Source organism: Maribacter spongiae (assembly GCF_047345125.1).
GTDB lineage: Bacteria > Bacteroidota > Bacteroidia > Flavobacteriales > Flavobacteriaceae > Maribacter.
In genome coordinates, this window is the sequence record NZ_JBLFEQ010000002.1 from 57,672 (window position 1) to 115,342 (window position 57,671).

The following is a 57,671-nucleotide window of genomic DNA, read 5'->3' on the forward strand; positions in this document are numbered from 1 at the left end:
ACCGACTGACCTCCGGTAAGAAAAACCTAAAACAGGAAAGGAAAAATTATCATGTTAACTTGGAAAGATGTCATCCATTTTTCGGTAAACGGAAACCCGGAACCGGATAGGAGAGTAGAAAAATCAGAAAACGAATGGAAAGAAATCCTAACCCTGGAGCAATTTAGAATAACCAGAAAAAAAGGAACGGAAGCTCCTCATTCGGGAGCACTGTGCAGTGTTTATGATGCCGGAAAATATGCTTGTATCTGTTGCGGTACGGAACTTTTTGATGCTACCATAAAATTTGAATCGGGAACCGGTTGGCCCAGCTTCACCCAACCCATTAAGGAAAATGCCATTAAATATTATAAGGACACTTCTTTTGGTATGATCCGGGTAGAGGTGCTTTGTAATACGTGCGATGGGCATCTAGGCCATGTTTTCCCAGATGGGCCGGAACCAAGTGGACTACGATATTGTATCAATTCCGAGTCCATGCAGATGGTCAAGGAAGAACCCCATGGATAAGCCAGCTATTGGGAACGCCACCGTAGGCGGTGGATGTTTTTGGTGTACCGAAGCTATTTTTCAAGAAATAAAGGGGGTCTTAAACGTAGTCAGTGGCTATACGGGAGGCAAAGTCCCCGGCAAACCCACTTACAGGGAAATCCGCTCCGGACTAACGGGTCATGCGGAAGTGGTACAAATAACTTATGACCCTTCGATAATCGACTATACCGATATTCTTATCATTTTTATGACAACACACGATCCTACAACTTTAAATAGGCAAGGTGCGGACGTGGGAACACAATACCGTTCCGCAATCTATTTTCACAGTGATAATCAAAAAAAAATCGCCCAAAACGTATTGAAAGAAATGGACCATTTTTATGAAAATCCCATTGTTACAGAATTAAGCCCTTTGGGCATTTTTTACGAAGCGGAAGATTATCACCAAAATTATTATAGGAGCAATACCACCCAAGGTTATTGCCAAGTTGTTATAAACCCCAAACTTTCAAAACTAAGAAAGTTACATGCCGAGAAGCTAAAATAAACGAAAAACCCGTTCCAGAAGGAGCGGGTTTTTCGTTTATATCGTTATATGGATTTTCTAGCTTTTTACACTGGCCAATTTTCTATTGCCCTTATTTTTAATATTGTTCAATTTTAAATCCTGTAAAACGTTTACGGCTTCTTCTACATATACGTCTTTAGCCAAATTTTTGTGCCAGCGATTTCTTTTGTCCCTTAAAATGGAATCCTTGGTAAATAATTCCTCTTCATATTTCAATGATTTGAACGTAAGTTTGGAATCGTATTTGGAAAGATTTTTAAAGTAGTTGGATCTTTCTTTGTCCTTGTCCTTTTCTTCCCGATAGGTATTATAATTTAAAGATATCACTGTCTCATCCTGTTCCGCCTTCAACCATTTTGCATTCTCCTCTATTAATTTGATCTGTGGGTTGGCCGCCATTCTAGCCTTGCTATTGGCTATGGTCTGTTCATAATCTATATACCCTTCCCAAATTTTGTAATTCGCTGGTGTAATCTTATCCCATTTTAAAGGATTGGACTGGTCTCTTTCACCAAGATCAATGTAACTGTATTTGTCCGGAACCACCACATCACTCTTAACTCCTTCCAATTGTGTAGAACCACCATTGATCCTATAGAACTTTTGTGTCGTTAATTTAATGGCACCCAGATCCCCATGGTCATTACTACGGACAATATTATCCAAGGGAATCACATTTTGTACGGTTCCCTTACCAAAGGTCTGCTTGCTCCCAATTACAATAGCTCTTTTATAGTCCTGCATGGCAGCGGCCAAAATTTCCGATGCAGAAGCCGAAAGTTCGTTCACCAAAATCACCAAAGGCCCGCCCCACTGTATCCTTTCATCCTTATCATCATAAACTTCTTTGTTCTTGTTTCCGGAGCGAACCTGGACTACGGGGCCATCTTTAATGAACAACCCTGCCATTTCCACAACCGTTTTAAGAGAACCTCCACCATTGTCCCGCAAATCCAGAATAAGCCCTTCAACTCCTTCTCGCTTTAAGCGTTCCACTTCCTTGGCAACATCGCTTGCTGCATTTCTTTTGCTATAATCTTCAAAATCCACATAGAATTTAGGAAGATTGATCAATCCGTATTTATTATCCCCTTTAATAATATTGGCAGATTTGGCAAAGGATTCCTCTAATTCGACCACATCCCGGGTAAGTGAAATTTCTTCCAAAGAACCATCCACTTTACGTATGGTCAAATTAACGATTGTACCCTGGGCTCCCTTTATTAATTTAATGGCATCGTCCAGACGCATACCCACTATATTTATAGATTCTTCTCCTTCTTGACCTACTTTCAGGATCTCATCCCCTACCTCTAGACGTTGGTCCCGCCATACCGGTCCTCCTGAAATAATCTCGGTTATTTTTACGCCTTCCGGCTTCTTTTGAAGCCTGGCCCCGATACCTTCAAACTTCCCCGACATGCTGGTATCAAATTTTTCCTTCTCATCAGGAGCAAAATAATAGGTGTGCGGGTCAAACTCGTCCACAATGGTATTGATGTATTGCACAAACCAATCTTTTCGTTCCAAATCGTCTATAAAATCAAAAAAATCGTTCAAAGTCGTCTCCGTGGATTTTCTGGACTCTTCCTCTGCTTCTTCAGGCGTATGGGCATCATGGTCATGATCATCAAAAAGATCTTTGGCATCCTTTTTCTCGGCATGCATAATCTTGGAATCATAGGTTCCCAATGTAGCATATTTCAATTGCCTTCTCCAACGTTCCTTTAAATCCTTTTTATTGGCAACGAAAGACTCTTCACCATATTTTATATTTATACTTTCATCCTGATCATAATCAAAAGGCGTTTTCAAAACTTCTTTATAAATTGCCTTCGCTTCTTCCATACGTTGCATTAATCGCTCATATACCAAATTGAAGAACGTAATGTCCGTATTCTTTATCTGATCATCCAATTGAAATTTGTATTGCTCAAAATCCGCAATATCCGTAGCCAAAAAATAGCGCTTGGTAGGGTCTATAACATCAATAAAATCCTCAAAAACATTTACCGAAAAATCATCGTCGATGTCTTTTGGTTCATAATGTCCTTTCTCCAAAACATAGGTAATCAAGTCCAAAAGCAATTTGTCCTTATCATCATTTTCAAAGGATTTTCGGGTAAAACTGCATGAAGCCACAGCTATGAGCATTACTATTAAAACGTAGGCTAAATTTCTTTTCATAAAACTTTCTTTTTTATCTTTTTTCAAAATCTGGAAATTTGAAACTTCCGTAGCATTGGCAGCTACCGGAATTCCCTAAGATAAAGAAAAAACCATGCCAATCAAGGACAGGGGAATTAATTTTTTGTTAAACGGCCCATCCGTTATATCCTTTTTAAAAACGTATTTTTACCCTGTAAAGTATATGATATGTCAAAACCTTTGATATTGGTGACCAATGATGACGGAATAACGGCCCCGGGGCTTCGTTCTTTGGTATCGTTCATGAAGGATTTGGGCGATGTTTTTGTGGTTGCACCGGATAGTCCACAATCCGGTATGGGACATGCTATTACATTGGACAGCACACTGTATTCCAAAAGAATAAAAATTGGCTCCGAAGCATCGGATACGAAAGAATATAGTTGCAGCGGCACCCCTGCAGATTGTGTAAAACTGGCTTTAAGGGAATTATTGCCCAGAAGGCCGGATATCTGTATAAGTGGAATCAACCACGGTTCCAATTCATCTATAAACGTGATTTATTCCGGAACCATGAGTGCCGCCATAGAGGCCGGTATAGAGGGTGTTCCGGCCATAGGTTTTTCATTGTGCGATTATAATTGGGATGCCGATTTTTCCCATACCGAGGATTTTATAAAAAAAATCGTGAACGAGGCCCTTGCCCACAAAATTCCCAAAGATGTCGTATTGAACGTAAATATACCCAACCTAAAAAAAGAGGAACTTAAAGGGATAAAAATATGTAGGCAGGCCAAGGCCAATTGGAAGGAAAAATTTGACAAAAGGACCAATCCCATGGGAAAGGACTATTATTGGCTTACCGGGGAGTTTGAATTATTGGACAAAGGTGAGGATACCGATGAATGGGCATTGAGCAACGGATATATTTCCATTGTTCCCACACAATTTGACCTCACGGCCCATCACGCTATTCAGGATATCAATAATTGGAGTTTAAATGAATAATAAGAAAGAACTTGCCATTGGATTTTTAGTTGGTCTTATTGCCAATATTATGGGAACATTGCTGTACATTTTGTTGTTTTCTGACCTCAATATTTTAGAAACTTATACGGCGGCCGTGGAACAAGGGCACGTTGGCAGTTTATTGGCATTGGGCGCCATTTTAAATTTATTGGCGTTTTTCGGGTTTTTAAGAATTAAAAGGGACCAAAGGGCCAAAGGAGTCCTTATTGCCACTTTACTTACCGCCTTGGCAATCCTTTATTATAAAGTTTTTTAAAATCGAGTTAAAACTGATTCGGGAGGTATGAAATACTACATTATTGCGGGCGAGGCATCCGGCGACCTTCATGGTTCCAATCTGATAAAGGCACTAAAACTAGAAGATTCCCAAGCTAACATCCGTTGTTGGGGCGGTGATTTAATGGAGCGGGCAGGCGGCACTTTGGTCAAACACTATAAAGAAATGGCCTTTATGGGGTTTCTGGAGGTATTGCGAAACCTGAATGCCATTTTCAAAAATATCACCTACTGTAAGGATGATATTGAAGATTTTAATCCGGACGTAATCGTCTTTATCGATTATTCGGGATTTAATCTCAGGATAGCCAAATGGGCTAAAGAAAAGGGGTTTATAACCAATTATTATATTTCACCACAGATCTGGGCCTCCAGGGAAGGAAGGATTGAAAAAATAAAAAGGGATATTGACGCCATGTATGTCATCCTGCCTTTTGAAAAAGCATTCTACGAAAAAAAACATGGCTTTCCCGTTCATTTTATAGGCCATCCATTGATCGATGCCATCTCTGATCGGGATTATTTAGCTAAAAATGAATTTTGTAAAATTCATGATTTGGACGCTAACAGGCCCATTATTGCCCTTCTCCCTGGAAGTAGGAAGCAGGAGGTCCAAAAAATGCTAACGGTAATGCTATCCGTGATTCCCTCTTTTCCCGAGTATCAATTTGTCATAGCTGGTGCACCTAGTTTGGAAAAGGAATTTTATGTCCCATTCCTTAAAGATCCCAACGTAGGCTTTATATCCAACAAGACCTATGACCTTTTAAGTATTTCTTATGCGGCACTCGTTACCAGCGGTACGGCGACCTTGGAAACGGCACTTTTCAAAGTTCCTCAAATTGTATGCTATAAAGCCCATTGGCTATCCTACCAAATTGCCAAAAGAATCATTACCCTGGATTATATATCGCTCGTCAATTTAATCATGGGAAAAGAAGTAATAAGGGAATTGATCCAAAACGACTTAAACACGAACAACCTAAAACAGGAGCTTTCTAAAATATTGAACGGTCCATCAAGATCAAAAATCCTTGACTCCTATACTACGCTAAGGGAAAAATTAGGAGGGGAAGGAGCTAGTGAAAAAGCGGCATCACTTATTGCCTCGCAAGCTAAAAAATGAAGCTCGGGTAAACTTTTAATTTCCTTAAATCGATATGTTTAAGGGCGTTATCCGGAATAATTCTATAATTTTGATATTCAAGTATCTTATACATTACTTGATCCATGCGTAAACTATCCTATTTTTTTCTTCTTTTATGTATTGCCTGTGGTACGGGGAAAAAAAGCAAAACTTCCCAAAAGGACCGTACCGTATCGGTTGCTGCAGCGGACAAGAAACGTAAGGATATGGGCAACAGACCGGATAGGACCCCAGTACCTTTAAAAAGGCCCGTTTTAAAACACCTGTCAAAAACGGATGAAATCATCAATACCGCATTGACCTTCTCGGGAGTACGTTACAAGTTTGGAGGGACTACCAAAAAAGGAATGGATTGCTCGGGACTGTTGTATGTCTCTTTTGCCGAACACGATGTTAAACTGCCCCGAACTTCCATTCACATGGCGGAAGAAGGCAAAAAGGTCAGGATAAAGGAAGTCGTCAAAGGAGATTTGCTGTTCTTTAAAACGAATAGGCGTTCCAAAAGAATCAACCATGTGGGGATGGTAGTATCTATTGATAACGATGAAATTAAATTTATACACGCCTCCTCTTCCAGAGGTGTAACCATTTCTTCCCTACGCGACGGGTTCTGGAACAGTGCTTTTGTAAAAGCCACCCGAATACTATAGTATGAAGTTGCTGGACTTTGTACCTATAAAATTGGCCCTGGCCCTTATTTTGGGAATACTGATCGGGCATTTTTTTCAAATTCACCTTCCCATGGCCTTGGGACTAACAATATTGTTCCTTATCGGCCTTGGCCTTGTTTATTATTTTGAAAAGAAGGCCACATCGGTCCTGTTCGGAATTTTGACACTCCTTACTACAATTGCTTTGGGCATTTTTATAATGGTTCGGGCACAGCCCATTAATCATACATCCCATTACAGCCATTTAAACACTCAAGAAGCCGCACAATGGGAATTGAAAATTCTTGAAACCTTAAAACCCACATCTTTTTCAAAACGTTATATCGCCTCGGTAACAAAACTCCAAGACACTTTGGCTACCGGAAAACTAATGTTAAACTTTCCGTTGGACACTACCCTATCCGATAATTTAAAGGTAGATGATGAAATTGTAGTACACGCCAAAATAGAGGCCATAAAACCACCTTTTAACCCCCACCAATTTGATTACAGATCCTATATGGAAAAGCTGGGCATCTATCATCAAATGAAACTAAATAAGGGCGGATACGTAAAAAAGAAGAGGCCATCATCCACCATTTTGGGAATGGCCGAAAAAATTAGGGGCCATATAATCCGTTCGTTGAAAAAATACAATTTTGGAAAAAATGAACTGGCCATAATACAGGCATTGTTGTTAGGGCAGCGCAACGATATTTCAAACGACACCTATACGGATTACAAAGATGCGGGTGCCGTTCACATTCTAGCTTTATCCGGACTGCATATCGGTATTCTTTTATTCTTTATCAATTTTTTGCTCCGCCCATTGGAACGCCTTCCTAAAGGAAAAACGCTCAAACTAATTATTACGGTGTTCCTGCTTTGGGGATTTGCATTTATAGCTGGCCTATCCCCATCTATCATTAGAGCCTGTGCCATGTTTACATTTATCGCCTATGCACTGTACTTGAACAGGCCAAGCAACAATTTTAATATTTTGGCACTTTCCATATTGTTTATTTTACTATTTATAGATCCCGATCTTTTATTTCAGGTAGGGTTTCAAATGAGTTATGTAGCAGTCTTTGCCATAGTTTGGATCTATCCCTTATTCCAAAAGTTTTGGTTCCCAAAAAATAAGGTCATCCGTTATTTTTGGCAATTACTTTCCGTGAGTATTGCCGCACAATTGGGCGTGCTCCCCATTAGTCTTTTCTATTTTCATCAATTCCCCGGTCTGTTCTTTATCTCCAACGTATTGATCGTTCCATTTTTAGGATTCGTCTTAGGTATGGGAATACTGACCATCCTGCTTTCACTTCTCAACTACTTGCCGGACTGGCTAGTGCTGATCTTCAATAAAATTATCGGCATTATGAACACATTGATCCAATGGGTAGCGGAACAGGAGGCTTTTATTTTCAGGTCCATTTCTTTTGACAGTTTGCAATTATTGCTCTCCTACCTACTCATAATTTCATTGGTCCCAATGTTTGTCAAAGCCCATTTTAAAAGAGTCGGTTTTTTTCTTGTTTGCCTGCTCGGGTTTCAATCCTGGACCATTTACCAATTATACGAAGCGTCCCGCACAAAAGAGGTATTGATTCTACATCAAACCAAAAACACGGTTATTTTTAACAGAAATGGAAGGCATTTAAACGTGTTGTCCAATACCAAGAACGCTTTAGGGAATCTTATCCGTGATTACAAAATTGGAGAACGAATAGATTCCGTTTCGTTTGCACCGCTTAAGAACAGTTATACTATTGGCGATCGATCTCTGTTCATTTTGGACAGCACCGGTATTTATCCCGAACAGCCTACGGCAAATACCATACTGATTACGGGATCCCCAAAAATAAATTTAGATCGACTCATTACGACCCTACGGCCCAAGAACATTATTGCCGACGGGAGCAATTATAAATCCTATGTAAAACAGTGGAAAGAAACCTGTTTGCAACAAAAACTCCCTTTTCACCATACCGGCGAAAAGGGAGTTTATTATTTTAAATCCAACTAGTGTACGTTGCCCATTAATTTCTTGATCAGGGGGGAAGCCAGTAATACCAGCACCCCTGCACCTATCGAATAGTAAGCAATTAGTTCAAAACCATCTGTATAAACACTTAAAGTTTCAATACCGCCTACGTTCTTATCCGTACTTTCAATAGCTAGTTGTTTTCCAATAAAACCAACTACTTGAAATGCAAACGCAGAGGATAAAAACCACACTCCCATCATAAAGGCAACAATTCTTTTAGGGGACAGGTCAGTGATTTTTGAAAGCCCTACAGGTGACATAAACAGTTCCCCAACGGATAATAAAAAATACATTATCAACAAATAGGAAAAAGGAACCAAACCACTTTCGTTTGCGCTATTTCCGCTTATTGCCAATACATAAAAACTTATGCCCGCGAACAGAAGGCCCAAACCAAATTTATAAGGGGTCCTGGGGTTTTTATTGGCTTTGGACAATCTAGTCCATATCATGGATATGGGAATCGCCAGAATAATGATCCACATAGAATTAAGTGAGTTCGTCTGGGAAGCGGACATAATACCATCCAAATCTATATTCCTAGCCGCAAATAACGTTATCACGCTTCCCGAAAGTTCATGAAATCCCCAAAAAATGGTCATAAAAACCGTTATCAAAACAGCCACGAATAATTTCTTGCGCTCTTCGACCTTAGCTTTGTATATGATGTAGGCCAGATATAGCAAAATAGTAATCCCTATAAGCTTAAAAATTATATTCACAATATTCTGATCTTCAAAAAAAGTTCCATCAGAACCTAAAGATTTATATGACGATAATAGATATGATATTAGAGGGGCGGAGACTACCGCTAAAATCGGTATCAAATAGCGTTGTTTTATCCCCATCACCTTTTTATCGATATTGCCATTTATAGGTGGTAATCCTTTATCTCCAAAAACCCCTTTTTTAATTCCACTCCAAAAAAACAACAGTCCTGTAAGCATTCCTATCCCCGCTAATCCGAATCCATAATGCCATCCATATTTAGCGGCCAACCAACCGCAAAGTAAGGGTGCGACCCAACCACCAATATTTATACCCATATAAAAAATGGTAAATCCAGAATCTTTTCTTGCATCACCTTCATCATATAAGGTTCCCACAAAGGTGGAAATATTGGGTTTGAAAAATCCGTTCCCTACGATTATAAGGGATAGTGCCAAAAAGAAGGCAATATTATTTTCTATGGCCAGGACAAAATGTCCAATAGACATTAAAATACCCCCTAAGAAAATAGAATTTCTCATACCGATTATCGAGTCCGAAATTCTGCCGCCAATCACGGTTGATGCATAGACCAGTGATCCGTATGAAGCATAAACGGCAGCCGTTGCGTAATCCCTTTCCGCTAATGCCTCAAAAATCACCTGAACCATGTAAAGCGTAAGTAACGCTCGCATGCCATAAAAACTAAAACGTTCCCAGAGTTCGGCAAAAAACAAATAAAACAAACCTTTCGGATGGCCAAAAAGTTCTTTCTTATGTGCTGGTTTAGTATGTGTCATATTATAATTTTGGTCGGTTAGTAATTTATCCTTTAATGTTATTTGATTTCACCATGGGTTTTTCCCTTTCCTCGATTGTTGGCCTGTCCCTTAGGTTTTCATTCAGGAAATCGGTCATTTTATTATACAGATGAATCCGGGTATTGCCGCCATAAATGCCATGGTTCTTATCGGGATAAATGGCCCAATCAAATTGCTTATTGGCCTGTATTAATGCTTCTGCCATACGCATGGTATTCTGATTGTGTACATTATCATCGCCCGACCCGTGCACCAACAAATAATTTCCCTTTAAGCGTTCCGCATAGTGTAAGGGTGAATTTTCATCATACCCGCTTGGATTTTCCTGTGGGGTTTGCATATAGCGTTCCGTATAAATAGTATCGTAAAAACGCCATGAGGTAACGGGTGCTACGGCAATAGCCGCTTCAAATACATCATTGCCCTTTAAAATACAGTTGGTACTCATAAAGCCACCATAGCTCCAACCCCATATTCCCGTTCTATTTTCATCTATGTAACTTAATTGGCTTAGTTTTTCGGCAGCGGCTATTTGATCTTGAACCTCATATTTTCCCAATTCTTTCTGGGTAACCTTTTTAAAGTCCCGACCTTTGAATCCTGTACCTCTTCCGTCCACACAAGCCACAACATAACCTTCTGAAACCAATTTTTGATGCCAGTAATCATTACCGTTCATCCATTTATTGGCTACATTTTGAGAACCGGGGCCACTATATTGGTACATGAACAATGGATACTTTTTAGCAGGGTCAAAATCCGCCGGTTTGATCATGTACATATTCAGATCATTTCCGTTAACCGAAATCGTGGAAAACTCTTTGGGACTTAATTCATAGTTCTTTAGTCTTTCCAATAATCGTGAATTATCCCTAATATCCTTTACTTTTTTTCCTGTAACCGATTTATGCAACGTATAGGTATTGGGAATGACAGCACTGGAATACGTATTGATAAAATAGGTGAAATCCGAACTAAAATCTGCCATATTGGTTCCTTTTTCAGCAGCTAACGTTCTTTTGTTCTTTCCGTTGCTACCCACGCTATAGACGCCACGGTTTATAGAGCCGTTCTCCGTGGATTGATAATAGACCTTATCTTTATTTTGGTCATAACCATAGTATTGGGTCACTTCCCAATCCCCTTTGGTAATTTGGTTCATTAGCTTTCCTTCCTGATCGTACAGATAAATATGGTTCCACCCATCCCTTTCGCTTGTCCAGATAAAGCTATCGTCCGCCAAAAAGGTCAGATTGTCCGTAACGTCTACATACGCATTATCTTTTTCCTCCAACATCAGGGAAACGGAATTATCCTTTGCATCAACAGCGTGTAATTTCAAATTATTTTGATGCCTATTTAATGTCTGTACGCTCAAATATCCAGGGTTGTTCATCCATTTTATCCGAGGAATATAATATGGGGTTCCTAAATCTACTTTGGAAATGTCCCCGGATTTTACGTCCAGCATGTGTAATGAAACCAAAGCATTGGTTTCTCCCGCTTTTGGGTATTTGAATACCTCTTGATCCGGGTATAGGCCTTTGCCATACACATCCATAGAGAATTCCGGCACCTTGGTCTCATCAAACCGAAGGAAAGCGATCTTTGTACCATCGGCATTCCATGCAAACGCCTTTACAAAGGCAAATTCCTCCTCGTACACCCAATCCGTTACCCCGTTGATAATTTTATTCTTTATACCGTCTGTAGTGATCTGCCTTGTTTTGTTAGCGGCAAGGTCAAAAATATAGAGGTTATTGTTTGCCACATAAGCTACCTCTTTTCCGTTTGGCGATAGTGTAGGTTCCTGGATTTTAGTGTCGGATATCTTGGTCAGTCCTTTTGAGGCTACATCGTACACATAAAAAATACCCAGGGTAGACCTTCTAAAAACAGATTCTACCTCCGTAGCCAAAAGAATCTTACTTTCATCCCCATTGAACTCATAAGAAGTAAAATAGGGTAATGCCTCTAAATTGGCGGACGATACTATAGTCCCTATTTTTTCCTGTGAAGTATAATCATAGGTATCGATACTTGTGGTACGATTGGTCCTGTCAAAATTCAAAATGGTGTATTGCTTACCGTTTTTCATGGATCGTAAAGCATCCAAACCTTCCGTTCTAAAAGCATCTCCATATATTTCTTCAATGGTTATGCTCCTTTTCTGGCCGATCATAAAGTTGCTCAAACAAAGGAAACAAAGGGTTATTATGTGTGATTTTTTCATAAAATGATAGAATTTGTTAAATCTTTCAAGTTTACTACTATTTCTACAAAAAACCTCAATCCGACTAAAAAAAGAGCGCAATTTTAACGCAGATTTATAGGTCGATCGAATAAATGGCAATATGATTATCTTTATCCCTTAAAATCATGCCCAAAGATAGTCATACATGACCAAGCCAATACCTGGTTTTTCCAAACTCAGTAAAGAACAAAAGATAGATCGGATCGCTTCCCAATACACAAAAAATCCAGATCGGACCAGGGAAGTTTTACGCAACTATTGGAACACGGACAAAAAGCTTCAAAAGCTACATGATGAATTTATTGAAAACACGATTACCAATCTTTATTTACCCTTGGGTATCGCTCCCGGGTTTTTGATCAATAGCAAACCGTATGCCATTCCCATGGCCATTGAGGAAAGTTCCGTGGTAGCCGCGGCCAGTAAAGCGGCAAAATTCTGGTTTGACAAAGGAGGTTTTAAAGCCGAAGTTCTCGGAACGGAAAAAGTAGGACAGGTGCATTTTATATATAAAGGGGACGTTGACAAACTCAAAAAATTCATTGAAACGATTACTCCAAAGTTTCGATCGGATACAGAGACCCTAACTCAAAATATGTCCAAAAGAGGAGGGGGCATATCCACTATCCAACTTAGGGATCAAACCGAAAAACTACATAATTATTACCAGCTGCATTGCACTTTTGAAACTATGGATGCCATGGGAGCAAATTTCATCAATAGCTGCTTGGAACAGCTTGCTGCCACATTAAAAAGGGAAGCTCTTGAATATGTCGAATTTTCGGATATTGAAAAAGAAATAGAGGTGGTAATGAGCATTCTATCCAATTATGTACCCAATTGCCTGGTAAGGGCGGAGGTTAGTTGCCCGGTAAATGAATTGCGCATCCCTTCTGAAATTTCCCCAAAGGATTTTGCACGGAAAATGGTCCGGGCCATTGAAATTGCAAAAATAGAACCCTACAGGGCGGTAACGCACAATAAGGGAATCATGAACGGAATAGATGCCGTGATCCTGGCCACCGGCAATGATTTTAGGGCCGTGGAAGCGGGAATTCATGCCTACGCTTCAAAAAACGGCTCCTACGGCAGCCTTACCCATGCGGAAATCGAAAACGATATTTTTAGGTTTTGGATAGAAATCCCGTTGGCCCTGGGTACGGTGGGCGGCTTGACCAAATTGCACCCTCTGGTAAAATTGAACCTTGAAATATTAGGAAAGCCCACGGCCATGGAACTGATGCAAATTGTTGCCGTTGCCGGACTGGCCCAAAATTTCGCCGCCGTAAGTTCGCTCGTCACCACAGGCATCCAGAAGGGACACATGAAAATGCATTTGCTCAATATCTTGAACCAATTGGAAGCGAATGACGAAGAAAAGAAAACACTTACAAAACACTTTAAGGCCCGTGTAGTTACCCATAACGGTGTACTAAATGCACTAGAAACTTTGAGAAACGGGTAATGGCAAAGCAATTTTACAGTAATGGAAAATTATTGCTCACCGCAGAGTATGCCATATTGGACGGAGCGGAAGGGTTGGCCGTTCCAACAAAATTCGGTCAAAACCTAAAAATCGAAGAAGGCACTTCTGGAACACTTCACTGGATCAGCAAAGACGAACAAGGGCAAAATTGGTTCGAAGGCAATTATCATTTGAATACTTTTTCTGAAATAACCTCTTCGGACAGAGACGTTTCAAAAAACCTTATCGATATTTTTTTACGGACAAAAGAACTCAATCCAAATTTTTTAAAAAATAGTACTGGTAAAAAAGTAACGACCGAACTAAGTTTTCCAAGAAAATGGGGCTTGGGAACCTCTTCTACACTTGTCAATAATATTGCCCAATGGGCAGAAGTGAACCCTTTTGAATTATTACAAAAAACCTTTGGTGGAAGCGGATACGATATTGCCTGTGCACAGCATAACGGCCCTATCCTGTTCCATTTAAAAAAGGAAAGACCTTATGTCCGGAAAATTGAATTTAAGCCATCCTTTGCCCGTTCGTTGTTCTTCGTTTATTTAAATCAGAAACAAAATAGCAGGGCCGCTATAGCACATTATCAAAATTTGGGTCTCGATAAAGAAAAACTCATTTCGAAACTGAACGGATTAACACTACAAATCCTAAACTGTGATGATTTAAGTGATTTTGAACTACTGCTTTCACAACATGAGCAGGTGCTATCCAATGTATTGCAAACACCGCCCGTTAAAGAAAGATTGTTCCCGGATTACCCCGGTGCCATAAAAAGCCTTGGTGCTTGGGGGGGCGATTTTGTATTGGCCACGGGAAATGAAAATACACCCGGTTTTTTTAGGAAAAAGGGCTATTCAACGGTCATTCCCTATATGGATATGGTGCTATAAAAACATACGGATTTAAGGCACAGAATAGTAGGATCGGAAGTTTATTTATTCAATAGATTCTTGCCTTGTACCCTTAAAGTTGATGAGTTCGATGATACCCTTTCTGGGTTTGACCCTGTAGATGATATAGTTGTTCTTGTCCACCAAGCCTTTGTGGACGTTTTTATGTTTTCCCGTAGCCGAACAGATTTTCGGGTATTTCCTATACGCTCCAACAAATCCTTTAAGTTCCGTTCCAAGTTATGAATTTCCCTTACCGCCCATTTTTCTTCCAAATACGATATGGTCGTATCCAACCCTTTTTCAGCCCGTGGTGTCCAGACTATTTTCAATGCCATTTATCAAAGCGTCTCATTACGGTCTCATTAGCGGTATATTCTCCGTTATCCGCTTGTTTCGTTTCAACCCTGCTTCAATTTCAGCTTGCTCTTCCTTTGAGAGTTCACCCCACCAATCGGTCTGCTCTTCGTCGAACACTTTTTTGAGCTTTGTCAATATGCTTTCTTTTTGGGTTTGCAACAATAGGTGCATCAACTCCAGTTTTGTGGTTTCTATATTCATGACCTTTACCATATTTATACTCACAATAAAGATAATTTATATTTTATTGTCGTCTTGCTAATGTTTGCGACGCTCAATTTTGCCCAATCGATCTAAGGTACTTAATTGGCTCGTTACGTTAAACCTATTTTAGATCAAGTATAAATGTGTAAACTTATTTTAGGACGACTCACATATAAGGCATAGCACCTTACCATGGTAAAAGCAAACCATAAAAAAACTCCGGCAAATACCGGAGTCCTAATCTATACTTCTGGTTCGGGTTCCATTTCAAAATCGTTCATAAAGGCCGTAGTGTAGTTCCCGGCCAAATAATCCGGATGTTCCATCAACTGCCTATGGAACGGTATTGTGGTCTTTATACCTTCGATCACAAACTCGTCCAGGGCCCTCTTCATTTTATTGATCGCCTCTTCCCTGGTCTGGGCCGTGGTAATCAGTTTTGCGATCATGGAATCATAGTTGGGCGGTATAATGTAACCGCTATACACGTGCGTATCCATACGAATACCATGACCTCCCGGTGTATGCAATGTGGTTATCCTTCCCGGGGAAGGTCTAAAGTTATTATATGGATCCTCCGCATTGATACGGCACTCTATGGAATGTAATTTTGGTGTATAATCCTTTCCGGAAATAGGCACTCCGGCAGCTACCAAAATCTGTTCACGGATCAGATCATAATCTATGACCTGTTCGGTAATCGGATGTTCTACCTGTATACGGGTATTCATTTCCATAAAATAGAACTTCCTATGCTTGTCCACCAAGAACTCCACGGTTCCCGCTCCTTCATATTTTATATATTCGGCCGCTTTTACCGCTGCTTTCCCCATGGCATCCCGCAACTTATCGGTCATAAAAGGGGAAGGTGTCTCTTCTGTCAACTTTTGATGACGGCGTTGTACGGAGCAATCCCTTTCGGACAAATGACAGGCTTTTCCATATTGGTCACCTACTACCTGTATCTCTATATGCCTGGGTTCTTCGATCAATTTCTCCATATACATGCCTCCGTTCCCGAAAGCTGCGGTGGCTTCTTTTACCGCACTGTCAAAAAGCTCATCCATTTCCTCTTCCTTCCAAACGGCACGCATTCCCTTTCCACCACCACCGGCAGTAGCCTTGATCATAACGGGATATCCCATTTTTTTGGCTATTTTCTTGGCATCGGCTACATCTTTTAAGAGTCCGTCCGAACCGGGCACACAGGGTACTCCCGCCGCTTTCATGGTCGCTTTGGCCGTGGCCTTGTCACCCATACGGTCTATCTGATCGCCGGAAGCCCCAATAAATTTAATTGCATGTTCCGCACAGATCTTGGAAAACTTGGAATTTTCGGAAAGGAACCCGTACCCCGGATGAATGGCATCTGCATTGGTAATTTCCGCAGCTGCAATTATATTGGGAATTTTAAGGTAGGATTCATTACTGGGAGCGGGACCTATACATACGGCCTCATCGGCAAACCTTACATGAAGGCTTTCTTCATCCGCTTTGGAATATACCGCAACGGTCTTAATTCCCATTTCCTTACAGGTACGTATGACCCTTAAGGCTATTTCTCCCCTATTTGCAATAAGTATTTTCTTGAACATACTTTTTTAGTTTAAGAGTTTATGGTTTAGCAGTTTATTTGTTTGAAGGTGTTGCATCAAACTTTAAACTTTAAACTTCTAAACTTAAAATTATGATGGATCTACTAAAAAGAGTGGCTGATCAAATTCCACTGGTGAAGAATCATCTACCAATACCTTGACTATGGTTCCCGATACTTCGGATTCTATATCATTGAACAATTTCATCGCTTCGATAACACAAAGTACATCCCCGGATGAAATAGTATCCCCAACCTCTACGAACACGGGTTTGTCCGGAGAAGGCTTTCTATAAAAGGTTCCGATTATCGGGGATTTTATGGTAATGTATTTGGAATCGTCCGCTGCCTTTTCCGCCGTAGGTGCGGCCGGTGCTACCGGCGACTCCGGAACCGGTTGCTGAACAACAGGTGCCATAGGGGCCTGGGCCATTGGAACGGATTGCACGAATGTAGTTTCCCCCGAGCTTGTACTACCCGTACGAATAGTAATTTTTATATCGTCCGTTTCCAGTTTTACTTCACTTGCACCGGATTTTGCCACGAACTTGATGAGGCTTTGAATTTCTTTAATATCCATAGTTTCAAATGTGTTTAAGTAATAATTAGTTATTAATTAAAGGCCATAGGCCCATTTTAAGTAAATGGAACCCCATGTAAATCCTCCACCAAAAGCGGCAAAGACTAGGTTATCCCCTTTTTTTAATTGGTTTTCATAATCGTTCAATAACAACGGTAAAGTGGCCGAGGTGGTATTCCCGTATTTTTGGATGTTCATCATCACCTTGGAACGATCCAATCCCATCCTATTGGCCGTAGCATCTATTATTCTTTTGTTCGCTTGATGGGGCACGAGCCAGGCGACATCCGTATCCGTTAAATCATTTCGCTTCATTATTCGTTCGGCTACATCTGCCATATTGGAAACGGCAAATTTAAAAACCGTTTTCCCATCTTGAAAGATATAGTGTTTTTTATCCTTTACGGTTTCCTCCGTAGCCGGCATTAGAGAACCTCCGCCCTCCATGCCCAAGAATTGCCTGCCTTTACCGTCAGCCCTGAGATACTCATCTTGAAGCCCCAGACCTTCTGTGTTCGGTTCGAACAAAACAGCACCGGCACCATCCCCAAATATAATACAGGTCGTACGATCTGTATAATCTATTATGGAGGACATTTTATCGGCACCTATCAATAGGACTTTCTTGTAGCGGCCAGATTCTATCTGACTGGCCACGGATGACATCCCAAAGAGAAAACTGGAACAGGCCGCCAACAGATCATAGGCAAACGCATTTACGGCACCTATCTCAGAAGCTACAAAAGCGGCCGTGGATGCTACCATGCTATCCGGTGTTGCCGTGGCCACTACGACCAAATCTATCTCCTCCGGATTTACATTGCCTTTTTCAAGAAGCTTATTTGCCGCCTGAATGGCCAGATAGGAAGTACCCTCGCCTTCTTCCTTTTTTAAAACTCTTCTTTCCTTGATTCCCGTTCTGGTAGTAATCCATTCATCATTGGTCTCTACCATATCCTCCAACATTTTATTGGTAAGGACAAATTGGGGAACATATCCTCCTACAGCGGTTATAGCTGCCGTTATTTTGGTCATACGTTAGTTGCTTTTGCTTTAAAAAACTTAAAAAACACGCAAAAAGTGGTGAAAATTAATGATTTTCATCGACTTTTATTCAAAAATGGTCTTTTTTATACTGATTTTAAAAAATTCACCAAAATTATCGATTGTTCAAAAAATTAAGCATTATATCAAAAAAAACTCCCTACTTCTTGCAAAGTGGGAGTCTAGAATATGTTTAAGAGATATACTAAGCTTCTGCCTCTTCGGTTTTATCTACCAAAACCTGACCTCTATAATATAACTTACCTTCATGCCAGTGCGCCCTATGGTACAGGTGCATTTCACCTGTTGTACTATCCGTAGCCAATGTTGGTGCTACTGCCTTATAATGGGTTCTTCTCTTATCTCTCCTGGTCTTGGAAATTTTTCTCTTAGGATGTGCCATTTAAACCTTATTTATCCGTTAATAGTTTTTTTAATTCGTCCCACCTGGGGTCGTTTTCCTTATTTTCAATCTTTGTCTCTTTCGGTTCCAGTTCCTTTAATCTATCCAGAACATCGGATTTTAATGTTCCATCGGCAATACCGGGATGAACCCTCTTTTGTGGAACGGCCAATACCAACATTTCATAGACATACTGCGCTATGTTCACTTGATGTTCACCATGTGGCAAAATCAATATTTCGTCATCCTCATCATCATATGTCTCCCCGAACTTTATGATCAATCCAAGATTCGCTTCTATTTTTTGATCGAAAGGCTCACTGGTAAGATCACAATTTATGTTCACGATTCCCAAAGCCTCCAACTCCAGTTCCATCATTGTAGACGTTTTGTTCAATAGCACTTTTAAATCAATATCGGTATTATTGAACTCATCATATTCAAAAGAATCAAAGAACGTCGCATCTATATTGTACTTAAATTCGTGTTTCCCTTGCTTTAATCCTGAGAAAGGAATATTGAACTCCTTTTGCTTCATTACGTACAACACTTATTTTAATACAATCGCCCAAAAGGTCTAGAGTTACCTCCATTTACATTCAGGCGGGTGCAAAGATAGTATTATTTTGATAAAAGCCAATAGTTATCAACTATTTATCCCAACAAGGGGCCAGAATCAAAACCACATCCTTTTCTATCTTTTTATCCGTTGTTTTTTTAGCACGTTTTCGGTAAGTTCAAAATATTCCCTCCTGTTCTTGACTATTTTCAATCCCGTAAAAACAGCCTCTTTGAACGAACTGTGGTCCGCTTTGCCCTGTCCTGCAATTTCATAGGCCGTACCATGATCGGGAGAAGTCCTGATCTTGTTTAAGCCCGCCGTAAAATTCACCCCCTGCCCAAAGGACAGTGTCTTAAAAGGGATAAGCCCCTGATCATGATAGGCCGCAAGAACGGCATCAAACTTTTTATACCCGTCCGAACCAAAAAAACCATCTGCGGCATAGGGACCATAGACCAGGTGGCCCAATTCGGTCAGCTCCTTAATGACGGGTTTCAGCACCTCATCATCTTCATTGCCGATAACACCATTATCCCCGCTATGGGGGTTGATGCCCAATAAAGCTATTTTTGGTTTTCTAATACCAAAGTCCATCATCAGGGATTTTCCTATGGTCTTTACCTTGTCCCTTACCAATCTGGGAATGATTTTTTCGGATACGTCCTTTACCGCCACATGATCGGTAAGCAATCCTATTTTCAGGGTATCCGTCACCATGAACATAAGGCTATCGCCTTGCAATTGCTCGGCCAAATAATCTGTATGTCCGGGAAAATCAAACTCTTCGGATTGAATATTATTCTTGTTGATGGGTGCGGTGACCAATACGTCTATATCCCCTTTTTTTAAGGCGGAAACTGCGGCTTTCAATGATTTTATGGCATAGCTTCCCGATGCTTCCGTGGGCTGCCCAAATTGGATATTGGGAACCTCTTTCCAAACATTTACAATATTCAATTTCCCGTCCATGGCCTTGGAAGCCTCCTGAACACCGTTATAGGTGACTTTAATATCCAAAGCCTTCATTTGATAGGACACCGTTTTGTTCGAGGCAAAAATAATAGGTGTACAAAAGTCCATCATCCTATTGTCCTCAAATGTCTTTAAAGCTACTTCACACCCTATTCCGTTTAAATCGCCTATAGATATACCTAATCTGATTTTCCTTTTTTCCTCCATGATATCCGTTACCTTTGTAATCCAAATGTAATTGACAAAACTACTTAATTTAAGCGACACATGTTCACCGGTATCATTGAAACATTGGGCGAAGTAACTGCCTTGGAAAAGAAAGCGGGAAATCTTAATATCAGTATCAAGGCTTCCATAACGCCGGAATTAAAGATAGATCAAAGTGTGGCCCATAATGGTGTTTGTCTTACGGTAGTGCATATTTCCGGAAACATCTATACCGTGACGGCAATCGATGAGACCTTACAAAAAACAAATTTGGGAGGTTTGACCATTGGGGATAAGGTGAATTTGGAGCGAGCCATGGTTTTAGGTTCTAGACTGGACGGACATATTGTTCAGGGCCATGTAGACCAAACCGGAACCTGTACAGGTATAACGCAAGCGGATGGCAGTTGGATCTTTTCTTTTGCATACGATGCCTCGACCGGAAACCCTACCATAGAAAAAGGATCCGTTACCATTGATGGAATCAGCCTTACCGTAGTGGATTCCGGAACAAACACCTTTAAGGTAGCCATTATTCCCTATACCCATGAGCACACCCGGTTCAATACGTACGAAGTGGGTTCTATCGTGAATTTGGAATTTGACGTTATTGGAAAATATGTGGCTAAATTGATGGGCAAAGCAGTAGGCAGTAGGCAGTAGGCAGTAGGCAGTAGGCAAAATATAAGCTATTCCCCAAAAAAGAAAATTATTTTGGAGTGTTCCCAAATCAAGAATAGCACCCGAACCAAGATTTACCGGCGGTTAAAATCTTATCCTTTCTATCTTCTAAACCTTGATGAATATCTTTTTTTGATATAAAAAATAGGCCACCGCACAATAAAAAGCGACCACCGTTAACCCATAAAGTAACGAAGACAGCTCCATGGAGATAAAATCATGCACATATATTTTTTGGAAAAGCCAACCGTGAAGCGAGCTATCGCCCATTTTGATCTGTCCCATTATTTTGCTGATAAAACTGGAGAGGAAATAAACAATAATGGCATTGGCCCCCGCATATCTAAAAATACTTCCAAACTGTATTTTTTTTACATCGGTCAGATAATAGATCAAGGCCAAGGTCAAATTGGCCCACCCGGCGGTAACCAATACAAAACTACTTGTCCACAATGCCTTATTGATCGGAAAAATAATATCCCAAAGGTGTCCGATAATTAAGAAACTCCCTCCAATCCCCATAAGTATGGTCGCCTTTTTTTCCTGTTTGGACAGCAAAATCAACCCTGTGAAAACTCCCAATAATGAACTGGCTATGGACGGAATGGTACTCAACAAACCTTCCGGGTCATAATCGGGCCTGTAATTGTGGGTGCCAAATAACCGTACATCCAACCAATTGGCCAGGTTATTGGGTGCCCGATCTAAGGTAGATGCAATACCGTTTACAGGAACCAGGGTCATCAAAAGCCAATATCCTACTAACAAAACAAGGGTTATCCATATGAGGGGCTTCCATTTAACATTGATAAATAGTATGGAAGCAAAAAAGAAAACTACACCAATACGTTGTAGCACACCTGGAAAACGGATATCCGCCCAATCCTTAATAAAAGGAAAGCTTATGGTGAAAGCACCCAAAAACAAACCCAATCCGATCAATTTTAAGGTACGGACACTTATTTTTTTATACGTCCCGGAATTGGTCCGTTTGTTTTTATAGGAAAACACAATGGATGTTCCCACTATGAACAAAAAGAAAGGAAACACCAGATCCGTAGGGGTATACCCGTGCCATTTGGCATGTAGAAAAGGTGCATATACATTACTCCATGTACCCGGCGTATTCACCAACACCATTAATATGATGGTAGCACCCCTAAAGATATCTACGGACAGGATACGCTGCTTCATAACCGTAATTAAAAGATACTTGCTTTAATTTTACTCCACATTTTGGTTAATAAGAATCCCGAAATTACTACCAATACAGTTAAAACAATGGCATAGATATAATCTCCATATATCCAGTATCCGGTGGCAAACATTGCACTATATATTAAAATCATGGCAAGTATCATAGCCAATATACCTGAGGGTACGCTCCATGGTTGTTTATTGGTTATGATTTCCACATTTTCTGCATTGGCATCGTTAATAGTCTTTCTCCATCCTGGTCCACCAGGCTGTATTTTTTTATAAAAATCGAACAATGTGCCATTGGTCTCCGGTTTGGTCATAAAAGTGACTGCAAGCCAAATTATAGTGGTAATCAATACGACCAAGGGAAATTTAGCATATGAGGGCATGATACCTTCTACTTCAATCCCTAGTTCATTAGTATGCGTAAACAATAAGTCGCCAATGAAGGTAAACCCAAAAAGAATTGAAATTATTCCTGAGGCGAACATTGCCGAAATCTCGCTCCAAGCATTGATACGCCACCAAAACCAGCGCAAAATGAATATGAGTCCCGTACCTGCACCAAACAATATTATTAAATTGAAAACCTGTTTGGCATCCTGTAAAAATAATGCCAACAAAGCACTAACAACCATTAAAATAATGGTTGAGACTTTACCTACAGCAACCAATTGTTTCTCAGTAGCGTCTTTATTTATAAGTTGTTTATAAAAATCATTTACTACATAGGATGACCCCCAGTTCAAATGGGTAGAGATGGTACTCATATAAGCTGCAATCAAGGATGCAAGTACCAATCCCAAAAGACCACTGGGCAGTTTGGTCAACATGGCCGAATAGGCGAGGTCATGGCCCAGCTTATCGGTCGGTACATTGGGGAAAGCTACCGATATACTCGCAATATCCGGAAATACGACCAAAGAGGCCAAAGCTACCAAAATCCATGGCCAGGGACGTAAGGCGTAATTCATAATGTTAAAAAAGAACGTAGCTCCAATCGCATGGTTTTCATTTTTTGCAGCCAACATCCGTTGGGCAATATACCCTCCACCACCAGGTTCTGAACCTGGAAACCAGGAACTCCACCATTGTACGGCCAATGGGATAATAATCAGTGTAATTAATATTTCTTTATTACTGAAATCGGGAAAAATATTAATTTTATCTGCCACATTCGGGTGTGTCACCAAATTGCCTATACCACCAACTTCCGGCAAGTTAACACAAAAATACGCCGCTCCTATAGCTCCTCCCATGGCTACAAAAAACAACAAGAAATCGGTGTACACCACACCTTTGAACCCGCCTAAGGCACTAAAAATTACGGTAATCAACCCAGCACTTACAACCGTCTGCCAAGGTTCCAACCCAAGCATGATACCTCCTATTTTTATAGCGGCAAGTGTTACACCCGCCATGGCTAAAATATTAAAGATAACTCCTAAATAAACTGATCGGAATCCTCGCAAGAATCGTGCGGGCTTCCCTCCATAGCGCAGTTCATAAAACTCAATGTCCGTATTTACATTGGATTTCCGCCACAATTTGGCATAAACAAAAACAGTTAATAAACCAGTAATCAAAAATGCCCACCATTCCCAGTTACCAGAAACCCCGTTCACTCTAACCAAATTTGTAACGAAATTGGGCGTGTCCGTAGAAAAGGTAGTGGCTACCATCGAGACCCCCAAAAGCCACCATGGCATGGTCCTACCTGATAAAAAGTATTCTGACGAATTTTTGCCCGACTTTTTGGAAACATAAACTCCAATACCTAAGACAAGTGAAAAGAAAACGATAATAAAACTATAATCAAGTGTACTGAGTTCCATTTAAACTGATTTTGGTTGATCGTTAAAGATATGTTTTTTTGGGATATTTTTGTCGCTTATTCGCCAAACCTCATCTATGATCTCATTAATGATACCAGAAATAAACGTTACTGCATGGGTGTTGGGTTTTCTAGCGGCATTTGTAATCGGATTATCCAAAGCGGGTATCAAAGGTATCGCGGTAATCAATGTAACCTTTATGGCCCTGGCCTTTGGAGCCAAGGAATCTACTGGCATGGTGGTCCCGTTACTTGTTTTGGCCGATATTTTTGCCGTTATCTACTACAATAGACACACCCAATGGAGCTATGTCTTTAAGGTCTTGCCGTGGATGGTCCTGGGAATAGTCATAGGGGTGTTTTTGGGAAAGGACCTTCCCGAGAGGCTTTTTAAAATAGGTATGGCCATTATCATCATTATTACGGTGATCATGATGTATTGGTGGGACCGCAAAAAAAACAAATCCGTACCCACCCATTGGGCATTTGCGAGTTCTATTGGAACGTTGGCAGGAATAACTACAATGGTAGGTAACCTGGCAGGTGCTTTTTCAAATATTTATTTTTTGGCGATGCGATTGCCCAAAAACCATTTTATTGGTACCGCTGCATGGCTTTTCCTTATTATCAACATTATTAAACTGCCCTTTCACATCTTCGTATGGCATACCATTTCAGGCGACACTTTGCTTTTGAACCTTAAATTGATGCCAGGCATCTTTATTGGATTTTTTGTGGGAATCAAGATTATTAAACTGATCAAGGAAGAATTCTTTAGAAAAATGATTTTGGTGCTTACCGCATTGGGCGCACTTCTTATTCTATTAAAGTAAGGTTTTGTTTAAAGGAGGTCAGAAATTGAGAAGGAATCAAATAACCGATTCGTTCGGAAAGAGAGATACCCCAAATATATGTCTTCCTTTATTTATCCATTCCTAACTCCTACTTTATCATTTTGAGGTTAATGACTTCCTGATCGGTCAAATAACGCCAGTGTCCCCTGGGCAGATCCTTTTTAGTGAGTCCACCATAAATTACCCGGTCCAACTTTACAATTTTATATTCCAATACTTCAAATAATCGCTCCAGGATCTTATTGCGGGAACTGTAAATTTCAATCCCCACTTCTCTTTTGGGAGCATTGTCTATAAAACTAACATCCTGTACCCGTACCACTTTATCCTCGACCGACACCCCTTCCTGGATTTTTTTTAAATCGGCACTACGCAAATCCCGATCCAAAACCAGGTGGTACAACTTACGGAGTCCATTGGCAGGGCTTTTAAGGTTTTTGGTCAAATCCCCGTCATTGGTAAAGAGTAAAAGGCCCGTATGTTCCTTGTCCAATTTATCCACGGGCAACAATTTGGATTTGGAGGCTTGTGATATTAGACCGGAAACATGCCTTTTTCCCTTTTCGTCCCGAATGGTGGTAGAGAAATCCTTTGGTTTATTCAATACTACATATTCTTTTTTTACCGGGTTCAGGAGTCGGCCATCAAATCTAACCTCATCCGTTAGTTTCACCTTATATCCCATTTCGGTAATGGGTTTTCCATTTACGGTGATGTTCCCCGCAGCAATGTAAATATCGGCTTCCCGTCTGGAACATACTCCTGAATTGGACACATATTTATTAAGGCGTACGGCATTGGGGTCGGACGGTTGTTTTGGAACCGTATCCTTTTTTATGGGTGCATTGCTCCTACCATAGCTCTTTTTCCTAAAATTGCTTCTATGTTTTCCCGATGACCTGCCCTTATTGGAATCTCCTCTGCTCATAACATTGCTGTTTCCCGCAAAGGTAGGAAAGGGATTTGGATGTATGCTGATCTTATTTCAGTATGTGTTTCCCATTTTTAGACAAGTTTGTCTAAAAATGGGAACTTTTGATTATTTTTAACCTTTAAAAGATTCCTACATGAAGGTCCATGATCGTATTATTGCCACAGCTACAAACCTATTTCATACCCAGGGTTATAATTCTACGGGCATCAATCAGATTATCCAGGAAGCCAGCGTGGCCAAGGGAAGTTTTTACTACAATTTTAAATCCAAGGAAGAGGTATGTGTAGCCTGCCTCAACACCAGACATCATTATTGGTTTCAACAGTTGAAAAGAGCCATTGAAAAAGAAGGGGATAGTAGAAAAAAAATATTGGCTTCTTTTGATTTTCTAATAGAAATGAACGAGAAAGAGCATTTTAGAGGGTGTAATTTTCTAAACATTCTCTCCGAAATTTCAAATGATAATACCAAAATTCTAAAAGTGATTCAAAATCATAAATCGGATTTACGCAATTATTTTTCATCGTTCATCGCCAATGATCTGTTATCGGATCATATTTATCTATTGTTTGAAAGTGCTATCATAGAAAGTCGGCTGTATCAAAAACAATGGCCTATTGAAAAGGCAAAAACCATCATAAAATCCATAATCGAATAAAAATGGAACAAAAACATCCACTACCTCCATTCACTGTAGAAACGGCAAAACAAAAAATTCAAATGGCAGAAGATGCCTGGAACAGCAAAGACCCCATTAAAATTTCAATGGCCTACTCTATAGATAGCGTATGGAGGAATAGGTCCACATTTGTAAACGGTAGAAAAGAAATACAGGAATTTCTTGTTACAAAATGGGAACAAGAATTGGATTATAAACTCAAAAAAGAATATTGGGCACATTCCAACAATCGTATCGCGGTTCGTTTTGAGTATGAATACAGAACCGACAGCGGGCAATGGTATAGGGCCTATGGTAATGAAAACTGGGAGTTTGACGAGAATGGACTAATGGTAAAACGTTATGCCAGTATTAACGATCTACCCATTAAGGCAACGGACAGAAAACTTAAATAAATTCCCTGGCCCATACCTCAAGAAAGGTAGTTTTCCCATAATGAACTCATTTAAACTTTTTCAATGAACCATAAGAATATCCGGGAAAAAGATAAATTTTATATGCGGCATTGTATAACGCTTGCCAAAGAAGCGTTAAAAACAGGAAACTCTCCCGTAGGTTCCGTAGTCGTGCATCAAGATACGATCATAGGTGAAGGTGTCGAGTCTTCAAAATCAACAAAAGATGTGACGGATCACGCAGAAATCCTGGCGGTTCGCGATGCCATATCAAAAGAACACCTCAACAATTTGGGCCATAGTACGCTTTATACCACGCACGAGCCCTGCGTTATGTGTTCATACCTTATTAGACACCATAAAATACCGCGTATAGTCTATGGAATAACGGTTGAAGATATAGGAGGGGCGAGTTCTAAATTCAATCTTCTTTGTACTACTGAGGTAACATCTTGGGACTCAAAACCAGAAATCATTGGGGGATTCCTGAAAGAGGAATGTGAAAATATTACCGTTTAACATATTTTTTGAAGTAATGGTCAATCCTCGAACGCTATTGTGGATTGCCGCTCCCTGTTTATTTTAAGTTTAGTGACATCGGGCCTTGCATAATGGCCTACGGCATCAAAGTTTTGGCGTTCCTCATATACCCGATTAAAGTCCAAATCCCGATAGATCAGTCCCTCTTTATGGCATACCGGTTCCATGATCCATTCACCATCGGGCCCTGCAATGCAAGAACCTCCATTGGCAAGTTCTTTTGGGGCCTTATCCAATATTTTGTCAATATGCGGCGTATCCTGTGGAAAATCTTCTTTCCTCATCAAGGATGAAACCGAAATTACATAGCTTCTGGATTCGCGGGCTATAAAACGGGTAATATCCCTTGTATTGTGTTCGTTGCCGGGCCATACCGCAATATGCAGATTCTCTCCCTGACCGTATAAGGCCGCCCTTGGCAAGGGCATCCAATTTTCCCAGCAGTTCAGCCCTCCTACCGTAAATTGTTTTAAAGGGTGTACCTGTAACCCATGGCCATCTCCGGGTGCCCACGTAAGACGTTCATCATAAGTAGGCTGTAGTTTTCTGTGTACGGACCTTATCTGCCCATTGGCATTGATGTAGACCAATGAACAATAAATGCTATGGCCGCCACGATCTTTTGCCCGCTCCATCATTCCCAAATAAATGGCCATCTTGTGTTCTTTTGCCAATTGGCAGATACCGTTCAACTCCCCGGTCTCTATCTGAACGGAATTTCTAACATAATGCGCATGGATCTCCTTGTTTATTTTTAAGTCCCATTGGGCACCGTCCGTCAAGGCCAACCAAAATGGATAGCCCGGCAGGAACGCTTCACCAAAAACAATCAATTCTGCCCGCTTTTTTGCCGCTTCTACAATAACGGCCTCAATCTTTTTTAAGGTAGCGCTTTTATCCAACCAAACGGGCGCTATTTGCGCCAAAGCTACTTTCAATATATTGTCCATCATAAAATTCTATTTAAAACCAAATCCACATCTATCAGCAGAATACTAAAGACCCCTATTACAATTATCAATTTCAGGATATTATGCAACCATACGTAGTGCTTTTTAGTCGTTGATCTTAACAGTAACAACAAAAAAACGATCAACAGTCCTATACATCCCATAAAATAGAGATTCATAAGACCTACATCAAAGGCATAGATTAAAAGCAGGGAAGGAATCAAGGTAAGTACAATTAAAATTGCAATGCTCAATTTTGAAACCCCAGAACCATATAATATGGGAACTGTTCTATAATTCTGTGCCATATCCCCGGATAAATTCTCCAGATCTTTGATCATCTCACGGGCCAGAATGAGCAAGAATAAAAACAGGGCATGTACAAAAATGACCGTTTCAAAGTTTTTATAATAAACGAATACGGCAAAGAACGGCGTAATGGCCAAAGTGGCCGAAACAAAATTACCTGCAAAGGGAATCCTTTTTAATTTATGGGAATAAAACCAAATACCGAATATATAGGCCGAAAAGAAAAAAACCGCCCGAAAAGACACATAACCGGCGGCAAAAACGGCCAGAAAATTAAGCACAAAATAAGTAGTCAATTTAAACCGTTGGCTCACCAACCGATCCAACATGCTTTTTCCCGGTTTGTTGATCAGGTCCTTTTCGGCATCATAAAAGTTATTGATAATATACCCCGCAGCAATCACTAAAGCGGAAGCGATTACGATAACAAAAAGATCGATATCCAAGATTACTCCCCGTAAGGGTAAATTTGGTGCCAAAATATAAATAGCCGCCAGATATTGGGCCAAAACAATGACCAGAATATTATACCCCCGCACCACGGAAAACAGACTCAATACTTTTAAAAGCAAGAGTTTGTTCTTTCTACTGAGCATGTTCTGGATTTTCCTAGAAGTTATAAACTACCTCAAGGTTATAGTCTTTCAGTGCCGCTCTGGCCTTATCGATATCCTCGGTAAAACCTAGAATATAACCTCCACCCCCGGAACCGCACAACTTTAGATAGTATTCATTGGATTCTATTCCCTTTTCCCAAAGCTCATGGAACTTTTTGGGGATCATGGGTTTAAAATTATCCAACACCACATGGGAAAGCTGTTTTAAGTTGCCAAAGAGCGATTTGATATTTCCGTTTACAAAATCCTCTACACAGGCATCGGTATGTTTTATAAATTGGTTCTTTAGCATGGAGCGAAACCCTTCCTGCCTCATTTTTTCCATAAACAACTGTACCATTGGTGCCGTCTCTCCCGTTGATCCGCTATCCAACAGAAATACGGCCCCTTTCCCTTCCAAATTTTGAGAGGGAATGCTGGTAGATTCTATATTGTCCTTGGAGTTGATAAGGATGGGAAGGCTCAAATAGCTGTTCAACGGATCCAGACCGGAAGACTTCCCGTGGAAAAACGATTCCATTTTCCCGAAAATGGCTTTCAAACGCAATAGCTTTTCCCTGGTAAGATTTTCCAGTACCGTAATCTTGTCATGGGCATATTTATCATAAATGGCGGCGACCAATGCCCCGCTACTGCCCACACCATACCCCTGGGGGATGGAACTGTCAAAATACATCCCTTCGGAAATATCTTTTTCCATTTTTTTTAGATCAAAGGAAACCAACTCCGGACCCTCATTGGAAATATCTTCTAAATATGCCGCAAACGATTTTAAACCTTGATTTGATTTTTTTGCAATTCCAGATAAATTACCATCTACCTTTAGGGCTCCTTTATAAAAATTATAGGGAATGGATAATCCTTTGGAATCCTTTATAATTCCATATTCCCCGAACAGAAGTATTTTAGAGTAAAAAAGTGGTCCTTTCATTGATCTACTATAAAGTAAATTAAAATAGTTCTTCCTTAAAGATAGCAAACTGGATTGCAAAGTTTAACCTTTTTCTTTAAAACGAGTGACAAAAAGGTCAAAATGTCAATCCAAAACGGTTATTTGTTACCTATAGTATTGGTTTTTAGCCCAATTTCTTTGCCCCATAACCTATACGATCACAAATATGCTGTTGGTTCTCACAGTAAACGAGCAGTTCATTTTTGACAAAGGCATATACTTTTTCTTTCTCGTTTTCCGGATAGAGTACATGAACATTGGCTCCCGCATCCAAAGTAAAACAGACATGCGTCCCGGATTTTTCTCGAAAATCCCTTATTTTTTGGATGACCTCCAGAGTATTCGGTTTCATTAGAACAAAGGAAGGTTGGCTCGTCATCATCATGGCATGCAATGTCAAAGCCTCGCTTTCCACTATTTCTATGAACGTATCCAAATCTCCCTTTTCAAAAACAGACCTTAATTTACTCAAATTGTTATGTGCCTGTTGAAAGCGTTGTGCCGCAAAAGGATGGTCGTGCATTAGGCCATGTCCGATCGTACTGCTTACCTGCTTTTTTCCTTTATCCACCAAAAGAATGGTATCATGATAGCTATTGAAAACGTTATGGACTTTATATGGATACTTTATACCGAATAGATCCGAACTGCCTTCCGTTTCTTTATGTGCCCCCCATTGCACCAAATCGCCTTCAATACTTCTACAGGCGCTCCCAGAGCCTAATCTGGCCAAAAACGAAGCTTTTCTGGTAAAATATTCCTGCGTCATTTCAGGGTTTAGTTCCCGTTCGATCTCCAATAAACATAAGGCCAGGGCACTCATACCACTTGCGGACGAAGCTATACCGCTACTGTGCGGAAAAGAATTGGCCGTTTCAATTTTTAGGTGATAGCTTTTTAAAAAAGGCAAATAGACCGTTATTCGTTTAAAAAATGTTTGGATCTTTGGCTTAAAATCCTCATTAGGCCTTCCTTCAAAAAACAGGTCGAACGAGAAATGGGAGCCGGCGGATCCCAATTCATAAAATGTTACCGTTGTAGTGGTAGCACAAGCTTCCAATGTAAAACTAACGGAAGGGTTTGCAGGGATTTGATTTTCTTTTTTTCCCCAATACTTCACCAAAGCAATATTGCTCGGCGAACTATAGGTTATTTGTCCCTTTTCAACTTTTTGCGGATAAACTCCGGGAATAAAATCTTTTTCGGTCATTAAAGCGACGTTTCTGCAAAGATAGTTTTTCGTACCCCCAATAAAAATAAATCCTTATTTTAGGGGAAAACACTAAGAAATTGAAAAAAAGATTAACCTACGTTATCGTCTCCGTGATTATTTGTTTGATTATCGGTTTTCTATCTAGTATTGTCACGCAGACTTCCGTAAACGATTGGTATCTAACCTTAAGCAAACCAACTTTTAATCCCCCTAACAAACTTTTTGCACCGGTTTGGACCGTACTCTATATTTTAATGGGGGTATCCGCCGGTTTGGTATGGAGTAAAGGTTTTCATCATAAGTGGGTTAAAACGGGCCTTTACCATTTTGGGTTTCAACTATTGCTCAATGCGTTATGGACCATTGTCTTTTTTGGTCTTATGCAGCCCCTTTGGGCATTGTTGGTCATTATTGCACTGCTTATTATGATCGTTCTTACTATTAAATGGTTCAATGTGGTAAGTAAGGTAGCGGCCTTTCTTTTGGTACCCTACCTACTTTGGGTAGGTTTTGCGACAGTGTTGAACTATAAAATATGGGAATTGAATTAGGTTCAGAACACAAGCATCAAGCCCTGGCCTCAACGATAGTTCATAATTTATGCACAAGGTTCCCTTCCTAACGATTTGAAAGTTCCAATAACTTTTGCATTGTCCGAAAGTTTCTAGCTGTAGCCTTTACCTTTAACTTGCGCTCTATCAAATTACTGCTAAGTTTAGCCTGGCCATATCCTTTTTTGCAACAGAGGTAAACACAGGTATCCGTTATTTTAAACTGTTCGTTCACGTAGTGTTCCTCCCTGAGACACGCCACTTCTTTTGGTTCGGGAATTACGCTCAACAACACAAAATATATTCGATTATTGGCTAGATCTTTGTCATTATCAAAAGGGTTATTGGCCAATATTTCATGTATTTCCTTTACTGTTCTTATCAATACGGGAACTTCAAACCCAAAGTGTTTTTCAATACTTTGGGCAATCAGTTCTTCCAATGCTCTTTTTGAATCCAAATCGCTTTCAAAAACGACATTTCCGCTCTGGATATAGGTCCGTACCTTGCTAAAACCTTCATTCTCCAAAACATTTCTAAGTTGGGCCATGGGAACTTTTTTATGTCCGCCAACGTTTATTCCGCGTAGAAATGCAATATAGGTGTCCATACACGGCTATTCTTCGGGGGTCAGATTTTCTATGATTCCCTGTGCGGCATGATAGGCTCCCGTCCAAGCATTCTGAAAATTGAACCCTCCCGTAATGGCATCCACATCGATTACCTCTCCTGCAAAGAAAAGGTTCGGCAGAATTTTACTCCCATAGGTCTTAAAATTAATTTCTTTTAGATCCACTCCGCCCGCAGTTACAAACTCCTCTTTAAAGGTGCTTTTTCCTTCTACGCTAAAAATACAAGTGGTTATCTGCTCCGCCAATAATTGTAATTGATGTTTGGAAACTTCCGGCCAGGTAAGGGAATCCGATAGTCCGGAGGCCCGTACCAAAATTGTCCAAAGTCTTTTGGGCATATCCAAGACCTTTGTCCTGATTATCGTTTTTCTTTCTATTTCCTTTACATCCATGAACATTCCCATAAGTCCGTTTTGATGATATCCCGGAGCCCAGTTTACAGAAATCCTAAACCGATACCCGTATTCGTTCAAGACCCTGGCACCCCAAGCCGACAGTTTTAATATAGCGGGGCCGCTCATACCCCAATGTGTAATTAAAATCGGCCCTTCGGAAGATAATTCAATGGTCTTGCGTTTTTTACTTTTTGCTTTTGGACGAAAATTCTTTTTGGGCAAAACCGTAACCTCGGCATCGGCAGTAATCCCTGGAATATTTGCAATCCGATCATCCGAAATATTGAAGGTAAAGAGCGAAGGCACAGGTGGCACTATGGTATGCCCCAACTCTTGAAGCCTATCCCACATTTTGGTATTGCTGCCCGTAGCAATCAGCAGGTTCTTCGTTTTTAACGTGGTATCCTGGGTTTTGACCTTCCAATAGGGACCGTTTTTTTTTATGTGCTCAAAACCGGTCACTAAGGTTTTCTTTAAAATCTGAATCCCTAATCGTTCGGCCTCGGACAAAAAACAATCTATAATGGTCTGGGAGGAATCGGTTTTTGGAAACATTCTGCCATCTTCTTCTATTTTTAAGGGAATTCCCCTTCTTTTAAAAAATGACATCGTATCGCTACTGGCATGGCCGTGAAAAGGGCCCAATAGCTCTTTCTCTCCCCTGGGGTAATTTTTTATAAGCTCACTTGGGACAAATTCGGCGTGCGTTACATTGCAACGGCCACCTCCGGAAACCTTGACCTTGGTCAAAACTTCACTGCCCCGCTCTAAAATTGCGATTTTACAATCCGGTTTGGATTCCCCTATATGAATAGCGGCATAAAAACCTGCAGCCCCACCTCCTATGATTAGAATATCATACATTATCGTACACGTTCTGGATAATTGGTTATAATACCATCAACACCTAATTTCCTCATTTGTTGAATATCATCGGGTTCATTGACCGTCCATGTATAGATTTTGAGGTTTTCTTTTTTGATTCGTGACACAACATCGGCATTCAAAGTCCTGAAGTTAGGATTTATAGCTACAGCATTCAATTTTTTAGCCACCGGAATGGCATTGATCGGGTTTTCTTCAGTAAGAACAGCTATGTCCACTTCTGGATTAAGTGTTCTCATAATTTCCAATTCGTTCCAATCAAAACTCGAGATCATGAAGTTTTGCCTAGGCCAATGATGTTCTCGGATATAGTTGTCCATAATGAGGTTGACCGGCCCCGAAGTATTTGCTCCTTTCAGCTCTATGTTCAATGCGATCTTGTTATCGATCAATTTTAAAACATCTTGCAATACGGGTATCTTATGACCACCATCCAACGTTAATTGTTTTAGTTCTGAAATAGTATATGCTTCTATTTTCCCATCGGAATTGGTCAATCTATCCACAATTTTATCATGGAAGACTACAATCTCCCCACTTTTGATCTTAAAGACATCTATTTCTATCATGTCCACGCCCAAATCCAAGGCCTTTTGCACCGAAGCCAATGTATTCTCCGTTTCGTGGCCCATGGCACCTCTATGACCAACGACCAAAGGGTCTTTATCTATCATCGTACAACTTGTAATCGCAAGTAAGGTAATAAAACTTAATAGATAAATGTCTTTCATTTTTGGGTGCTTTAGCGGAAATTCAAAAATACGCCATGAAAATGAAACTCTTCTTGAAAACAGATTCCCTGAATAATAATCCATGTTATTCGCAATCACGGAATCTAAAAAATGAGGTGTTTTTTATAAAACCCATAAGTTTTATTTAATATATTTATCTCATTAACAACCAATTAAATAAAATTATGTTCACAAAATCAAATTTACTCGCTACGTTAGCCGCTACTGTCGTCATGTTCTTATTGGGTTACCTAATTTGGGGAATCGCCACGGTTGATTTTTATACCGCCCATACTATTACGGATACGGCCAAGGACCCCATGAATATCCCTTTAATCGCTTTGGCCAATTTAATCGCATGCTTTGGTATGAGCACGCTATATGGCAAATGGGCCCGAGGTGTTCATAGTGCCAAAGAGGGGTTTGAATTTGGTGCCTTTATTGGCCTTATCATCGGTTTTGGAGTGTTCTTGGTCATGTATGCCACTGCCAATGTCATGGATTTAACCGGACACATCGTAGAAGGAATCATAGACATTGTCTACTATGGGGTAGTCGGAGCGGTAATCGCGGTAGTTTACAACGCTACAAGCAAGAAAAGTGCTTGAACATATCATTAACCTCCTTTAAAGGGGTTTATTACTAAAAATATAGCTTTCACTTTAATGAAAGCTATATTTTTATCATTCAAAACGGATTTAGTTGCGCTTGAACATGGCCAATACCACTGTTCACCATAACCTCGGTAAACGGCCCCGTTATAGGGTTTTTAAAGTATGCTCATAATCGGAAGAAGTTTTGCCTCTCTCCAAAACCCTTTCTCGGTATATCCATAGAAAGTAAAAAAAAATGTAATTTTAGATACTCTTATTCGGTTTGGACCTCATGCAAAAACCCATGGGACATCTAAACATCATTCACTTAAGGAACAAACCGCCTATATTGGCAGCACTTAATAACGATAGGACACGAATATATGATTAATAGGAAAAGGCAAATAGCAATGAAAAAACATATTGCATTACTACTATTCTTGGGAATTTTACTTTTTACCTGTAAAAAATCCGTAGAACCCATAACGATTTCTCCAGAAGAATTTCATGCATCCGTGGACAAGGTGACCGCAGTTATGATCCATGACATATTCTCCCCTCCGGTGGCCAGCCGTATTTTTGCATACCCCAATATTGCCGCATATGAGATCATTGCACTGCATAACGAAGATTATCTTTCATTGTCCGGGCAGGTCAACGGGTTGACCGATATTCCCGAACCCAATACGGAAAAGGCTATTGATTACAGGTTATCAGCTTTGATCGCCCATATGGATTTGAGCAGAAGGCTCATTTTCTCAGAAGAAAAAATGAACGTCTTAAGAGACAGCCTATATACCCTTTGGCAAAACAAAAACGCTACACTTTTTGAAGCTTCCAAAACATACGGACTAGAAGTTGCGGAACATGTAACACAATGGATGGACAAGGACAATTATGCACAAACACGGACCATGCCCAAGTTTACGCTGAATAGTGATGATTCTTCGCGCTGGCAACCTACCCCTCCGGCCTACATGGATGGTATTGAGCCCCATTGGAGCAAAATACGTCCGTTTGTATTGGATTCGTCAGAACAATTTAAACCAATACCTCCACCTCCTTTTTCCATGGAAAAAAATTCCGATTTCTATAAAGAATTAAAAGAGGTCTATGACATCAGTAATGAGATCACAAAAAATGGCGATGAATCCGAGGAAATAAAAATTGCCCAATTTTGGGATTGCAATCCTTATGTTTCCGTAACCCGAGGACATTTAATGTTCGCCACAAAAAAGATAACTCCAGGTGCACATTGGATAGGGATCGCAAAAATTGCCAGCAGAAAAACAGCATCCGATTTTGATAAAACGGTCTACACATATACCAAAACCTCAATAGCCATTGCAGATGCCTTTATAAGTTGTTGGGACGAAAAATACCGCAGTGATCTAATTAGGCCGGAAACATTGATCAATGAATATATAGATGATGATTGGACACCTGTTTTACAAACCCCTCCGTTTCCCGAATATACCAGTGGACATAGTGTCGTATCCGGTGCCGCAGGCACAGCACTAACAGATATATTTGGCGATAACTTTGCTTTTGATGACGACACTGAAGTACCTTATGGGTTGCCTGTTAGGAGCTTTACGTCTTTTAATGCCGCAGCTGACGAAGCGGCAATTAGCCGCATGTACGGTGGCATACATTACAGGGCCGCTGTTGAGGTCGGGGTAAAGCAAGGCAGATCATTGGGCAAATTTGTTGTGGGAAATTTGAATATGGTCAACGATAAAAGTACCATAGCTTTAAAATAAAATGAAGGGGAAGTTTGTTTTCACCACGGGGTTCATTCTAATTGCGGCCCTTACCTGGTATCTTTTTATAAAGCCATACGATTATGTAATCCGTTTTAAATCAAAAACTTTACCGGATACCATTAACCAAACATTAAAAGCTTGGGACAATGCCTCGGAAGAAATGACGATAGTAGAGCAAGAAAACGGCAACTCCATTGAACAACAGGTAGCAATAGACAGCATAGACTATATCTATAAATGGCTAATAACCCCCACAAAAGATTCAATGTCCCAAGTTAAGATATACATAAAAGATAGTGAACATAGTCTAAAGAATAGAATGCTAATTCCTTTTATGGAAACGGATATTGAAAAATCGGCCAAGGAAAAAGTACTGGATTTTATAACAAATTTAAAAAACCATACCAAAACTTTAAAGTAACTTTAATAGGTGGGGAAGCTTATAAAGTTATATACTGTGATACTGTGCCTATGTAAAAGAAAGGGGTTACAATTTGAAAATTGACCCTCGTTCTATTGCGGTTTTCCATAGTGGCCCTATAATGGAAAACCAACATATTCATAACTTTTAAAATCCGGCGATGATTAAATCTATTGGTTTATTGTTTCTTTTGTTTTTAAGCAGTTGTACACATTACGGACAATTGAATTTTATAACCGACCTTCCCGATAAACTGGAAGAAAACTCGGGATTGATATCGTTAAGGGACTCCACTATTTGGACCGTAGAGGACAACGGCAATAAAGATGAAATATACAAGATTGATTTTAAAGGGAATATACTCAAATCCTTAAAAGTAAAAAATGCCAAGAACAGGGATTGGGAAGATTTGACCAAAGACAAAAAAGGCTATGTCTATATTGCTGATATTGGCAATAATGCCAATGACAGAAAGGATTTGACAGTTTATAAAATTCCCGATCCGGAAATCGAGAATGGGAGCAAAATCGAGGCCGAAAAAATTGAATTTCACTATCCCCAACAAAAAAAGTTCCCGCCCAAAAAATCCAAAAGATACTATGATGCCGAAGCTATTTTTCACCACGGCACCCAACTTTACATCTTTACCAAAAACCGGTCCAATCCATTTACCGGTGAAACCCATATTTATACTGTTCCTGATTTAAAAGGAAGATATGAGGCAAAATTGATCGGCACCGTTCAAATAGGCCAAGATTGGAAAACATGTCAAATAACCGGAATCGATATTTCTCCGGACGGCACTACGATCGTGGCTTTGAGTTATGGAAAACTCTTTGTTTTTACAGGTTTTACCTGGGATAATTTCTCCAAAGGAAATATGAGGGAAATCGACCTGGGTATAAGGACCCAGCTGGAATCCATCTGCTTTATAAACAACAATACCTTATTACTTTCCGACGAGGCTTCCCATGGGCAAGGTGGAGATCTTTACAGCTATACCCTACAGGATTAGAACCCAAAACCCAATCCAAAGGTAAACCGAGGTCCATCTTCACTATGGAACAACGCCAAATTAAGTGATAGAATATCCGAACCGTTTAAAAAGAATCCGCCACCATAAGAGGTATGCCATTGGTCCGAGCTAATATTCGGAAACCAAACACGACCATAATCAAACCCTGCAAAAAGTCCTATAGAAGTAGGGAGTATTCGCGTTCGCATCTTCCTTAAACTAAATCTGACATCCGTGTTTTGATAATAGGCGGTCTTACCGGTAAAACGTTGATTTCTGAAACCTCTAAGGCCATCCACACCTCCAATACTTGCTCCTTGATAAAATTCATATCCGTTGCCAATATTAAAATGCCCTTTCCACTTTGTGGCCAAAACCAATCTTCCATTGGGTATCAACTTATAATCAAATGACAGTGTTGGAATTATATATCCAAAATTTCCCCCTTCCACATCTATATTATCCTTGAAACCAAATTTTATGGACGTGGCCATCCCCATAGTAGGAAAACCGGCATTATCCTTATTTTCATAGGTATATTCCCCGTGAACGCCTACAAAATCATTTTGAGTCTCTTCACCATTCTGTTGATAAAATGTATTTATAAACCGATTTTCCGTCTCTTCCACTTCTATAGATTCATACGAAATTCCCGTTCTGAATTTAGCTCCCAATTTGCCTCGCCATACCAATGACGGGGCAAATTCAAAATTTTGAATTCTCACACGATTATAATCCAGGTCCAAATCGTCATCCAAATTTTGGGTATCGTTCCCAAATCCAAAAAAATTGATCGCAAAATTGGGACTTGTAAAACGGACTTTAAATTCCATATTCCAATTTTCAAATATCTCCGCAAACTCTCCCCTATATCCTAGATTGAAACCGTTGGTCGCAAAATAATACGCGGCATCTATATTATGCTGTTGGGTAAAAGGGTTTTGCCTGAACCCATTAAAGGTATAGGTGTTGACTATGCCCACCCGCATACCATCATCTGGATTAAACCCAACCGTGGGAATCAACTGATTGGAACTACTCCTAATATTGAGCGGACGATAGGTATTCACGTTATAGTCGTCCGTCAATTTAATCTTGGCACCACCCGTCTTGTTCAACGTATTGGGTTTGCTTTTATAATCATATACGACAATACCTTTTCCGTTGTTGATTTCATATACATCATTGTTCTGCCCTCCGATCAGTCTCACTTTTATTCCGTCTGCATTCGTTGTATTGTTCACTTCAAAAATGTCATCGTCATCCAGGCCATAAATCCATATCTCCTTGGTATTTGAACTGAAAAAGGTTTTGCCATAAAATTGCTTTTTCTTTTTACCTTCAATATTTCGGTAGGCCTTAACTTCGGTTTCCTTTTCATTTAATCGATTAATTTCAAACCAATCGTCTTTATCCGTTCCGGTTATTACGGCATATTTATTAAGGATATTATAATATTCTTTTGCCGTCTCTTCTATATTTTGAAGCCTGGCCATAAGAATATGTTTTATTTGGGTTACGGTTTCGTCCCTAACTTCTTCCGGGAAGGCCATAAAAGCTTCATCTATATCTTCTTCTTTTAGGTGGTCCTCCAAATATTTTGCTTGGGCGATCCATTCTTCTTTCGTGGTCCCGGCCAGTACGGCAAGATCTAGCACATAGGTTTTTGGTGATGAGTTAAACCCCTTTACACTTCTTATTTCCTCGTTAAACCCTTCCATTATCCGCAAACCCGGAATTATTCGGGTGGCAAGCCCCATAAGCGCACCGTCTCCCATTATGGAAAAGGCCTGATCCCTATCGCGCGGAACCGGTCTATAGACAATTTTCTTCTTCTCCTTAAACTCTGCCCAGCGCCATTGATCCACATGCCTGTCCCAGTCCCCTATAATCATGTCGAACAACCTTGCACGTAAATAGGCATCGGTATCTACTCCATATTTCTCATCGTCCCTCAAGTTTTTCAACATGGTATCCGTACTTTTTAGCTCATTGGAAAATCCAAAGCTTTCTAGATTCCCATGTCCATCGCCTGCATGTTCTTCGATCATGTACAGCTCATCTCCAAATACATCATTAAAACTTCCCAGTGCATTTTGCTTTGGAACGTAATATAGAACGGGATTGGTATGGTAAATACCAACGGCATCCGAAAGCCTTCCGATCGGAAAGGGCGCATAGGGGTGCGAGCCCGTATAAAAATCCTGAAGCAGTTCTTGGGTATAGGTCTCCTTTAAATCGTCCAATACATATTGATCTTGAAAAACCATGGATTGCAAATAGAGCCCGGCATTTTTTCGTAAAGCGCGCATTACGTATTCCTTGCCGTCCTTATCCCGTAAACGCAACGATTTGGATTGATGCCCCCCTCCTTTTCGTATAGGTTCTACCCCGCCAAAAAGTGTGTCTAACAGAACGGTAGGGGTACTGACCTCTATCCCATAATATTTTCTATAGCGTTCTCCCCAAACCGATGTATAAAATCCACCCTTATCTACTTCATCCTGTGTATGTATAGAAGCCTTCATCCGCGGTGGAAAGGAATTTCCGTAGTTCAATTCCGTTTCGGGCCTATCCGGTGAAAGCACTTCCGAGGTAAACAAAAACTCTTCTTTACCCTCATCATTTGCACCGTAATATCGCACTCTGGAAGAACCGTCCTTATACACTTCCAAAACGGCATAGCCCGTAGCACCTGTTGAAAATTCACTCCCGTTCAACAACCTTGTCGCTCCCTTTTTGGCTCCGGACCCACTAACTATTTGCGGTGTATTATTTTCAACAATATATTGGAGCGAATGCTCGTGCCCCGAAGCAAAAATTACTTTTTCGGAGTATTGGGCCAAAGTAGTTACCCGTTTCCTTAACTCCATATACCTCTTATTTTGAAGGTCTTCTATGGAAGCTCCCGTAGTTCTTCGGAGTATATTGATAAAAGTCCCCAATACCGGAATAGGAACGGGAAGCTTTTGGGGGTACAGTTGTTTTTTAAAAGAGTATTGGCCGCCATGGGGGCCATAACTGGTCATGGGATGATGCATGGCAATAATGGTAGTACGCTCCCTATTTCCCTTTATGGCATCCTCAAGTTCCAAAAGGAATTTTCCCCTGCTCTTGATCTCGCACTTGTCATTAATACCGGGGTTTTTATCCCAATTGGTCAGGTACCATTCCGTATCCAAAAGGATTATGGCAATATCGTCCCCTATTTCCTTCACCTCTATGGGGCATCCATTCTCTGGAAGAAAGGCATCTTTATCCTTCAAAACTTTTTGCACATAGTTTTCCTGCCTTTTAAGGCCTTTTACTCCCCCTGCATACCAATCGTGATTGCCTGGAATAAAAATCGGCCTACCCTTAAAGTTTTCCAATGTCCTTAGTTGTGCATCCAAATGGTTTTTTGCTTCACCATATGCAACGGCAGCATCTTTGGAATCGGGTAAACCTGCCGGATAAATATTGTCCCCTAAAAAAATGGCCGTACTATTTTTATCGGCCTTATCCAATTTTTTCTTAAACATGCCCAATGTGGGGTTCATGCCTCCCATAGGCGATAATCCGGCATCTCCAATAAGGTAGAATGTATGCGAAATCTCTTTTCCCGTTGCTATATCCTTAGTATCGATTGTATCGATATACTTGGATTTGTAGGTAGCGCAACCTGTTATAAAAAGAAGTAATAAGATATATATGTAATATTTATTCATATGAAATGTTCCTATGTTCAAATTTTCGTATTTTGGATAATTATAACTCTTTTTATATGTCGGCCATCTTAGAGAAAACTAAAAATTTTGTAGTAGATCTTTTGTCCAATGAACTTGACCCCAAATACCTCTATCATAATTTAAGGCATACCCAACGTGTGGTTAAAAGTACTAAAGAATTATTGAACTCTTGCTCGCTGTCCGACGATGAGAAAGAGATCGTTCTTTTGGCCGCCTGGCTTCACGATACCGGATACACCAAGGGGACAACGGATCATGAAACACGAAGCTGTGAAATAGCCAAGGAATTTTTGGGAAATGAGGGCTATGAGACCCAAATGACGAACATTATATTGGATTGCATCATGGCCACGGCCAGACATGCAGAACCAAAATCCCTGTCCGAGAAAATCCTACGTGATGCGGATGCTTCCCACTTTGCCCAAAAGAGCTATCTGGAAACGGCAGATTTTCTAAGGGAGGAGCTCAAACTATTGGGCATAGCGGATTATAATTATAAAGAATGGCTAAACGCCAATATAAAAATGTTCAGGACGGAGCATCAATTTTATACGGAATACGCCAAAGAGCATTGGCAGCCTGGAAAGGACAAAAACCTAAAGCGGCTTATCAAGGACAAAAAGTCCGATAAGGAAATAGCCAAGAAAGAAGCCTTAAAGGCCAAATACAAAAGCGAAAGCCCGGATCGGGGCATTCAAACACTTTTTAGGGTAACCTTAAAAAACCATATCACATTAAGTGATATTGCGGACACAAAAGCGAATATCCTATTGTCCGTAAATGCGATTATCATCTCGTTGGCACTGTCCAATCTTATTCCCAAATTGGACAATCCGTCCAATGAATACTTAATTTACCCCACGGTCGTTTTTATCGTATTCAGTATCATCTCTATGGTCTTAGCCGTTATGGCGACCCGCCCGAACGTTACCAGTGGGCAGTTTACCAAAGAAGACGTAAAACAGAAAAAGGTGAACCTCCTGTTCTTTGGTAATTTTCATAAAATGAAATTGGACGAATATGAATGGGCCATTAATGAGCTGGTAAAGGATAAAAAATATATTTATTCTTCCCTGACCAAGGACCTTTATTTTTTGGGTCTTGTACTGGACAGAAAATATAAGTTATTGCGCTGGACCTATACCATATTTATGATAGGTATGGTGGTCTCCGTAATTGCATTTGCGGTATCTTTTAAACTTTATGGCCCGGAAAGGGTACTGGCTTCAGTGCTGTATTAAATTAAGGCCTTAATCTTCCAAGGCCTCCATTAGATCATTATAGGTATAGGTTCTTTCCGAAGCTCCATCGGTCTTATATAATATTTCCGCCCTAATGGCCTTTAAACCGGAGACACCCTGCAGACCTTCTAATTCCACAATTTCAATAGTATTGGTAAAATACCCTTTGGACCTTAAGAACTTAATGTAACGTAAATATTCCAGTTCGTCTTTTTTCTGGGAATAGACTATGGCAATTTTACCCGTCTGCGTAAGCCTTTCACTGGTTCCCTTAATATAGGATTTATCTATACGTTTCTTTATGATCTCATAGCGTGCATTGTAAGTACCGTCTACATCAAACTGTTTTTCGTCCATACGAAACCGGATAGACAAAGAGGTATTGTATACCAATATCAGAGAGGTGGCATCTAACTGGACAGGCAGCTTTGGTTTTAAGGTATAATGTGTATTTTCCATTTCGCACATTACCTGTAACTGCCATAATCTCAAATTATTAAGATACAATGGGTTGAATTCTTGTTTACTCGAAATAGATTCCCCTATGTACATATTGTGTTCAACGCCATCTGTCTTATAGCGTTCAAAATAATGAGGGAACATGGCCTGCGCCTCTTCTTGTTTTTTATCTATAACCGAAACCAGTTTCATATTGATGAGCATCACACTTTCATCATAGTTCTTTCTATGATCATAGTAGGATTCCGTATCCGCATCTATTTGGGATTCATAGGCAAGAACATATTTGGCCAATTCCTTATCCGTGTTCTTTATGTGGCCGAATACCGGAATGATCTCTTCCTTTACAAAATCAAAAATGGATTGTTCGCTATTGGTATACAATATTTCCTTGATACTGTCCAAATGATTATTTACCCGAAACATGAGTTCTTCGTAAATAGGAAGTCGATTTTTTTCAAATGCTCTTTGCAAGACTTCATGGATTTCGGTCAATTGAATCATTAAGTCCTTTTGAATGGCCCCATTGCGTGCCTTTGAGGAGTCTTTAATATCTATTTGTCCATAAAGTGGATAAACGTCCTTGAAGACAATCTCTTTAAAAGAAGGTTGCCCTCCTTCCAGCTGGTCTTTAATAAAATATTTTGCTTCTTCCTGAAATCTCCAATATACGGAAGAGTGTACGGAAGTACACTCATTTTGAATAATCGCATCTATGAGATTTTCTTCCTCTATCTTGGATCGAACCACAGCAGAGACAATGTACGGCATTACATCATCCAACTTTTTTGCATTTACCCCATTAAGGACGTTTTTCTTTTTGGAAACGATTTCCAAAACGCCCAAAAGCTCGTTCTCAAAAGCTATCGGAGCAAAAATGGCACTCTTAATACCCTGATCGTTCAAGGACTTATAGGGGTCTATACCCCCGGATTTTAGGGCATACTTACTTACATCCGCAATGGCGAAATATGTGTTGTCCTTAATTAATTTACTATAAGAATATTGGCAAAGTGCCTCATCACAAACCTGAGCGTCCCTCCCGTTTAAAATAAAGCTGGCGATCCCTTTTCCGTAAACGGGTTCAAACCGGTCATCTTTGGAATTATAGTTTACAAAACCAACTTTAATATCCGGCAACCTAAAGAAAGATCTAAACGTTTCTTGGAGATCGGTCATAAAATTATCATTCCCCCGCTTATCACTGGCAATCAATTCCGATTTGATTTCTGAAATGGAGTGCTCTGCGGTAACATCGAACATATTGGAAATTACAAACCCCTTGGAAATAAAACTTCCCGGAGGTATTTTTTCCATCCAAAGTTCCAGGTTATCAGGATTTTCCAAGAGCTCATCTACATCTTCCTGGGTAATTTCCTTTGATTTATCCGTAGGCAGCAATTCCAGAAAATCGGCATTATAAAGAATACGATAATGGTGCATAACACCATTCGCATCGGGAATATCATAAAAGTAAGGTCTGCTAAAATCGAGCTTAAATCCGTAATAATAATTCAGGATTACAATACAGCCCATGATATAATCCAGGCCTTCCACCTGATCTCTCATGATGGGTTCAAAACCAAGACCGGCTTCCCTTACAATTTTTTGAAAGCGTTTGGATGAATTAAAAATCACATCATAGTACGGTAATGATGCAACTTTAATTTCATTTTCACTAAGAACCGGAGAGAAAGTGTCTTGAAGTATCAGGCCAATGACATCCTTATATTTGTCCAACAAGGCCAGATCATAAAAGCCCTCCCTAAGTTCCGGATAGCCTTCCTGTGCCTTTAGAACCTCTTTTGCCCTGGCTGCCAAAAAAGAATCATCACTCTCCTTAAATGCATCATAACGCCTTAAAAGCTTATCAAAGCTTATAAGATGTTTCAATGGCAATATTTTGTCCTCCCCTTTCATCATGCCTTAATGAGTCTACAAAACCACTATAAAATTACAAAACTATACGTAGTTTTTTGTTAAAAGTTTGTTTCTTGGGCTTGGCACTTTTTCGGATATTTATATAAATTTCAAAAATGTCGTCCGCAACCAGACTTTCCAGAGCCTATGAAAAGGCCAAGACCATTCCTTTTGATGATACTTCCAAGTTTATTCTTTTTAGCGACTGCCATCGTGGGGACAACAGTTTTGCAGATGATTTTGCCAACAACAGAAACATATATTTTCATGCTCTGACCCATTATTATAACAAGGGTTTCGCATATTGTGAGTTGGGGGACGGGGACGAGCTTTGGGAGAACATATATTTTGAATCTATATTTGAAGCCCATAAAAATGTCTTTAAACTGCTTCGGCAATTTCATTTAGAAAATAGATTGCACATGGTATGGGGCAATCATGATATGGTCTATAAGGACAAAGCTTATGTGGATAAGCACCTATCCAGTTATTTTGAACCCATTGACGATACGGACAAAGACCTTTTGGAGGGCATTATGTATAGCGAAGCCTTGCTTTTAAAACACACCAAAACGGGCCAGGAACTTTTTTTAACACATGGACACCAAGCGGATTGGTGGAACTATAATTTTTGGCGATGGGGCCGTTTTCTGGTCCGTGTTTTATGGAAACCACTACAGGTATGGGGCATAGCGGATCCAACCAGCCCCGCAAAAAACTATAAGGAACTTATAAAACTGGAACGCAGGATAAAACGGTGGATCTTAAAAAACAATTTATTGATCACTATAGTGGGCCATACCCACAGACCACGTTTTCCGGAACCCGGTGATATTCCTTTTTTTAATGACGGTAGTTGTGTACACCCCAGGAGCATTACGGGGATAGAAATAGAAAATGGCCAGATCTCATTGATCAAGTGGCATATAGATACCATGGTAGATGGCACATTAAAGGTGATGAGAATATTGCTGGAAGGCCCACAGAAACTCGTGGATTACATTCAAAAATAGGTAGGTACCTTACCTCTCGGGCAATAAACGGTACATGTTCTAATTGGGCATAACATTATTCCCGGCCATATACGGTTGACATTCCAGGGTTTTTCCAAGTAATGTAATCCCTTATCGAAATCCTTAAATTATGTTGTTATCTACTTGTACAATTCCGTTTGAAGTTGGCCCAGGAAGTTCTTTACCCTTTCCTTAAAATTTTGATTACCAAAAGTTTCGATCGGCAGATAACCCCGATAATTAGACCTTTTTATAATCTTGACCAAGCGTTTAAGGTCTATAGGTCCTTCTTTTCCATTATGATAGACCAATTCTTTTATCTGCCAATTGACCGCATAGGGTATCATTTCCTCAATATTGGCATAAAGATCTCCTTCCCGATAGCTACCTATATCCAGGACCAGACCAAACCAGTCCGAATTCACCAATTCTATAATTTCCTTGGACTGTTTCGGGGTCTTTACAAAAGCATTATGGTTCTGCATGGCAATAATAACACCATGCCGGGCCCCATATCTGGCGCAGGCCCGAAATCCCTGTACTACCCACTGCAATACTTCCGCCCTTTCATGTCCGGAGTAATCGGAGTGTCCTGCAAAGACCCTAAGTACGGGAGCTCCCAATTTTGCCGCTACTTCTACCCATTGTTTTATGCGGACCAAACTTTCTGCCCTAACATGGGCATCGGGGTTGGTAAAGTCGTTACTTATCCCGGTACCACTTATGGCCAGGCCCAACCTATGTGCTTTCTTTTTTATATGGTAGATATACGTATCGTCCGGTGGGGTGGGATAATCGGGCAGATAGTACCCGGTAAGGTCAATGGCATCAAAACCAACTTCCGAACAAAATTCCAGCAGTTGGTCCACCGTCATTTTCTTTGTCCTTAACCATGTATTAAAAGAGTAGGCATTAAGGCTTGTCTTAAACCGATAGGCCTGTTCATATATTCTATTTCTACCCAAAACGGGCAAGGCGGTCAGGAACAAAGGTCCGAACAGAAGCCACTTAATCGTATTTCTCCTTTCCATCCGTTCTATTTTATATGGGTATAGTTGAAAATATAAATATAGCATTTAAGAGAAACACTGGACCGTACATTCCATCAAAATGAACTCGTTTATACGAGTTCAATATGTATACACTTAAAATTCAAAGGTATTCCCTATAGTCTGCCATATACCCTTCCTTGGGAAGAAATGCAAAAAACCGTCAATGCCAGAAAGAATTTAACTTACATTCTTTCCGTTCATTTTGCATGACAAGGATTCTAAACATCGATACGCTGCTACCGGTCTGCGCAATAGGCCATAATGTCCATTAGTTTTTGATCAATACCATTCTTGGCCATTAATGCGTTTATTTTTTCTTTTTTCTTTGCATAAACGGCCAACAAGAACTTGGCATCGGTACTATTAGCAGATGCTTCTTTAACCTTCAGTATCAATTGCTCCAATTCTTTTTCCTTTTTCAACTTACCAAGGGTCAATAGGGTGAAAAAGGTATTTACCGTAATCTTATCCGATTCTTTTTCAGAGTAGTTTGAAACATTTTCAAAATACATCTTTGCTTCGTTCTGCTTATTCAGATTTTCACTGCATAGCCCCAGTAAATAATCCGGTAATCTAGTATCGGGATTATAAGGAGCGCCGACACCCAAATTTTCCGGCCATTTTTTAGATGCTTTAAGCAACTGTACAGCCTTGTTAAATCGCCCCTTATCCATATTTTGTTTTGCCAAATATATATGGGCCTCATTATATATGTTCTTGCTTTCTGTGGCCAATTCAAACGGTAAAACCTGCAAACCGTTTAAAACCGATATTGCTTTAGGGTATTCACCGGTTGCTACCAACGCTTTGCTATAATTTAACCCAATATTGTAATTTTTTGGAAACTTTTTGAATGCTTTCTTTCCATGGGCAGTGGCTTCTTTTCCTTTATCGTTACCTAAATAAAACCGAATAATATCGTCCCAAGTTTTCCAGTCTTCCGTTTTTAACGAAAGGGCTCTTTTATAATCTTTTAGTTGATTATCAAAAGGCTCTTCTTTTAAAATTTCTGCCCTAAACCTATAAAACGCATTATTATCTGGGCTATCACCACATTGTTTCAGCAGTTTTTTTGCTTTGTTCTTGAGTCCGACGGCTAAACAATTTTGTGCTAAATAGTACTTGAATCTCCAATCATCACGCAAAGAAACAGCCCATTGTAATATAGGCACGGTCTCTCTTCTATAGGGAAAAACAAAATCAGGGGATTCTTTTGCCAGCCCATTAATCAATGCTGCACTCTTTTTCGTATCCTTCTTTCTTAAAATATAAGCCAAAAACAACTTGGATTTGCTATCGGCAGTGTTTAAACTCAATAATTCAACAGCTGTTTCATCTTGACCCAAATTCAGATAGGTCAAGGCCAATTCCAATACGGTTTCATTGCCAAACTCATTGTGAATGCTTTGCAAAACAACAGATGGGTCATGGTTTGCAAGCTTTATCTTTTCAAAAGTGGCAAAATGGTTTATGGGACTGATTTCATGTATTTCATCAAGTTGCATGTTGAAAGCATCAGGTTTGTTCAACGTTCTATAGACAATCAGGAGTACTTGCCTTGCATTCAAATTGTATTTGTTAAAATCCAATGCTTTTTGGGCGTACGTTTCCGCTTTCTTTACATCGTCCCTATAAAGATATATTTCTGCCATTTGTGCATAGGAAACCGAGCGATATTGAATAGATCTGGCCGCCCAACCCAAAGATTCCAAAGCGTTAAGGGCATCCTTTTGGGCCCAATACGAAATCCCTGCCATATAATTGGCTCCTGCATTATAGGTGTCAAGCCGTAATACGGTATTGGCATACTCCAAAGCTTTGTCATAACGGGTTTTTCGATATTCGGATTCTGCAGCAAGAATCAATGCCCCGGTATGTGATGGATCTAGAGTAAATAGTTCCGATACTTTTTCATCGGCCAGATTATACTCTCTATATTTCATGGCCTCTAAAGCTTCATGATACAATTTCTCGACTTCTGATATTTTAACTTCCGGGTTGTGATGAAAATTCCTTTTGAGCAATGTTTCGTTTACAGAACTGTAGTGCAGTTTATCTTTTCCCAGAACGACCTTAAGGGTATCCCCATCTTTACAGGTGAAAGTTGTTTCAAAGACCTGCATGGGCTCCATCTGAAGGTCTTCAGATGACACCTCTTCTCCATTTATGAAAATTTGCAGTGGTTCGCTAAAAGATTGCAGGGCATTGATTCCTAAAGTAGTATTAGCTCCTTTGCGCTCTATGTTAAGAACCCCATATTCGGATGCGGCCTCCATACCTCCAATTTCCTTGATGGGAAACCATAGTTCTTGCCATGAATCCATTACATAAGGGTCAAAATTGGCTTGAGAAACCGGATTTTCCGCTCCGGGAAAATATTGATTGAACAATCGCCCTGCCTGAAATTCAATATACTGCCCATCCGTATCGGTCAAAAGATCTTCCCAAATACCCCCAGATCTGGAAAGTGCCCATAACCATAATTTTTGTCCGGGCATTTCTTCGTAGGGTGATAAATGCCCAAAACCTACATTTTGATCATGGTAATATCCTCCAAAATAATTTTTATAATCCCCGACGATATGATATGATTTCGATGGCCCAAAATTATTGTTCTTGTATAACGCCAAATTTCTTCCTTCTTCATCTATAGGCCACTTTTGCCAGTTGCCATTGTGTTCCAAATAGCCGTTACCGGGAATAAAAAATTCCAAATCTTCTGTTGCTGCGGCCGCACCCGTCATCCAATTGTAATACGATTGGTTTAAGGGGGTTCCGTTGTACCATGAAGCATTGGTTTCAAAGTAGGCCTTATCTTTTTCCAATCTGATTTCTACTTGCCAATAGGTTCTGGATGGTAAATCTAAATTGCCCACAACGCAACTTACACTACCGTCTTTGTTTTCAAGGATTTTATAATCAACAGGGGTAGCGGTGGAAGGGTGATGGCCTATTATTCCAAAATTAAATTCTATGCCTCCTGATGTCCATGGACCACGCATGGCAATGTTCCTAAACTTGACCACATCATTTTTGTATAAAAATTCATTGCCCGTACTCTTTTCTATAGCGCCCCAAACTTTTCCGCCGACTTCGGGCAACACCTCGACCTTAATGTATTCATTCTCTAACGTAATTACTTTCCAATCCTTTTTTTGTGCTTTATGTTCATACCCATCAAACTTAAAATAAGGGAATATTTTAGGGTTTTCGGTCAGTATGGGAACAGGATCCGGGGTGTCGAAACCATAGGTATCCAATTGCCTTACTTCTTCATTGACCGTAGCAGATTGTGACAGCAATAGATAGGGCAAAAAACACACTATGGCCAACATATGGTTAATCCGCAATATTGATAAATCAAAAGTGGATGGTATGAGCGTTCTCATTAGGTGTTGCTTATGTTGTTATTTTTTTGAAACCAATTCCAAATCCATCAATAACGGCAGGTGATCTGAAGCAATAGGTTCTTGTATGACATCGACTTCAACAACCTTCCACCTATTTTTGGGTCTTGGAAGAATATAATCTATTTGCTTTATGGGGTCGGTCGCTGGGACCGTATACAGTTCTTTGCCCAAGTTCTCGTTCATCCAACCTTTTTCTTCAAGCAACCGGATAGGTTCAGACTGAGGAATCACGTTTAAATCTCCCGTCAAAATGGCAAGGGTCATATCTTCAGAAAAAAAGGCTGTTTCAATCACTTCAATACTTGCTTTTCTTGCCTCTTTGGTACCAATGGTATTCAAATAATCGAAATGTGTGTTTATCAATCTTAATTTTTCTTCCTGTCCAAGCCAGGATGAAAGGTCAATATCAACACACATGGCCTCATACCTACTACTGCTGGCACTAGGGATGGAAACGTTACCAATGTACTCTATAGGATACTTTGATAAAATGGCATCGCCATAATACAATTGGGATTCTGGTACGGGAATGCCCAACAATCGATACAGGTTTGGTGGTTCTATTTCTGTAGAAGCCCCGAAAACACCTTTCATTCCGGTCAGTTCGGCAAGTTTTGACACCATAACAGAATCGCTTACCTCCTGTAGACCAACAATGTCAGGGTTCAGTTCGTTTATAACGTCTGCTATTCGCTGGAGGTCTTTTTCTGAATCGGTACCAACACCATAATGAATATTATAGCTTAATACTCTAATGGTTTTTTTCTCTTCTTCTAAGGTTTGTGCGTATAACGAAGAAAAAACGCCCGCTATAAACAGCATCAAAAATACAATCCCATACCTGCGTTCTTGGGTTAAAATAAAATTCATTGTATACTTTTTATTCTATCTAAAGGAAATTTATGATTCTTTTTAAATACTCGAACATTCTTGGCTCAGTTATCGAAGGTGTATACTTCTACCGGAGCATTATTTTTCACAAACACAATTATTTCTCTATCGTCAGCTAGTTTTAATAGTGCTATATCGCGTACCTCGCCATTTATGTTCAATCCATTTTCAGCAACGTCAGTACCAGTAAACCCACCTTGTCCATCACCCAGTAATAGCGTTCCCTTGCTTGCATCGTATCGTCCGTATTTGACCCTGGTGCCAAAAAAATTGCCTCCAATAACCATATCCAAATTGCCATCTCCGTTAAAATCTTTTGTAGAAATACCATATATGGGCGAAAATTGGGCGACTTGGGGCAATGGGGTCAGCTTAAATTGTTGGTTACCCAGATTTTCAAGATAACTTGAAGCAAAATGGGTGGCCTTTAAAATGGAAGCATCCGACAATTCTTCGGCAGTAAAAAGATCCGTTATCTTTTGGTCGGCATAATCTGCATAGGTAACATATTTTGCTTTAAAATGGTTCAACTGGCCTACAAGGTCGTCTTTTGAAAAGACGGGATAACTTTCACCCATTATATAAGAACACAAAATGGGGTCTAAAGAGCCATTGTTGTCAAAATCTTTGGTATATAAGGTAACCGGTTCTTGGGACGATGCCTTTAATTGGGAATTAAAGCCAAAATTACCGAGCACATAATCCATATCGCCATCGTTGTCAAAATCGCCTTCAACAATTTTGTTCCACCAGCCTTGTGATGCTTCCAGACCTACAGCAGCAACTTCTGTTAATTTTCCGCCATCGTTCTTAAAAGTCTTGATTCCCATCCATTCGCCCACAACGATCAAATCAATTTGTTCATCGTTATCAAAATCGGTCCAAAGGGCATCTGTAACCATCCCAATAGTGGCCAATTTTGAATTGATGGCAAGGGTTACATCCTTAAAATTCCCTTTCCCATCATTTTCCAAAATATAACTTCTTGGTGCTGTAGGATATTTTCCAGGAACCAACCTGCCCCCGACAAAAAGATCCAGGTCACCATCTTTATCGTAATCACCGGAAACCACACAAGACCCACTGGTATACATTTTAGGAAGTGCTTTTAGGTTTTTAGTAAAGTTTCCATTACCATCGTTTATATAGAGCCGGTCTTGTAGTTCGGTAGATTGTACTTCAAAATCATTTCCACCACTTACCACATAAAGATCCATATCATTATCATTGTCGGCATCAAAGAACAATGCCCCAATGTCTTCCGAGGTCTTATCTTTTTCAAAAACGGCTTGTTGACTCTTTCGAAAATTTCCTGATGGTGTTTGAACCAATAAATGGGCAGCACTGTTTTTGGCACCTCCTATAAAAACATCTTCGAGCCCATCTTTATTGATATCGGCCTTGGTGATTTTGGGCCCTTGAGTGGACAATAGATGGGGCAATAAACGTTCCCTTTTAAAATCGTTATATTCATTTTCTATATGTTGGTAACAGATAAGGCTATCTATAGCTATGGCAGTAAAATAATCTGATTTCTCACTTATTTTACTTTCTAGAATCATGACCGCTTCGTTATTTGATAGTGTCATTGTAGTATTCGCCTTAAGATTTTGAAGTACTTGGATTTTTCCGTCTGGCCAGCTAACCTTTAGTTTGTCCACTACACTGTCTTGTCCCAATCCAAAAATAAAATCATAGGGCATGGACGATTGATATCCCCTGCTCGGTATCATTTCTTGAACTATTGTGTTTCCATTATTTTCCAAGGACACCTTGGCCCCAACACCAAACTTGTTCTTAGTGCTTCCCTTAAGCACTATTTTTAAATAGTTATTGCCTCCATGTAGCTCACTATTATTTCTATAAACAAATGCTTTTTCATCAATATTGTTCACAATGAGGTCCAAGTCTCCATCATTGTCCAAGTCACCATACGCAGCTCCATTGGAAAGGGACTTCTGATCTAAGCCCCAATCAGTATTCATCTTAGTGAAGGTCAAATTTCCATTGTTGCGGTACATATAGTTTTCGACAATTGCCGATGGCATACTTTTCAATAGTTCCGAAATCGCTGTTTGTTGCCCAGTCTTATTTTCATTAAGTTTTTCTTGTACAGCATAATTGATAAAGTCCATATTGGTATAATCACGCTTATAACCATTGGTGATATAAATATCTTTAAAACCATCGTTATCAAAATCGGCCGCTAAGGAAGCCCAACTCCAATCGGTATTTGAAATCCCCGAAAACTGACCAACTTCGGAAAACGAGTTTCCCTGATTGCTCAGTTGTAACATGTTGCGCATGGTCTGATGGTGAAACCCCGATTTTTCCAAAAGGCTATGCTTTTCGTAATTATCAGGACCCGAGACCATTTTTTGTCTGTAATTGTCTTCGGGCAGCATATCCAAGGTTATGATATCGGTATAACCATCATTATTGAGGTCGGCCACATCGCTTCCCATTGAAAAAAGTGAGGTATGGCCCAAATATTTTTCAAGGCTTTCGGTAAATGTTCCATCTTGATTGTTAAGATAGAGGTAGTCTTGTTCATTATAATCATTTGACACATACATATCCAACCATCCATCATTGTTCAGGTCAGATACCGAGATTCCCAGGCCAAAGCCCAAAACGTTGGAAATTAACCCTACCTCGTCACTTACATCTTTATAATGTCCATTTTCATTTTTATAGAGCTTATCTGAATAGGCGCTATTTATTCGGTTCTTTAACCTATAGGTTATCTTATCAAAACCTGCATATTCTTGGGTGGAATGGTTTAATACATAAAGGTCCAGATCACCATCGTTATCATAATCGAAAAAAGATGCTTGGGTGGTATAGCCCGAATCGTCCACACCAAATTCTTTGGCCTTTTCGGTAAAAGTCAGATCACCATTATTGATAAACAAAAGATTCTTTCTCTTTTTCGGATCATTGGCCGCAGATCGGCATATATAAATATCCAATAGCCCATCCGCATTTACATCGACCATTGTGGTACCAGTATTCCAAAGACCTTCTGCAAATACTCCAGCCTCTTTGGCTATTTCTTTGAACTTAAAGTTTCCTTGGTTAAGATATAAGTGGCTGCCAACCATATTGCCCGTAAAATAGATATCCAACAATCCATCATTGTTGATATCGCCTATGGCCACACCTCCCCCATTATATAAGTAGCCATATTTTAAAACATTGAATTCTTCGGTTTCTTGGAGTCTATTCACAAAAGTAATCCCTGTTTCTTTCGAGGATAATCGTGTGAACCTATTTTCCGTATCGTGGTTCTGACATGAAATGAAGGAAAGAAATAGTAAAAACGCTAAAAACTTTTTGAAAAGGAAAGGTTTCATAATTTTAAATAAAAGTAATGCTATATTTTCCCATAACATATGTAACCGGGAATCGATTAAAAAAAAATACCAATGCTAAAATCGCATTGGTATTTTCACTATTTATAAACCAAACTCAAACTAATTATTTTTTATCCCACCATACTTTGGTATTGTTTCTATCGCCTCCCGACATTTCTGGAAGTGCAATAGCAGCATTAACGGCATCGCCATTGGTATCGAATTCACTTTGAACGTAGACCATTCTTCGCATGATTTCATCAACGCCCACATCGGGGTTTTGTGATTCCACTCTTGCATATTGTCTAGGATAACCCGTTCTTCTAAGCTCTGCCCATGCTTCCCATCCGTTAGGATATATTGCAAGCCATTTTTGGGTGATTATTTGCTCCAATTGTCTTTCTGCACTTCCTCCTGTATCAAATGCAATAGGTATATCTGTAACAGGACTAGTCCCAGCGGCATACTCCACTGGAACACTGGTGCTAGCAATATACGCATCTATTGCAGCTCCGTCAGCACTTGTTTTTTGTGTCATAGATGCTCTAATACCATCTTCATATAGGCTTTGCGCCGTGCCACCCATCGCCCAACCTTGTAAGGCACCTTCAGCTCTTAAGAAAAATACTTCGGCCGCATTCAAAATTTCGATAGGAGGGTTACTTCCTCCTAAAGCGTCGTTTCTAAATTTTGTCGCCACATCGGAATGTCCTGCATTTTGACTTGTTTCCAAAGTAACTCTCTGTTGACCATTGAGCAATCCTTCAAAATCACTACCATTACCATCAGAATCTCCATCCACCGCAGGGGCAAAATATTCGGGCATTCTGGGATCACCATATCCTTCCAAAATACTTTCCATAGTCGCACTCATACGAAATTCTCCCCAATTGGTAATCGTGGTCAACGGGTTTCTATTGTCATCATCGACTGCCACAAAAGCATTATCGGTATTATCGATAATCACACCTGCGCCTATTGCTTTTTCTGCTTCAGCTTGTGCTCTGGATGGGTCTACATATTTGATTCTTAATGCCAAACGTAAACGAAGACTGTTGGCAAATTTTAACCATTGATCAGCACTACCTCCATAAACTCTATCACTTGCGCCATACGACGATCCGCCTGCATTGGCCTGTAGTTTCGATACAGCATCATCTAACGTAACAAAGAAATCATTATATATGGACTCTTGAGAATCGTAAGGAACCGAAAGTTCTTCATTGCCAAAAGTGGAATAAGGTACTGGGCCCCAATAGTCGGTAATTCTATGATAGGAATGCACCCGCCATATTTTGGCCATAGCATTGCCCACATCATTACCATTGGCTTCGGACAAATCTTCTATCAGTTTGATTTGTGGAGCTGCCTGACCATAAAAGGAACCCCAAGCCAAATCGGCCCATCTACCTACTTGAACATAACGGTCGGAATCAAATCCAGAAGCGGTGGTGGCAAAATATTGGCACCATAAATCAGAAAATAAATTTTGGGAAATTTGAAAGCGCCAATGCAATCCATTTACCGCAACATATTGTGCTTGTGCAAAAGCCTGTCCTTGTAGCACTTGGCTTTCTTCTAATTTCCCAATATCAAGTGCAAGAGGGTCTGTATTAAGATCCGCAAAATCACTGGTACAACCCACTAACAATAAACCGAGCGAGCCTAAATAACCGATTTTTTTAATTAATTTTTTCATGTCTTTTCTTTTATAAATTACAACTTTTTTAATTTAAAACCCTATTTTAAGGTTAAGACCTAAACTTCTTGTAGCGGGAGGAGCAAAAGAACTAAAACCATCCGCTCTCGTCTCAGATTGAAAATCCCCAGTTCCTACACCATCAACCACCTCAGGGTCTACAGTTGCGTTATTTGATATGAAGAACAAATTTCTTCCTACAAAAGATACTTTAGCCGATTTAATCGGAGTTTTATCCAATAAGGATTGCGGAAACTTGTAGCCAAACGTCATTTCACGCATTCTAATATTAGATGCATCTTCCACGAAGGCT

Annotated in this window: 50 protein-coding genes (1 of these 50 only partly in view); 21 read left to right on the forward strand and 29 right to left on the reverse strand. The window is 40.0% G+C overall.

Annotated features, from left to right (window positions below; translation table 11 throughout):
* Positions 1-51 precede the first annotated feature (51 nt).
* Together msrB and msrA are read left to right on the forward strand one after the other, a co-directional pair.
* Positions 52-510: a peptide-methionine (R)-S-oxide reductase MsrB gene (msrB, locus tag ACKWB9_RS02860; protein WP_414001481.1), complete on the forward strand. Its 459-nt coding sequence runs from the start codon at positions 52-54 to the stop codon at positions 508-510.
* A complete protein-coding gene (gene msrA / locus ACKWB9_RS02865; protein WP_414001482.1) occupies positions 503-1,042 on the forward strand; it encodes a peptide-methionine (S)-S-oxide reductase MsrA in 540 nt (179 codons plus the stop codon). Before msrB ends, msrA begins: the two co-directional genes overlap by 8 nt.
* 57 nt (positions 1,043-1,099) lie before the next feature.
* On the opposite strand, the gene ACKWB9_RS02870 is transcribed toward msrA, so the two are convergent.
* Entirely contained in the window at positions 1,100-3,250 is a 2,151-nt protein-coding gene (locus ACKWB9_RS02870) for a carboxy terminal-processing peptidase (RefSeq protein WP_414001483.1), read from the reverse strand.
* Positions 3,251-3,439: 189 nt separating this feature from the next.
* On the opposite strand from ACKWB9_RS02870, the gene surE reads away from it, so the two are divergent.
* The 5 genes from surE (at position 3,440) to ACKWB9_RS02895 (ending at position 8,339) form a co-directional block, all read left to right on the forward strand.
* On the forward strand, positions 3,440-4,219 hold the full coding sequence (gene surE, locus ACKWB9_RS02875) for a 5'/3'-nucleotidase SurE (RefSeq protein WP_414001484.1): 780 nt from the start codon (positions 3,440-3,442) through the stop codon (positions 4,217-4,219).
* Complete coding sequence (locus ACKWB9_RS02880) at positions 4,212-4,496, forward strand: hypothetical protein (protein ID WP_414001485.1); 285 nt, start codon at positions 4,212-4,214, stop codon at positions 4,494-4,496. Before surE ends, ACKWB9_RS02880 begins: the two co-directional genes overlap by 8 nt.
* Before the next feature lie 27 nt (positions 4,497-4,523).
* Positions 4,524-5,642: a lipid-A-disaccharide synthase gene (gene lpxB / locus ACKWB9_RS02885; protein WP_414001486.1), complete on the forward strand. Its 1,119-nt coding sequence runs from the start codon at positions 4,524-4,526 to the stop codon at positions 5,640-5,642.
* Positions 5,643-5,746: 104 nt separating this feature from the next.
* A complete protein-coding gene (locus tag ACKWB9_RS02890; RefSeq protein WP_414001487.1) occupies positions 5,747-6,313 on the forward strand; it encodes a C40 family peptidase in 567 nt (188 codons plus the stop codon).
* 1 nt (position 6,314) lies between these two features.
* Entirely contained in the window at positions 6,315-8,339 is a 2,025-nt protein-coding gene (locus ACKWB9_RS02895; protein ID WP_414001488.1) for a ComEC/Rec2 family competence protein, read from the forward strand.
* Here the strand turns inward: ACKWB9_RS02895 and ACKWB9_RS02900 are convergent.
* Both ACKWB9_RS02900 and ACKWB9_RS02905 read right to left on the reverse strand, forming a co-directional pair.
* Positions 8,336-9,868: a peptide MFS transporter gene (locus tag ACKWB9_RS02900; RefSeq protein ID WP_414001489.1), complete on the reverse strand. Its 1,533-nt coding sequence runs from the start codon at positions 9,866-9,868 to the stop codon at positions 8,336-8,338. The genes ACKWB9_RS02895 and ACKWB9_RS02900 overlap by 4 nt on opposite strands.
* 25 nt (positions 9,869-9,893) lie before the next feature.
* Positions 9,894-12,122: a S9 family peptidase gene (locus ACKWB9_RS02905; RefSeq protein ID WP_414001490.1), complete on the reverse strand. Its 2,229-nt coding sequence runs from the start codon at positions 12,120-12,122 to the stop codon at positions 9,894-9,896.
* A 166-nt stretch (positions 12,123-12,288) separates the two neighbouring features.
* Between ACKWB9_RS02905 and ACKWB9_RS02910 the strand changes: the two genes are divergently transcribed.
* Positions 12,289-13,608: a hydroxymethylglutaryl-CoA reductase, degradative gene (locus tag ACKWB9_RS02910; protein WP_414001491.1), complete on the forward strand. Its 1,320-nt coding sequence runs from the start codon at positions 12,289-12,291 to the stop codon at positions 13,606-13,608.
* Positions 13,608-14,516 carry a GYDIA family GHMP kinase gene (locus tag ACKWB9_RS02915; RefSeq protein ID WP_414001492.1) on the forward strand — a complete coding sequence of 303 codons (909 nt, stop codon included), beginning with the start codon at positions 13,608-13,610 and terminating at the stop codon, positions 14,514-14,516. Before ACKWB9_RS02910 ends, ACKWB9_RS02915 begins: the two co-directional genes overlap by 1 nt.
* A 41-nt stretch (positions 14,517-14,557) precedes the next feature.
* Here the strand turns inward: ACKWB9_RS02915 and ACKWB9_RS02920 are convergent, their stop codons facing one another.
* The 8 genes from ACKWB9_RS02920 to pdxA all read right to left on the reverse strand — a co-directional run bounded on the left by ACKWB9_RS02920 (position 14,558) and on the right by pdxA (position 20,442).
* On the reverse strand, positions 14,558-14,854 hold the full coding sequence (locus ACKWB9_RS02920; protein ID WP_414001493.1) for a hypothetical protein: 297 nt from the start codon (positions 14,852-14,854) through the stop codon (positions 14,558-14,560).
* Positions 14,855-14,870: 16 nt separating this feature from the next.
* On the reverse strand, positions 14,871-15,101 hold the full coding sequence (locus ACKWB9_RS02925) for a hypothetical protein (RefSeq protein ID WP_414001494.1): 231 nt from the start codon (positions 15,099-15,101) through the stop codon (positions 14,871-14,873).
* A 221-nt stretch (positions 15,102-15,322) separates the two neighbouring features.
* Positions 15,323-16,675, reverse strand: coding sequence for an acetyl-CoA carboxylase biotin carboxylase subunit (gene accC, locus ACKWB9_RS02930; protein ID WP_414001495.1), 1,353 nt, complete (start codon positions 16,673-16,675; stop codon positions 15,323-15,325).
* Between the two features lie 90 nt (positions 16,676-16,765).
* On the reverse strand, positions 16,766-17,254 hold the full coding sequence (gene accB, locus ACKWB9_RS02935; RefSeq protein ID WP_414001496.1) for an acetyl-CoA carboxylase biotin carboxyl carrier protein: 489 nt from the start codon (positions 17,252-17,254) through the stop codon (positions 16,766-16,768).
* 36 nt (positions 17,255-17,290) lie between these two features.
* Positions 17,291-18,289 (reverse strand): beta-ketoacyl-ACP synthase III, encoded by a 999-nt coding sequence (locus ACKWB9_RS02940; RefSeq protein WP_414001497.1) that lies wholly within the window; start codon positions 18,287-18,289, stop codon positions 17,291-17,293.
* A gap of 214 nt (positions 18,290-18,503) precedes the next feature.
* Positions 18,504-18,701, reverse strand: coding sequence for a 50S ribosomal protein L32 (rpmF, locus tag ACKWB9_RS02945; RefSeq protein ID WP_099572176.1), 198 nt, complete (start codon positions 18,699-18,701; stop codon positions 18,504-18,506).
* Positions 18,702-18,708: 7 nt separating this feature from the next.
* A complete protein-coding gene (locus ACKWB9_RS02950) occupies positions 18,709-19,239 on the reverse strand; it encodes a YceD family protein (RefSeq protein ID WP_414001498.1) in 531 nt (176 codons plus the stop codon).
* 156 nt (positions 19,240-19,395) lie between these two features.
* Entirely contained in the window at positions 19,396-20,442 is a 1,047-nt protein-coding gene (gene pdxA / locus ACKWB9_RS02955) for a 4-hydroxythreonine-4-phosphate dehydrogenase PdxA (protein ID WP_414001499.1), read from the reverse strand.
* 60 nt (positions 20,443-20,502) lie between these two features.
* Between pdxA and ACKWB9_RS02960 the strand changes: the two genes are divergently transcribed.
* On the forward strand, positions 20,503-21,105 hold the full coding sequence (locus ACKWB9_RS02960) for a riboflavin synthase (RefSeq protein ID WP_414001500.1): 603 nt from the start codon (positions 20,503-20,505) through the stop codon (positions 21,103-21,105).
* Between the two features lie 126 nt (positions 21,106-21,231).
* Here the strand turns inward: ACKWB9_RS02960 and ACKWB9_RS02965 are convergent, their stop codons facing one another.
* Positions 21,232-22,317, reverse strand: a complete 1,086-nt coding sequence (locus ACKWB9_RS02965; protein WP_414001501.1) for an acyltransferase family protein — start codon at positions 22,315-22,317, stop codon at positions 21,232-21,234.
* An 8-nt stretch (positions 22,318-22,325) separates the two neighbouring features.
* Entirely contained in the window at positions 22,326-24,158 is a 1,833-nt protein-coding gene (locus ACKWB9_RS02970) for a sodium:solute symporter family protein (RefSeq protein ID WP_414001502.1), read from the reverse strand.
* A gap of 76 nt (positions 24,159-24,234) precedes the next feature.
* Between ACKWB9_RS02970 and ACKWB9_RS02975 the strand changes: the two genes are divergently transcribed.
* The gene (locus tag ACKWB9_RS02975; RefSeq protein WP_414001503.1) at positions 24,235-24,990 is read left to right on the forward strand and encodes a sulfite exporter TauE/SafE family protein; all 756 of its coding nucleotides are present in this window, start codon (positions 24,235-24,237) and stop codon (positions 24,988-24,990) included.
* Positions 24,991-25,099: 109 nt separating this feature from the next.
* Here ACKWB9_RS02975 and ACKWB9_RS02980 read toward each other — a convergent pair whose 3' ends face one another.
* The gene (locus ACKWB9_RS02980; RefSeq protein WP_414001504.1) at positions 25,100-25,939 is read right to left on the reverse strand and encodes a pseudouridine synthase; all 840 of its coding nucleotides are present in this window, start codon (positions 25,937-25,939) and stop codon (positions 25,100-25,102) included.
* A 139-nt stretch (positions 25,940-26,078) separates the two neighbouring features.
* Between ACKWB9_RS02980 and ACKWB9_RS02985 the strand changes: the two genes are divergently transcribed.
* The 3 genes from ACKWB9_RS02985 to ACKWB9_RS02995 all read left to right on the forward strand — a co-directional run bounded on the left by ACKWB9_RS02985 (position 26,079) and on the right by ACKWB9_RS02995 (position 27,538).
* Positions 26,079-26,603 carry a TetR/AcrR family transcriptional regulator gene (locus ACKWB9_RS02985; RefSeq protein ID WP_414001505.1) on the forward strand — a complete coding sequence of 175 codons (525 nt, stop codon included), beginning with the start codon at positions 26,079-26,081 and terminating at the stop codon, positions 26,601-26,603.
* A 2-nt stretch (positions 26,604-26,605) separates the two neighbouring features.
* Positions 26,606-27,019 carry a nuclear transport factor 2 family protein gene (locus ACKWB9_RS02990; RefSeq protein ID WP_414001506.1) on the forward strand — a complete coding sequence of 138 codons (414 nt, stop codon included), beginning with the start codon at positions 26,606-26,608 and terminating at the stop codon, positions 27,017-27,019.
* A gap of 63 nt (positions 27,020-27,082) precedes the next feature.
* Positions 27,083-27,538, forward strand: a complete 456-nt coding sequence (locus tag ACKWB9_RS02995) for a nucleoside deaminase (protein ID WP_414001507.1) — start codon at positions 27,083-27,085, stop codon at positions 27,536-27,538.
* Positions 27,539-27,558: 20 nt separating this feature from the next.
* Here ACKWB9_RS02995 and ACKWB9_RS03000 read toward each other — a convergent pair whose 3' ends face one another.
* The 4 genes from ACKWB9_RS03000 to mvaD form a co-directional block, all read right to left on the reverse strand.
* The gene (locus ACKWB9_RS03000) at positions 27,559-28,509 is read right to left on the reverse strand and encodes a carbon-nitrogen hydrolase family protein (RefSeq protein ID WP_414001858.1); all 951 of its coding nucleotides are present in this window, start codon (positions 28,507-28,509) and stop codon (positions 27,559-27,561) included.
* Positions 28,509-29,414: a geranylgeranylglycerol-phosphate geranylgeranyltransferase gene (locus ACKWB9_RS03005; protein WP_414001508.1), complete on the reverse strand. Its 906-nt coding sequence runs from the start codon at positions 29,412-29,414 to the stop codon at positions 28,509-28,511. Before ACKWB9_RS03005 ends, ACKWB9_RS03000 begins: the two co-directional genes overlap by 1 nt.
* 13 nt (positions 29,415-29,427) lie before the next feature.
* Entirely contained in the window at positions 29,428-30,366 is a 939-nt protein-coding gene (locus ACKWB9_RS03010) for a mevalonate kinase family protein (protein ID WP_414001509.1), read from the reverse strand.
* A gap of 145 nt (positions 30,367-30,511) precedes the next feature.
* Positions 30,512-31,597, reverse strand: a complete 1,086-nt coding sequence (mvaD, locus tag ACKWB9_RS03015) for a diphosphomevalonate decarboxylase (protein WP_414001510.1) — start codon at positions 31,595-31,597, stop codon at positions 30,512-30,514.
* An 80-nt stretch (positions 31,598-31,677) separates the two neighbouring features.
* On the opposite strand from mvaD, the gene ACKWB9_RS03020 reads away from it, so the two are divergent.
* Positions 31,678-32,151: a TspO/MBR family protein gene (locus tag ACKWB9_RS03020; RefSeq protein WP_414001511.1), complete on the forward strand. Its 474-nt coding sequence runs from the start codon at positions 31,678-31,680 to the stop codon at positions 32,149-32,151.
* A gap of 67 nt (positions 32,152-32,218) precedes the next feature.
* Here the strand turns inward: ACKWB9_RS03020 and ACKWB9_RS03025 are convergent, their stop codons facing one another.
* Genes ACKWB9_RS03025 through ACKWB9_RS03035 form a run of 3 tightly spaced genes read right to left on the reverse strand, consistent with a single transcriptional unit; the run spans position 32,219 to position 34,794 of the window.
* Positions 32,219-32,761: a DUF1697 domain-containing protein gene (locus ACKWB9_RS03025; protein ID WP_414001512.1), complete on the reverse strand. Its 543-nt coding sequence runs from the start codon at positions 32,759-32,761 to the stop codon at positions 32,219-32,221.
* Positions 32,762-32,767: 6 nt separating this feature from the next.
* Entirely contained in the window at positions 32,768-34,042 is a 1,275-nt protein-coding gene (locus ACKWB9_RS03030) for a BaiN/RdsA family NAD(P)/FAD-dependent oxidoreductase (protein ID WP_414001513.1), read from the reverse strand.
* The gene (locus ACKWB9_RS03035; protein ID WP_414001514.1) at positions 34,042-34,794 is read right to left on the reverse strand and encodes a glycerophosphodiester phosphodiesterase; all 753 of its coding nucleotides are present in this window, start codon (positions 34,792-34,794) and stop codon (positions 34,042-34,044) included. Before ACKWB9_RS03035 ends, ACKWB9_RS03030 begins: the two co-directional genes overlap by 1 nt.
* 185 nt (positions 34,795-34,979) lie before the next feature.
* Between ACKWB9_RS03035 and ACKWB9_RS03040 the strand changes: the two genes are divergently transcribed.
* From ACKWB9_RS03040 to ACKWB9_RS03055, 4 genes are all read left to right on the forward strand, one after another.
* Positions 34,980-35,402 (forward strand): hypothetical protein, encoded by a 423-nt coding sequence (locus ACKWB9_RS03040; RefSeq protein ID WP_414001515.1) that lies wholly within the window; start codon positions 34,980-34,982, stop codon positions 35,400-35,402.
* Positions 35,403-35,797: 395 nt separating this feature from the next.
* Positions 35,798-37,150 (forward strand): vanadium-dependent haloperoxidase, encoded by a 1,353-nt coding sequence (locus ACKWB9_RS03045; RefSeq protein WP_414001516.1) that lies wholly within the window; start codon positions 35,798-35,800, stop codon positions 37,148-37,150.
* 1 nt (position 37,151) lies between these two features.
* On the forward strand, positions 37,152-37,574 hold the full coding sequence (locus ACKWB9_RS03050) for a hypothetical protein (protein WP_414001517.1): 423 nt from the start codon (positions 37,152-37,154) through the stop codon (positions 37,572-37,574).
* Between the two features lie 160 nt (positions 37,575-37,734).
* Positions 37,735-38,589: a hypothetical protein gene (locus tag ACKWB9_RS03055; RefSeq protein ID WP_414001518.1), complete on the forward strand. Its 855-nt coding sequence runs from the start codon at positions 37,735-37,737 to the stop codon at positions 38,587-38,589.
* Here the strand turns inward: ACKWB9_RS03055 and ACKWB9_RS03060 are convergent.
* Positions 38,586-42,296: a metallophosphoesterase gene (locus tag ACKWB9_RS03060; protein ID WP_414001519.1), complete on the reverse strand. Its 3,711-nt coding sequence runs from the start codon at positions 42,294-42,296 to the stop codon at positions 38,586-38,588. The two genes, ACKWB9_RS03055 and ACKWB9_RS03060, sit on opposite strands and share 4 nt — an antisense overlap.
* A 56-nt stretch (positions 42,297-42,352) precedes the next feature.
* Here ACKWB9_RS03060 and ACKWB9_RS03065 point away from each other — a divergent pair, with 56 nt between their 5' ends.
* The gene (locus ACKWB9_RS03065; protein WP_414001520.1) at positions 42,353-43,558 is read left to right on the forward strand and encodes a Pycsar system effector family protein; all 1,206 of its coding nucleotides are present in this window, start codon (positions 42,353-42,355) and stop codon (positions 43,556-43,558) included.
* 9 nt (positions 43,559-43,567) lie between these two features.
* On the opposite strand, the gene ACKWB9_RS03070 is transcribed toward ACKWB9_RS03065, so the two are convergent.
* Positions 43,568-45,940: a GAF domain-containing protein gene (locus tag ACKWB9_RS03070; protein ID WP_414001521.1), complete on the reverse strand. Its 2,373-nt coding sequence runs from the start codon at positions 45,938-45,940 to the stop codon at positions 43,568-43,570.
* A 113-nt stretch (positions 45,941-46,053) separates the two neighbouring features.
* Here ACKWB9_RS03070 and ACKWB9_RS03075 point away from each other — a divergent pair, with 113 nt between their 5' ends.
* Positions 46,054-46,950 (forward strand): metallophosphoesterase family protein, encoded by an 897-nt coding sequence (locus ACKWB9_RS03075; protein ID WP_414001522.1) that lies wholly within the window; start codon positions 46,054-46,056, stop codon positions 46,948-46,950.
* A 140-nt stretch (positions 46,951-47,090) separates the two neighbouring features.
* On the opposite strand, the gene ACKWB9_RS03080 is transcribed toward ACKWB9_RS03075, so the two are convergent.
* From ACKWB9_RS03080 to ACKWB9_RS03105, 6 genes are all read right to left on the reverse strand, one after another.
* A complete protein-coding gene (locus ACKWB9_RS03080) occupies positions 47,091-47,981 on the reverse strand; it encodes a sugar phosphate isomerase/epimerase family protein (protein WP_414001523.1) in 891 nt (296 codons plus the stop codon).
* Positions 47,982-48,238: 257 nt separating this feature from the next.
* Positions 48,239-51,391, reverse strand: coding sequence for a DUF5107 domain-containing protein (locus ACKWB9_RS03085; protein WP_414001524.1), 3,153 nt, complete (start codon positions 51,389-51,391; stop codon positions 48,239-48,241).
* Between the two features lie 18 nt (positions 51,392-51,409).
* Entirely contained in the window at positions 51,410-52,282 is an 873-nt protein-coding gene (locus tag ACKWB9_RS03090; RefSeq protein ID WP_414001525.1) for an endonuclease/exonuclease/phosphatase family protein, read from the reverse strand.
* 65 nt (positions 52,283-52,347) lie between these two features.
* Complete coding sequence (locus ACKWB9_RS03095; RefSeq protein ID WP_414001526.1) at positions 52,348-55,659, reverse strand: VCBS repeat-containing protein; 3,312 nt, start codon at positions 55,657-55,659, stop codon at positions 52,348-52,350.
* Between the two features lie 124 nt (positions 55,660-55,783).
* Positions 55,784-57,358 carry a SusD/RagB family nutrient-binding outer membrane lipoprotein gene (locus ACKWB9_RS03100; protein WP_414001527.1) on the reverse strand — a complete coding sequence of 525 codons (1,575 nt, stop codon included), beginning with the start codon at positions 57,356-57,358 and terminating at the stop codon, positions 55,784-55,786.
* 33 nt (positions 57,359-57,391) lie between these two features.
* Positions 57,392-57,671, reverse strand: the end of a protein-coding gene (locus tag ACKWB9_RS03105) for a SusC/RagA family TonB-linked outer membrane protein (RefSeq protein WP_414001528.1). Its footprint extends 3,134 nt past the window's final position; 280 of the gene's 3,414 nt are visible here — the last part of the coding sequence; its start codon lies beyond the right edge, outside the window — the gene reads right to left on this strand; the stop codon is at positions 57,392-57,394.

What these genes read in the sequence shown, in the direction of transcription:
- ACKWB9_RS03005 (WP_414001508.1), bottom strand. Translation starts at nt 29,414, where the DNA reads ATGCTCAGTAGAAAGAACAAACTCTTGCTTTTAAAAGTATTGAGTCTG.
- ACKWB9_RS02970 (WP_414001502.1), bottom strand. Translation starts at nt 24,158, where the DNA reads ATGGAACTCAGTACACTTGATTATAGTTTTATTATCGTTTTCTTTTCA.
- ACKWB9_RS03090 (WP_414001525.1), bottom strand. Translation starts at nt 52,282, where the DNA reads ATGAATTTTATTTTAACCCAAGAACGCAGGTATGGGATTGTATTTTTG.
- ACKWB9_RS02880 (WP_414001485.1), top strand. Translation starts at nt 4,212, where the DNA reads ATGAATAATAAGAAAGAACTTGCCATTGGATTTTTAGTTGGTCTTATT.
- ACKWB9_RS02985 (WP_414001505.1), top strand. Translation starts at nt 26,079, where the DNA reads ATGAAGGTCCATGATCGTATTATTGCCACAGCTACAAACCTATTTCAT.
- ACKWB9_RS02900 (WP_414001489.1), bottom strand. Translation starts at nt 9,868, where the DNA reads ATGACACATACTAAACCAGCACATAAGAAAGAACTTTTTGGCCATCCG.
- ACKWB9_RS03080 (WP_414001523.1), bottom strand. Translation starts at nt 47,981, where the DNA reads ATGGAAAGGAGAAATACGATTAAGTGGCTTCTGTTCGGACCTTTGTTC.
- ACKWB9_RS02940 (WP_414001497.1), bottom strand. Translation starts at nt 18,289, where the DNA reads ATGACCAAAATAACGGCAGCTATAACCGCTGTAGGAGGATATGTTCCC.
- ACKWB9_RS03055 (WP_414001518.1), top strand. Translation starts at nt 37,735, where the DNA reads ATGATTAAATCTATTGGTTTATTGTTTCTTTTGTTTTTAAGCAGTTGT.
- surE (WP_414001484.1), top strand. Translation starts at nt 3,440, where the DNA reads ATGTCAAAACCTTTGATATTGGTGACCAATGATGACGGAATAACGGCC.
- ACKWB9_RS03045 (WP_414001516.1), top strand. Translation starts at nt 35,798, where the DNA reads ATGAAAAAACATATTGCATTACTACTATTCTTGGGAATTTTACTTTTT.
- accB (WP_414001496.1), bottom strand. Translation starts at nt 17,254, where the DNA reads ATGGATATTAAAGAAATTCAAAGCCTCATCAAGTTCGTGGCAAAATCC.
- ACKWB9_RS03100 (WP_414001527.1), bottom strand. Translation starts at nt 57,358, where the DNA reads ATGAAAAAATTAATTAAAAAAATCGGTTATTTAGGCTCGCTCGGTTTA.
- ACKWB9_RS02905 (WP_414001490.1), bottom strand. Translation starts at nt 12,122, where the DNA reads ATGAAAAAATCACACATAATAACCCTTTGTTTCCTTTGTTTGAGCAAC.
- msrA (WP_414001482.1), top strand. Translation starts at nt 503, where the DNA reads ATGGATAAGCCAGCTATTGGGAACGCCACCGTAGGCGGTGGATGTTTT.
- accC (WP_414001495.1), bottom strand. Translation starts at nt 16,675, where the DNA reads ATGTTCAAGAAAATACTTATTGCAAATAGGGGAGAAATAGCCTTAAGG.
- ACKWB9_RS02960 (WP_414001500.1), top strand. Translation starts at nt 20,503, where the DNA reads ATGTTCACCGGTATCATTGAAACATTGGGCGAAGTAACTGCCTTGGAA.
- ACKWB9_RS02995 (WP_414001507.1), top strand. Translation starts at nt 27,083, where the DNA reads ATGAACCATAAGAATATCCGGGAAAAAGATAAATTTTATATGCGGCAT.
- ACKWB9_RS02980 (WP_414001504.1), bottom strand. Translation starts at nt 25,939, where the DNA reads ATGAGCAGAGGAGATTCCAATAAGGGCAGGTCATCGGGAAAACATAGA.
- ACKWB9_RS02915 (WP_414001492.1), top strand. Translation starts at nt 13,608, where the DNA reads ATGGCAAAGCAATTTTACAGTAATGGAAAATTATTGCTCACCGCAGAG.
- ACKWB9_RS03000 (WP_414001858.1), bottom strand. Translation starts at nt 28,509, where the DNA reads ATGGACAATATATTGAAAGTAGCTTTGGCGCAAATAGCGCCCGTTTGG.
- ACKWB9_RS02890 (WP_414001487.1), top strand. Translation starts at nt 5,747, where the DNA reads ATGCGTAAACTATCCTATTTTTTTCTTCTTTTATGTATTGCCTGTGGT.
- ACKWB9_RS03060 (WP_414001519.1), bottom strand. Translation starts at nt 42,296, where the DNA reads ATGAATAAATATTACATATATATCTTATTACTTCTTTTTATAACAGGT.
- ACKWB9_RS03075 (WP_414001522.1), top strand. Translation starts at nt 46,054, where the DNA reads ATGTCGTCCGCAACCAGACTTTCCAGAGCCTATGAAAAGGCCAAGACC.
- rpmF (WP_099572176.1), bottom strand. Translation starts at nt 18,701, where the DNA reads ATGGCACATCCTAAGAGAAAAATTTCCAAGACCAGGAGAGATAAGAGA.
- ACKWB9_RS02895 (WP_414001488.1), top strand. Translation starts at nt 6,315, where the DNA reads ATGAAGTTGCTGGACTTTGTACCTATAAAATTGGCCCTGGCCCTTATT.
- ACKWB9_RS03085 (WP_414001524.1), bottom strand. Translation starts at nt 51,391, where the DNA reads ATGAGAACGCTCATACCATCCACTTTTGATTTATCAATATTGCGGATT.
- ACKWB9_RS02870 (WP_414001483.1), bottom strand. Translation starts at nt 3,250, where the DNA reads ATGAAAAGAAATTTAGCCTACGTTTTAATAGTAATGCTCATAGCTGTG.
- ACKWB9_RS03030 (WP_414001513.1), bottom strand. Translation starts at nt 34,042, where the DNA reads ATGTATGATATTCTAATCATAGGAGGTGGGGCTGCAGGTTTTTATGCC.
- ACKWB9_RS03065 (WP_414001520.1), top strand. Translation starts at nt 42,353, where the DNA reads ATGTCGGCCATCTTAGAGAAAACTAAAAATTTTGTAGTAGATCTTTTG.
- lpxB (WP_414001486.1), top strand. Translation starts at nt 4,524, where the DNA reads ATGAAATACTACATTATTGCGGGCGAGGCATCCGGCGACCTTCATGGT.
- ACKWB9_RS03040 (WP_414001515.1), top strand. Translation starts at nt 34,980, where the DNA reads ATGTTCACAAAATCAAATTTACTCGCTACGTTAGCCGCTACTGTCGTC.
- ACKWB9_RS02950 (WP_414001498.1), bottom strand. Translation starts at nt 19,239, where the DNA reads ATGAAGCAAAAGGAGTTCAATATTCCTTTCTCAGGATTAAAGCAAGGG.
- ACKWB9_RS02975 (WP_414001503.1), top strand. Translation starts at nt 24,235, where the DNA reads ATGATCTCATTAATGATACCAGAAATAAACGTTACTGCATGGGTGTTG.
- msrB (WP_414001481.1), top strand. Translation starts at nt 52, where the DNA reads ATGTTAACTTGGAAAGATGTCATCCATTTTTCGGTAAACGGAAACCCG.
- pdxA (WP_414001499.1), bottom strand. Translation starts at nt 20,442, where the DNA reads ATGGAGGAAAAAAGGAAAATCAGATTAGGTATATCTATAGGCGATTTA.
- ACKWB9_RS02990 (WP_414001506.1), top strand. Translation starts at nt 26,606, where the DNA reads ATGGAACAAAAACATCCACTACCTCCATTCACTGTAGAAACGGCAAAA.
- ACKWB9_RS03025 (WP_414001512.1), bottom strand. Translation starts at nt 32,761, where the DNA reads ATGGACACCTATATTGCATTTCTACGCGGAATAAACGTTGGCGGACAT.
- ACKWB9_RS03050 (WP_414001517.1), top strand. Translation starts at nt 37,152, where the DNA reads ATGAAGGGGAAGTTTGTTTTCACCACGGGGTTCATTCTAATTGCGGCC.
- ACKWB9_RS02965 (WP_414001501.1), bottom strand. Translation starts at nt 22,317, where the DNA reads ATGAAGCAGCGTATCCTGTCCGTAGATATCTTTAGGGGTGCTACCATC.
- ACKWB9_RS03070 (WP_414001521.1), bottom strand. Translation starts at nt 45,940, where the DNA reads ATGATGAAAGGGGAGGACAAAATATTGCCATTGAAACATCTTATAAGC.
- ACKWB9_RS03095 (WP_414001526.1), bottom strand. Translation starts at nt 55,659, where the DNA reads ATGAAACCTTTCCTTTTCAAAAAGTTTTTAGCGTTTTTACTATTTCTT.
- ACKWB9_RS02910 (WP_414001491.1), top strand. Translation starts at nt 12,289, where the DNA reads ATGACCAAGCCAATACCTGGTTTTTCCAAACTCAGTAAAGAACAAAAG.
- ACKWB9_RS03035 (WP_414001514.1), bottom strand. Translation starts at nt 34,794, where the DNA reads ATGAAAGACATTTATCTATTAAGTTTTATTACCTTACTTGCGATTACA.
- ACKWB9_RS02920 (WP_414001493.1), bottom strand. Translation starts at nt 14,854, where the DNA reads ATGGCATTGAAAATAGTCTGGACACCACGGGCTGAAAAAGGGTTGGAT.
- ACKWB9_RS03010 (WP_414001509.1), bottom strand. Translation starts at nt 30,366, where the DNA reads ATGAAAGGACCACTTTTTTACTCTAAAATACTTCTGTTCGGGGAATAT.
- mvaD (WP_414001510.1), bottom strand. Translation starts at nt 31,597, where the DNA reads ATGACCGAAAAAGATTTTATTCCCGGAGTTTATCCGCAAAAAGTTGAA.